This window comes from Streptomyces sp. NPDC054975 (assembly GCF_053609105.1).
Genome location: NZ_JBSGWV010000014.1, coordinates 1 through 57284 on the forward strand (window position 1 = coordinate 1; position 57284 = coordinate 57284).

51 protein-coding genes (1 of these 51 running past the window's edge) are annotated in these 57284 nt (G+C 71.8%); 39 read left to right on the forward strand and 12 right to left on the reverse strand.

Features of this window, described 5'->3' with window-relative positions; translation table 11 throughout:
* Positions 1-98: 98 nt before the first annotated feature.
* The 3 genes from ACWF79_RS15655 to ACWF79_RS15665 all read left to right on the forward strand — a co-directional run bounded on the left by ACWF79_RS15655 (position 99) and on the right by ACWF79_RS15665 (position 2951).
* The gene (locus ACWF79_RS15655) at positions 99-776 is read left to right on the forward strand and encodes a trimeric intracellular cation channel family protein (RefSeq protein WP_453728657.1); all 678 of its coding nucleotides are present in this window, start codon (positions 99-101) and stop codon (positions 774-776) included.
* 22 nt (positions 777-798) lie between these two features.
* Positions 799-1647, forward strand: coding sequence for a thioesterase family protein (locus ACWF79_RS15660; protein ID WP_453728658.1), 849 nt, complete (start codon positions 799-801; stop codon positions 1645-1647).
* Between the two features lie 140 nt (positions 1648-1787).
* Complete coding sequence (locus ACWF79_RS15665) at positions 1788-2951, forward strand: cysteine desulfurase family protein (RefSeq protein ID WP_453728659.1); 1164 nt, start codon at positions 1788-1790, stop codon at positions 2949-2951.
* A 39-nt stretch (positions 2952-2990) separates the two neighbouring features.
* On the opposite strand, the gene ACWF79_RS15670 is transcribed toward ACWF79_RS15665, so the two are convergent.
* Positions 2991-3641: an N-acetylmuramoyl-L-alanine amidase gene (locus ACWF79_RS15670; protein WP_453728660.1), complete on the reverse strand. Its 651-nt coding sequence runs from the start codon at positions 3639-3641 to the stop codon at positions 2991-2993.
* 61 nt (positions 3642-3702) lie between these two features.
* Between ACWF79_RS15670 and mnmA the strand changes: the two genes are divergently transcribed.
* On the forward strand, positions 3703-4830 hold the full coding sequence (mnmA, locus tag ACWF79_RS15675) for a tRNA 2-thiouridine(34) synthase MnmA (RefSeq protein ID WP_453728661.1): 1128 nt from the start codon (positions 3703-3705) through the stop codon (positions 4828-4830).
* Between the two features lie 224 nt (positions 4831-5054).
* Here mnmA and ACWF79_RS15680 read toward each other — a convergent pair whose 3' ends face one another.
* On the reverse strand, positions 5055-5840 hold the full coding sequence (locus ACWF79_RS15680) for an alpha/beta fold hydrolase (RefSeq protein ID WP_453728662.1): 786 nt from the start codon (positions 5838-5840) through the stop codon (positions 5055-5057).
* A 117-nt stretch (positions 5841-5957) separates the two neighbouring features.
* Between ACWF79_RS15680 and ACWF79_RS15685 the strand changes: the two genes are divergently transcribed.
* The 9 genes from ACWF79_RS15685 to gatB all read left to right on the forward strand — a co-directional run bounded on the left by ACWF79_RS15685 (position 5958) and on the right by gatB (position 16510).
* Complete coding sequence (locus ACWF79_RS15685) at positions 5958-6497, forward strand: LOG family protein (RefSeq protein WP_453728663.1); 540 nt, start codon at positions 5958-5960, stop codon at positions 6495-6497.
* A 7-nt stretch (positions 6498-6504) separates the two neighbouring features.
* On the forward strand, positions 6505-7203 hold the full coding sequence (locus ACWF79_RS15690) for an SDR family oxidoreductase (RefSeq protein WP_453728664.1): 699 nt from the start codon (positions 6505-6507) through the stop codon (positions 7201-7203).
* 5 nt (positions 7204-7208) lie between these two features.
* Positions 7209-8213: a methionine synthase gene (locus ACWF79_RS15695; RefSeq protein WP_453728665.1), complete on the forward strand. Its 1005-nt coding sequence runs from the start codon at positions 7209-7211 to the stop codon at positions 8211-8213.
* Positions 8214-8245: 32 nt separating this feature from the next.
* Positions 8246-10465: an NAD-dependent DNA ligase LigA gene (gene ligA / locus ACWF79_RS15700; RefSeq protein WP_453728666.1), complete on the forward strand. Its 2220-nt coding sequence runs from the start codon at positions 8246-8248 to the stop codon at positions 10463-10465.
* Positions 10466-10706: 241 nt separating this feature from the next.
* Positions 10707-12848, forward strand: a complete 2142-nt coding sequence (locus tag ACWF79_RS15705) for a putative bifunctional diguanylate cyclase/phosphodiesterase (protein ID WP_453728667.1) — start codon at positions 10707-10709, stop codon at positions 12846-12848.
* A 94-nt stretch (positions 12849-12942) separates the two neighbouring features.
* Entirely contained in the window at positions 12943-13239 is a 297-nt protein-coding gene (gene gatC, locus ACWF79_RS15710) for an Asp-tRNA(Asn)/Glu-tRNA(Gln) amidotransferase subunit GatC (RefSeq protein ID WP_015036350.1), read from the forward strand.
* A gap of 4 nt (positions 13240-13243) precedes the next feature.
* The gene (gatA, locus tag ACWF79_RS15715) at positions 13244-14743 is read left to right on the forward strand and encodes an Asp-tRNA(Asn)/Glu-tRNA(Gln) amidotransferase subunit GatA (RefSeq protein ID WP_453728668.1); all 1500 of its coding nucleotides are present in this window, start codon (positions 13244-13246) and stop codon (positions 14741-14743) included.
* Complete coding sequence (locus ACWF79_RS15720; protein WP_017236024.1) at positions 14740-14982, forward strand: hypothetical protein; 243 nt, start codon at positions 14740-14742, stop codon at positions 14980-14982. The genes gatA and ACWF79_RS15720 overlap by 4 nt, the downstream gene beginning before the upstream one ends.
* Before the next feature lie 16 nt (positions 14983-14998).
* Positions 14999-16510, forward strand: a complete 1512-nt coding sequence (gene gatB, locus ACWF79_RS15725; RefSeq protein WP_453728669.1) for an Asp-tRNA(Asn)/Glu-tRNA(Gln) amidotransferase subunit GatB — start codon at positions 14999-15001, stop codon at positions 16508-16510.
* An 89-nt stretch (positions 16511-16599) separates the two neighbouring features.
* Here gatB and ACWF79_RS15730 read toward each other — a convergent pair whose 3' ends face one another.
* Both ACWF79_RS15730 and ACWF79_RS15735 read right to left on the reverse strand, forming a co-directional pair.
* Positions 16600-16842, reverse strand: coding sequence for a DUF397 domain-containing protein (locus tag ACWF79_RS15730; RefSeq protein WP_453728670.1), 243 nt, complete (start codon positions 16840-16842; stop codon positions 16600-16602).
* A complete protein-coding gene (locus tag ACWF79_RS15735; protein ID WP_453728671.1) occupies positions 16839-17666 on the reverse strand; it encodes a helix-turn-helix domain-containing protein in 828 nt (275 codons plus the stop codon). The genes ACWF79_RS15730 and ACWF79_RS15735 overlap by 4 nt, the downstream gene beginning before the upstream one ends.
* A 112-nt stretch (positions 17667-17778) precedes the next feature.
* Here ACWF79_RS15735 and ACWF79_RS15740 point away from each other — a divergent pair, with 112 nt between their 5' ends.
* The 7 genes from ACWF79_RS15740 (at position 17779) to ACWF79_RS15770 (ending at position 27739) form a co-directional block, all read left to right on the forward strand.
* The gene (locus ACWF79_RS15740; RefSeq protein ID WP_453728672.1) at positions 17779-18213 is read left to right on the forward strand and encodes an ATP-binding protein; all 435 of its coding nucleotides are present in this window, start codon (positions 17779-17781) and stop codon (positions 18211-18213) included.
* A 60-nt stretch (positions 18214-18273) separates the two neighbouring features.
* Positions 18274-19104: a class I SAM-dependent methyltransferase gene (locus ACWF79_RS15745; RefSeq protein ID WP_453728673.1), complete on the forward strand. Its 831-nt coding sequence runs from the start codon at positions 18274-18276 to the stop codon at positions 19102-19104.
* A gap of 167 nt (positions 19105-19271) precedes the next feature.
* Complete coding sequence (locus ACWF79_RS15750) at positions 19272-21359, forward strand: phosphocholine-specific phospholipase C (protein WP_453728674.1); 2088 nt, start codon at positions 19272-19274, stop codon at positions 21357-21359.
* 191 nt (positions 21360-21550) lie between these two features.
* A complete protein-coding gene (locus tag ACWF79_RS15755) occupies positions 21551-23800 on the forward strand; it encodes an MMPL family transporter (RefSeq protein WP_453728675.1) in 2250 nt (749 codons plus the stop codon).
* 35 nt (positions 23801-23835) lie between these two features.
* The gene (locus ACWF79_RS15760) at positions 23836-24360 is read left to right on the forward strand and encodes a hypothetical protein (RefSeq protein WP_453728676.1); all 525 of its coding nucleotides are present in this window, start codon (positions 23836-23838) and stop codon (positions 24358-24360) included.
* 131 nt (positions 24361-24491) lie between these two features.
* Positions 24492-24671, forward strand: coding sequence for a hypothetical protein (locus tag ACWF79_RS15765; RefSeq protein WP_453728677.1), 180 nt, complete (start codon positions 24492-24494; stop codon positions 24669-24671).
* A gap of 32 nt (positions 24672-24703) precedes the next feature.
* Positions 24704-27739 (forward strand): helix-turn-helix transcriptional regulator, encoded by a 3036-nt coding sequence (locus tag ACWF79_RS15770; protein ID WP_453728753.1) that lies wholly within the window; start codon positions 24704-24706, stop codon positions 27737-27739.
* A gap of 16 nt (positions 27740-27755) precedes the next feature.
* Here the strand turns inward: ACWF79_RS15770 and ACWF79_RS15775 are convergent, their stop codons facing one another.
* From ACWF79_RS15775 to ACWF79_RS15785, 3 genes are all read right to left on the reverse strand, one after another.
* Positions 27756-27977 carry a DUF6191 domain-containing protein gene (locus ACWF79_RS15775; protein WP_453728678.1) on the reverse strand — a complete coding sequence of 74 codons (222 nt, stop codon included), beginning with the start codon at positions 27975-27977 and terminating at the stop codon, positions 27756-27758.
* A gap of 12 nt (positions 27978-27989) precedes the next feature.
* Positions 27990-29093, reverse strand: coding sequence for a PQQ-dependent sugar dehydrogenase (locus ACWF79_RS15780; protein WP_453728679.1), 1104 nt, complete (start codon positions 29091-29093; stop codon positions 27990-27992).
* A gap of 89 nt (positions 29094-29182) precedes the next feature.
* Complete coding sequence (locus tag ACWF79_RS15785) at positions 29183-30184, reverse strand: aldo/keto reductase (protein ID WP_453728680.1); 1002 nt, start codon at positions 30182-30184, stop codon at positions 29183-29185.
* A 102-nt stretch (positions 30185-30286) separates the two neighbouring features.
* Here ACWF79_RS15785 and ACWF79_RS15790 point away from each other — a divergent pair, with 102 nt between their 5' ends.
* The 7 genes from ACWF79_RS15790 to ACWF79_RS15820 all read left to right on the forward strand — a co-directional run bounded on the left by ACWF79_RS15790 (position 30287) and on the right by ACWF79_RS15820 (position 40820).
* The gene (locus ACWF79_RS15790) at positions 30287-31222 is read left to right on the forward strand and encodes a 2-hydroxyacid dehydrogenase (RefSeq protein WP_453728754.1); all 936 of its coding nucleotides are present in this window, start codon (positions 30287-30289) and stop codon (positions 31220-31222) included.
* A gap of 446 nt (positions 31223-31668) precedes the next feature.
* Positions 31669-34539, forward strand: a complete 2871-nt coding sequence (locus tag ACWF79_RS15795) for a putative bifunctional diguanylate cyclase/phosphodiesterase (RefSeq protein WP_453728755.1) — start codon at positions 31669-31671, stop codon at positions 34537-34539.
* Between the two features lie 220 nt (positions 34540-34759).
* On the forward strand, positions 34760-36637 hold the full coding sequence (locus ACWF79_RS15800; RefSeq protein WP_453728681.1) for an acetolactate synthase large subunit: 1878 nt from the start codon (positions 34760-34762) through the stop codon (positions 36635-36637).
* Between the two features lie 31 nt (positions 36638-36668).
* The gene (gene ilvN, locus ACWF79_RS15805; RefSeq protein WP_215065241.1) at positions 36669-37193 is read left to right on the forward strand and encodes an acetolactate synthase small subunit; all 525 of its coding nucleotides are present in this window, start codon (positions 36669-36671) and stop codon (positions 37191-37193) included.
* A 137-nt stretch (positions 37194-37330) separates the two neighbouring features.
* Positions 37331-38332 carry a ketol-acid reductoisomerase gene (gene ilvC, locus ACWF79_RS15810; protein WP_453728682.1) on the forward strand — a complete coding sequence of 334 codons (1002 nt, stop codon included), beginning with the start codon at positions 37331-37333 and terminating at the stop codon, positions 38330-38332.
* Between the two features lie 236 nt (positions 38333-38568).
* Positions 38569-40158 carry a phosphoglycerate dehydrogenase gene (serA, locus tag ACWF79_RS15815; protein ID WP_453728683.1) on the forward strand — a complete coding sequence of 530 codons (1590 nt, stop codon included), beginning with the start codon at positions 38569-38571 and terminating at the stop codon, positions 40156-40158.
* 89 nt (positions 40159-40247) lie between these two features.
* Complete coding sequence (locus ACWF79_RS15820) at positions 40248-40820, forward strand: TetR/AcrR family transcriptional regulator (RefSeq protein WP_453728684.1); 573 nt, start codon at positions 40248-40250, stop codon at positions 40818-40820.
* Between the two features lie 76 nt (positions 40821-40896).
* Here ACWF79_RS15820 and ACWF79_RS15825 read toward each other — a convergent pair whose 3' ends face one another.
* Positions 40897-42078 carry a PucR family transcriptional regulator gene (locus ACWF79_RS15825; RefSeq protein ID WP_453728685.1) on the reverse strand — a complete coding sequence of 394 codons (1182 nt, stop codon included), beginning with the start codon at positions 42076-42078 and terminating at the stop codon, positions 40897-40899.
* Positions 42079-42261: 183 nt separating this feature from the next.
* Here ACWF79_RS15825 and ACWF79_RS15830 point away from each other — a divergent pair, with 183 nt between their 5' ends.
* From ACWF79_RS15830 to ACWF79_RS15845, 4 genes are all read left to right on the forward strand, one after another.
* Complete coding sequence (locus ACWF79_RS15830) at positions 42262-43188, forward strand: proline dehydrogenase family protein (protein ID WP_453728686.1); 927 nt, start codon at positions 42262-42264, stop codon at positions 43186-43188.
* A 30-nt stretch (positions 43189-43218) separates the two neighbouring features.
* Positions 43219-44850 carry an L-glutamate gamma-semialdehyde dehydrogenase gene (gene pruA / locus ACWF79_RS15835; protein ID WP_453728687.1) on the forward strand — a complete coding sequence of 544 codons (1632 nt, stop codon included), beginning with the start codon at positions 43219-43221 and terminating at the stop codon, positions 44848-44850.
* 115 nt (positions 44851-44965) lie between these two features.
* Positions 44966-45202 carry a hypothetical protein gene (locus ACWF79_RS15840; protein WP_453728688.1) on the forward strand — a complete coding sequence of 79 codons (237 nt, stop codon included), beginning with the start codon at positions 44966-44968 and terminating at the stop codon, positions 45200-45202.
* A gap of 45 nt (positions 45203-45247) precedes the next feature.
* Positions 45248-45790, forward strand: a complete 543-nt coding sequence (locus tag ACWF79_RS15845; RefSeq protein ID WP_453728689.1) for a GNAT family N-acetyltransferase — start codon at positions 45248-45250, stop codon at positions 45788-45790.
* Positions 45791-45803: 13 nt separating this feature from the next.
* Here ACWF79_RS15845 and ACWF79_RS15850 read toward each other — a convergent pair whose 3' ends face one another.
* From ACWF79_RS15850 to ACWF79_RS15860, 3 genes are read right to left on the reverse strand one after another with little or no spacing between them, the layout of a single operon-like run.
* Positions 45804-46529 (reverse strand): hypothetical protein, encoded by a 726-nt coding sequence (locus ACWF79_RS15850; RefSeq protein ID WP_453728690.1) that lies wholly within the window; start codon positions 46527-46529, stop codon positions 45804-45806.
* Entirely contained in the window at positions 46526-46864 is a 339-nt protein-coding gene (locus ACWF79_RS15855) for a PadR family transcriptional regulator (RefSeq protein ID WP_453728691.1), read from the reverse strand. The genes ACWF79_RS15850 and ACWF79_RS15855 overlap by 4 nt, the downstream gene beginning before the upstream one ends.
* A gap of 49 nt (positions 46865-46913) precedes the next feature.
* Positions 46914-47921: a zinc-binding dehydrogenase gene (locus tag ACWF79_RS15860; RefSeq protein ID WP_453728692.1), complete on the reverse strand. Its 1008-nt coding sequence runs from the start codon at positions 47919-47921 to the stop codon at positions 46914-46916.
* Positions 47922-48022: 101 nt separating this feature from the next.
* Between ACWF79_RS15860 and ACWF79_RS15865 the strand changes: the two genes are divergently transcribed.
* The 4 genes from ACWF79_RS15865 (at position 48023) to ACWF79_RS15880 (ending at position 51699) form a co-directional block, all read left to right on the forward strand.
* On the forward strand, positions 48023-48955 hold the full coding sequence (locus ACWF79_RS15865; protein ID WP_453728693.1) for a LysR family transcriptional regulator: 933 nt from the start codon (positions 48023-48025) through the stop codon (positions 48953-48955).
* Positions 48956-49121: 166 nt separating this feature from the next.
* Complete coding sequence (locus ACWF79_RS15870; RefSeq protein WP_315892634.1) at positions 49122-49256, forward strand: hypothetical protein; 135 nt, start codon at positions 49122-49124, stop codon at positions 49254-49256.
* Between the two features lie 71 nt (positions 49257-49327).
* The gene (locus ACWF79_RS15875) at positions 49328-50368 is read left to right on the forward strand and encodes a 3-isopropylmalate dehydrogenase (protein ID WP_453728694.1); all 1041 of its coding nucleotides are present in this window, start codon (positions 49328-49330) and stop codon (positions 50366-50368) included.
* 242 nt (positions 50369-50610) lie between these two features.
* Positions 50611-51699 carry a branched-chain amino acid aminotransferase gene (locus tag ACWF79_RS15880; protein WP_453728695.1) on the forward strand — a complete coding sequence of 363 codons (1089 nt, stop codon included), beginning with the start codon at positions 50611-50613 and terminating at the stop codon, positions 51697-51699.
* Between the two features lie 119 nt (positions 51700-51818).
* Here ACWF79_RS15880 and ACWF79_RS15885 read toward each other — a convergent pair whose 3' ends face one another.
* Positions 51819-53258 (reverse strand): cytosine permease, encoded by a 1440-nt coding sequence (locus ACWF79_RS15885; RefSeq protein WP_453728696.1) that lies wholly within the window; start codon positions 53256-53258, stop codon positions 51819-51821.
* A gap of 152 nt (positions 53259-53410) precedes the next feature.
* Between ACWF79_RS15885 and ureA the strand changes: the two genes are divergently transcribed.
* The 4 genes from ureA to ACWF79_RS15905 all read left to right on the forward strand — a co-directional run.
* Positions 53411-54109: an urease subunit gamma gene (gene ureA, locus ACWF79_RS15890; protein ID WP_453728697.1), complete on the forward strand. Its 699-nt coding sequence runs from the start codon at positions 53411-53413 to the stop codon at positions 54107-54109.
* Positions 54109-55791 carry an urease subunit alpha gene (locus tag ACWF79_RS15895; RefSeq protein ID WP_453728698.1) on the forward strand — a complete coding sequence of 561 codons (1683 nt, stop codon included), beginning with the start codon at positions 54109-54111 and terminating at the stop codon, positions 55789-55791. The genes ureA and ACWF79_RS15895 overlap by 1 nt, the downstream gene beginning before the upstream one ends.
* An 11-nt stretch (positions 55792-55802) precedes the next feature.
* Positions 55803-56819, forward strand: coding sequence for an agmatine deiminase family protein (locus ACWF79_RS15900; protein WP_453728699.1), 1017 nt, complete (start codon positions 55803-55805; stop codon positions 56817-56819).
* 188 nt (positions 56820-57007) lie between these two features.
* Positions 57008-57284, forward strand: partial view of a TetR/AcrR family transcriptional regulator gene (locus ACWF79_RS15905; protein WP_453728756.1) — the 5' portion only. 266 nt of this gene lie beyond the right edge of the window; 277 of the gene's 543 nt are visible here — the first part of the coding sequence; it begins with the start codon at positions 57008-57010; the stop codon falls past the right edge of the window.

A 57284-nucleotide genomic window follows, 5' to 3' on the forward strand; every position in this document is an offset into this window, starting at 1 on the left:
TCCCCGCCGCGGCTGCTGGGGCCTCGCCATGCGCGGCGCGAAGCCGCCGAGGCCGGGCGGCGGCCCTGGCGGCGCGTAGCTGCCGTCACAATTGGGCGGTGGTCCACGATCTCTTCAGCCCCGACGTCCAACACGCCCTCGACCTCGTCGGCATCTTCGTCTTCGCCATCTCCGGCGCCCTCCTCGCCGTGCGCAAGAACTTCGACGTCTTCGGCATCGCCGTCCTCGCCGAGGTCACCGCCCTCGGCGGCGGCCTTCTCCGCGACCTGATCATCGGCGCCGTACCCCCCGCCGCCTTCACCGACCTCGGCTACTTCCTCATGCCGCTCGTCGCCACGGCGCTCGTCTTCTTCCTCCACCCCCAGGTCGAGCGCACCCAGACCGCCGTCAACGTCTTCGACGCCGCCGGTCTCGGCCTCTTCGCCGTCACCGGCACCACCAAGGCGTACGACTACGGCCTCGGCCTCACCTCCTCCGCCGCACTCGGCCTCGCGACCGCCGTCGGCGGCGGTGTCCTGCGCGACGTGCTCGCCAACGAGGTTCCCTCCCTCCTCCGCTGGGACCGCGACCTCTACGCCGTGCCCGCCATCGTCGGCGCCACGATGGTCGTCCTCTGCATCCGCTTCGACGCCCTCAACGCCTACACCAGCGGCGCCGCCGTCCTCACCGCCTTCGTGCTGCGCCTGCTCGCCATGCGCTACCACTGGCGCGCGCCGCGCGCCTGGAACCGCCGTTCCTCCACCCGCGAGGAGCCGGAAAAAGCTACCGCTCAGTAGCATCCTGTTGTACCGTCGGACCATGAGCACGAGCATCGAGACGATCGCGGGGACGAGCGAGTTCGACCGCGACACCGCCGTCACCCTCCGCGCCCCCGGTGTCTACGACGCCGACCTCTCCGCCGGCTGGACGATCATCAGCGCCGTCAACGGCGGCTACCTCCTCGCCCTGCTCGGCCGCGCCCTCGGCGACCACCTCCCGCACCCCGACCCGTTCACGATCTCGGCGCACTACCTCACGCCGTCCGTGCCCGGTCCCGCGGTGATCCGCACGGAGACCGTCCGCACCGGCCGCACGCTCTCCACCGGCCAGGCGTCCCTCTTCCAGTACGCCGAGGACGGCACCGAGGTCGAGCGCATCCGCGTCCTCGCCTCCTACGGCGACCTCGACGCGCTCACCGACGACGTCCGCACCTCTGCGGCGCCCCCGGCCATCGCGCCCATCGACCAGTGCTTCGGCCCCGCCGACGGCCCGCGGCCGCCCATCCCCGGCTCCAGCGCCATCACCGACCGCCTCGCCATCAAGCTCGACCCGGCCACCGTCGGCTGGGCGATCGGCGCGCCGTCGGGGAAGGGCGAGATGCGAGGCTGGTTCGCCCTGGCCGACGGCCGTGAGCCCGACGCGCTCTCGCTGCTCCTCACCGTCGACGCCCTGCCGCCGACCTCCTTCGAGCTGGGCCTGAAGGGCTGGACCCCGACCGTCGAGCTGACGACGCACGTCCGCTGCCGCCCCGCCCCCGGCCCGCTGCGGGTCGCCATCACCACCCGTAACCTCGCCGGCGGGTTCCTGGAGGAGGACGCCGAGGTCTGGGACAGCGCGGACCGCCTCGTCGCCCAGTCCCGCCAACTCGCCCGCGCACCACGCGGCTGACGTCCGGCCGGGCGGGGCGTGAGGCGGGCGCGAGGCGGGCGGGCGGCAGGGGCGGGAAGAGGGCGTGAAGCCCCGTCGGCCGTGGCGTAAACAGGCCAGGCAGTCGAGGTGCCGGACCGCCCTCGTAGAATCAAGAAACCATGGCTTACCTCGACCACGCCGCGACCACGCCCATGCTCCCCGAGGCGATCGAGGCGATGACCGCCCAGCTCGCCGTCACGGGCAACGCCTCCTCCCTGCACGCGGCCGGGCGGCGCGCTCGGCGGACCGTCGAGGAGGCGCGCGAGACCCTCGCCGCCGCCCTGGGCGCGCGCCCCAGCGAGGTCGTGTTCACCTCGGGCGGCACGGAGGCCGACAACCTCGCCGTCAAGGGCCTGTACTGGGCCCGCCGCGACGCCGACCCCGCCCGCACCCGCGTCCTCGCCAGCCCCGTCGAGCACCACGCCGTCCTCGACGCCGTGGACTGGCTCGCCACCCACGAGGGCGCCACCGTCGAGTACCTGCCCGTCGACCGGTACGGCCGCGTCCACCCCGACGCGCTGCGCGAGGCCATCGCCCGCGAGCCGGAGACCGTCGCACTCGCCACCGTCATGTGGGCGAACAACGAGATCGGCACGATCATGCCGGTACGCGAACTCGCCGACGCCGCCCGCGAGTTCGACGTACCCCTGCACTCCGACGCCGTCCAGGCCTTCGGTCAGGTCCCGGTCGACTTCGCCGCCTCCGGCCTCGCCGCGCTGACCGTCTCCGGCCACAAGATCGGCGGTCCCTACGGCATCGGCGCGCTGCTCCTCGGCCGTGAGTACAGCCCCGTACCCGTCCTGCACGGCGGCGGCCAGGAGCGCCACGTCCGCTCCGGCACCCTGGACGCGCCCGCCATCGCCGCGTTCGCCGTCGCCGGCCGGCTCGCCGCCGAGCGCCGCGAGGAGTACGCCCGTGAGGTCGGCGCCCTCCGTGACGAGCTGGTGGCCGCCGTCCGCGCCGCCGTCCCCGACGCGATCCTCGGCGGCGACCCGGTCGACCGGCTCCCCGCCAACGCCCACTTCACCTTCCCCGGTTGCGAGGGCGACTCCCTGCTCCTGCTCCTCGACGCCCAGGGCATCGAGTGCTCGACCGGCTCCGCCTGCACCGCCGGTGTGGCCCAGCCCAGCCACGTCCTGCTCGCCACCGGCACCGACCCGGACCTCGCCCGGGGCACCCTGCGCTTCACCCTCGGCCACACCTCCACCACGGCGGACGTGGCAGCCGTCGCCGAGGCCATCGGCCCGGCGGTGGAACGGGCGAGGACGGCGGGCCTGGTCTAGGGAGGACGGATCAGGCCGGTAGGGAAGAGGGAAGAAGGATCAGGCCGGCTTCTTCGACGCCTCCCGCACCAGCTTCATGTACCGGTCCCAGTCCCAGTGCGGACCGGGGTCCGTGTGGTCCGTCCCCGGCACCTCCACGTGCCCGATGATGTGCTTCCGGTCGACCGGCAGGTCGTACCGCGCGCAGATCCCGGCCGTCAGCCGCGCCGACGACGCGTACATCGCCGCCGTGAAGTCCTCCGGGCGGTCGACGAAGCCCTCGTGCTCGATGCCGACGCTCCGCTCGTTCATGTCCCGGTTCCCGGCGTGGAACGCCACGTCGAGCTCGCGGATCATCTGCGCCACATGACCGTCCTTGCGGACCACGTAGTGCGTGGCGGCGCCGTGCCCCGGGTTCTTGAAGACCTTCAGGGCGGTCGCGTAACTGCCCTGGACGACATGGATCACCACCCGGTCGATCGTGAAGTCGGCCGGCCGGTCGGCCCGCCGCCAGTTCGCCCGCGAGGCCGCCGTCCAGTCCGCGCCCTTGTGGTCGAGCTCGCCCTCGACCCGGTCCCGCTCCGTGCCGGGCAGCCGCCACCAGGCACGCGCCAGCTCGTCGCGGGCCAGCGCCGCCGTACCGAGAACGGCCGCGCCGCCCCCGAGCAGGACGGCGCGCCGCCCCACCCCCCGCTTCTTCTCGCTCCCCATGTGCAGGACAACGCTTACTCACGCGACCGTGGTTCCCGGAGCCCCGTACCCTGGTAGGGCTATGACTGAGACTCCCCAGCGCCGCCTCCGTGTCCTTGCCGCCATGTCGGGCGGGGTCGACTCCGCCGTCGCCGCCGCCAGGGCCGCCGAAGCCGGGCACGACGTCACCGGCGTCCACCTCGCGCTCTCCGCGAACCCGCAGTCCTTCCGTACCGGTGCGCGCGGCTGTTGCACCATCGAGGACTCGCGTGACGCCCGCCGGGCGGCGGACGTCATCGGCATCCCCTTCTACGTCTGGGACCTCGCCGAGCGGTTCCGCGAGGACGTCGTGGACGACTTCGTCGCGGAGTACGAGGCGGGCCGCACGCCCAACCCGTGCCTGCGCTGCAACGAGAAGATCAAGTTCGCGGCGCTGCTCGACAAGGCGCTCGCGCTCGGCTTCGACGCGGTGTGCACCGGCCACTACGCCACGGTCGTGCTGAACGAGGACGGTACGCGGGAGCTGCACCGGGCCTCCGACATGGCCAAGGACCAGTCGTACGTCCTCGGTGTCCTGGACGAGAAGCAGCTCGCGCACGCGATGTTCCCGCTGGGCGACACCCTCACCACCAAGGACGAGATCCGGGCGGAGGCGGAGCGGCGCGGGCTCGCGGTGGCGAAGAAGCCCGACAGCCACGACATCTGCTTCATCGCCGACGGCGACACCCAGGGCTTCCTTGCCTCCCGGCTCGGCCGCGCGGAGGGCGACATCGTCGACGAGTCGGGGGCGAAGGTGGGCACCCACGAAGGTGCGTACGGCTTCACCATCGGCCAGCGCAAGGGCCTGCGGATCGGCCACCCGGCGCCGGACGGCAAGCCGCGCTACGTCCTGGACATCTCGCCCGTCAACAACACGGTGACGGTCGGCCCGGTCGAGGCGCTCGACGTCACCGGCCTGACCGCGATCAAGCCCCGCTGGTGCGGCACGGCTCCCGAGGGCTCCGGCCGCTACACCGCCCAGCTGCGCGCCCACGGCGGCGAGACGGCGGTGACGGCGGCGCTGGAGGACGGCGAACTGACGGTCACCTTCGACGAGCCGGTCCGGGGCGTGGCCCCGGGGCAGGCGATCGTGCTGTACGACGGCACGCGCGTGGTGGGCTCGGCGACGATCGCGACGACGGTACGACGCACGGAGCCGGCGACGGCGTAGGGCCCGCCGGACTTACTGGCTCACGGACTCACGGACTCACGGACTCACGGACTCACCGGCTCACGGGCTCACGGGCTCACCGGCTCACGGACTCACGGGCTCACCGGCTCACGGGCTCCGGCTCCAGGCCTCCGGCTCCAGGCCTCCGGCTCGAGGCCTCCGGCTGAGGGCCGTGGCACTCAAGGGCGTCCAGCCAAGGGCCGTCCGTCTCAAGGCGCCCCGGGTCACTCCTCCTCGAAGAAGTCCGCCAGGACCGGCGCCAGCACGTGCGGCGCCACCTGGTGGGTCTGGCCCGTCAGGGTGCGGTGGCGGCCCCGGGGGAGGGCCGTCGAGACCTCCATGGCCGCGCGGCGCGTCCCGGCCGGGCTCGCGCCGCCGTCCACGACCAGCACGCGCGCGTGGACCCGCCCGAGCCGCGCGGCCGGCACGGTCCCGTCGCCCAGGACCGCGTGGTCGTACGCGAGAGTGTGCGCGACGGCCTCCAGCTGCGGCAGCGCCGGTCCCGCTTGCGGCGCCTCGGCCAGGAACAGTTCCAGGGCGGCGCCGCGCTGCCCCCTCTCCAGCAGACCGGCCAGCCGGCGCCGCCGCGCCGCGAACGCCTCCCGGGCCCCCGCCTCCACCGAGAACGGCGGCTCGAAGACCGACAGCCGCTCCACCGCCACACCGGCCTCGGCGGCGGCGAGCGCGAGCGCCCCGCCCGAGGAGACGCCGTGGACGAAGGCACGGCCGCCCACCTCGCCGATCAGCGCGGCGAGATCCTCGATCTCGCGCTCCACGCCGTACGGCCCGGTGTCACCGCTCCCGCCGCGCCCCCGCCGGTCGTACGTCACGACCGCGTGGCGCGGCGCGAGAAGGTCGGCGAGCGGCCGCTCGGTCGCGCCCGTGCCGAGGGCGCCGCTCACCAGGATCACCGGCGCCCCCTCCCCGAGTCGCTCGTACGCGATCGCCGTCCCGTCGGCGGACCTGACCCGCCCCCGGACCCTGCTCAGAGTGCCGCTCATCTCGTCCATGGGAGTGCTGACCGGCCGCGCCCCCGGAACTCATCGGCGGCAGAGGGAAAAGCGGAGGGAAAATCCGAAGAAGTCTTGAAAGCCGAGGTCAGCGCGGCGACGGATACGGTGGTGCCCATGAACATCTGCGTCTTCCTCTCCGCCGCCGATCTCGACGAGCGCTACACCGCCCCCGCCCGCGACTTCGCCGAGCGCCTCGGCAAGGCGGGCCACACCCTGGTGTGGGGCGGTTCGGACGTCGGTCTGATGAAGGTCGTCGCGGACGGCGTCCAGGAGGCGGGCGGTCGGCTCGTCGGCGTCTCCGTCGAGTTCCTCGCGGCCAAGGCCCGCCCGGACGCGGATCAGATGGTCTTCGCCAAGGACCTCGCCGAACGCAAGGCCCTCCTGCTGGCCAAGTCGGACGCGATCGTGATCATGGTCGGGGGTACCGGCACCCTCGACGAGGCCACCGAGGTCCTGGAGCTGCGCAAGCACGGCAAGCACACGAAGCCCGTGGTCCTCTTGAACACCGCGGGCTTCTACGACGGCCTGAAGACCCAGTTCCACCGCATGGAGGCCGAGGGCTTCCTCCCGCTTCCCCTCACGGACCTGGTCTTCTTCGCCGACGAAGCGGGCTCGGCTCTCGCCTACCTGGAGGAGTCGATCGCCGCACGGTGATGCGAGCATGGTGCCCATGGCTACACATGTGATCACCGGGGCGGGTTCCGGCATCGGCGCGGCGGTCGCCCGCAGGCTCCACGCGCGCGGGGACGAGCTCGTGCTGCACGCGCGCGACGCGGGGCGGGCGAAGGAGCTGGCCGCCGAGTTTCCGGGGGCCCGGACCCTCGTCGGGGACCTCGCCGATCCCGATCGGCTCTCGTGGGCGTTCTCGCACCAGAGCATGCCCGAGCGGGTCGACACGCTGCTGCACATCGCGGGCGTGGTCGATCTGGGGCCGGTCGGGGACCTCACCCCCAAGACCTGGCGGCACCAGCTCAACGTCAACCTGATCGCCCCCGCCGAGCTGACCCGGCACTTCCTGCCCCAGCTGCGGGTCTCCCAGGGCCACGTGGTCTTCGTGAACTCCGGCGCCGGGCTCAACGCCCACGCCGAGTGGAGCGCGTACGCCGCCTCCAAGCACGGGCTCAAGGCGCTCGCCGACTCCCTGCGCCACGAGGAGCACGGCAACGGCGTGCGGGTCACCTCGGTCTACCCGGGCCGCACCGCGAGCCCCATGCAGGCGAAGGTGCACGCGCAGGAGGGCAAGGAGTACGACCCCTCGCGGTGGATCGACCCCGAGTCGGTGGCGACCGCGATCCTGACGGCCGTCGATCTGCCGCGCGACGCGGAGATCAACGACCTGACCGTCCGTCCGGGACGGTAGGAACGGTGACCGAGAACCAGAAGTTCGTCTGGGGCCCCGCCACCGGCGTCGGCTCCCTGCCCGGGGGCGACGCCCGGGAGGCCGCCAAGACCGTCACCGGCAGCTTCGAGGACTTCCCCTTCCTCGCCGAACTGCCCGCCCGTGGGCCGGGCGCCGACATGATCGGGCGGACCATCGGTCTGCTCGTCGACATGTACGCGCACGTGGAGCCCAGCGGCTGGCGGATCAGCGACCGGCCCGGCCGGGACACCCGGCGCGCCCGCTCCTGGCTCGGCGAGGACCTCGACGCCCTGGAGGAGTTCACCCAGGGCTACGAAGGCCCGCTCAAGGTCCAGGCCGTCGGCCCCTGGACGCTCGCGGCCGCCCTGGAGCTGCGCGGCGGCGAGGCCGCCCTCGGCGACCCCGGCGCCTGCCGGGACCTCGTGGGCTCCCTCGCCGAGGGCCTCGGCGTCCACCTCGCCGAGCTCCGCAAGCGGATCCCCGGCGCCCGGCTCGTCCTCCAGCTCGACGAGCCCTCCCTCACCGCGGTCCTGCGCGGCCAGGTCCGTACCGCCAGCGGCTACCGCACGTACCGCGCCGTCGACCGGCAGGTCGTCGAGAGCGCCCTGCGCGAGGTGTTCGCGGTCCACGACGGCCCGGTCGCCGTCCACTCCTGCGCCCCCGACGTGCCGTTCGGGCTGCTGCGGCGGGCCGGCGTCGACGCGGTCTCGTTCGACTTCGGGCTCCTCACCGAACGTGACGAGGAGCCCATCGGCGAGGCCGTCGAGTCCGGCACCAAGCTCTTCGTGGGCGTGGTGCCGTCCACCGACGCGGCATTGTCGGACCCGGGCGGTAGCGTCATGGGTGTCAGGTCGCTGTGGCGCAGGCTGGGGCTGAATCCGGGGACTCTCGCCGAGTCCGTCGTGGTCACCCCGACGTGCGGGCTCGCGGGTGCTTCGCCCGCGTATGCCCGGGCGGCCCTCGCCCACTGCGCCCGGGCGGCGAGATCGCTCGCGGACAACCCTGAGTGATGGGGTCAGAGGCAACGGGAGGACGAGGAACGGTGGCAGTCGAACAGGGGGCCCTGCCCGCCGAGGCACGGGAGAAGCACGCGGACCTGGCCGAGCAGGTCGAGGAGCACCGCTTCCGGTACTACGTGAAGGACCAGCCGGTCATCAGCGACGGCGAGTTCGACAAGCTCCTGCGCGCCCTGGAGGCGCTGGAGGAGGAGTACCCCGAGCTGCGCACGCCGGACTCGCCGACGCAGAAGGTCGCCGGGCAGTACGAAACGGAGTTCACGGCCGTCGAGCACCGGGAGCGCATGCTCTCCCTCGACAACGCCTTCGACGACCTGGAACTGGCCGCCTGGGCCGAGCGGATCGCCCGTGACGTCGGCACCCCCGACTACCACCTGCTGTGCGAGCTCAAGGTCGACGGCCTCGCGGTCAACCTGACGTACGAGGACGGCCGGCTGACCCGCGCCGCCACCCGGGGGGACGGCCGGACCGGCGAGGACATCACGCCCAACGTCCGTACGATCGCGGACATCCCGGACCGGCTCCGCGGCGATCGCGTCCCCGCGCTCGTCGAGATCCGCGGCGAGGTCTTCTTCCCGATGGAGGCCTTCCAGGGGCTCAACGCCCGCCTGGTCGAGGCCGGCGACAAGCCCTTCGCCAACCCGCGCAACGCGGCGGCCGGTTCGCTGCGCCAGAAGGACCCGAAGGTCACCGCGACCCGCCCGCTCCGCATGGTCGTCCACGGCATCGGCGCCCGCGAGGGCCTCGCCATCGACCGCCTCAGCGAGGCGTACGACCTGCTGCGCGAGTGGGGCCTGCCGACCGCCCGGCACAACAAGGTGGTCGACTCCCTGGAGGGCGTAAGGGAGTTCATCGCGTACTTCGGTGAGAACCGGCACTCGGTGGAGCACGAGATCGACGGCGTCGTCGTCAAGCTGGACGAGATCCCGCTCCAGGGCCGACTGGGCTCCACCGCGCGCGCCCCGCGCTGGGCGATCGCCTGGAAGTACGCGCCGGAGGAGGTCAACACCAAGCTGGTCGACATCAAGGTCGGCGTCGGCCGGACGGGACGGGTCACTCCGTACGCCCAGGTCGAGCCGGTGACGGTGGCCGGTTCCGAGGTCGAGTTCGCCACCCTGCACAACCAGGAGGTGGTGAAGGCCAAGGGTGTGCTGATCGGCGACACGGTCGTGCTGCGCAAGGCCGGTGACGTCATCCCGGAGATCCTCGGCCCGGTCGCCGACCTGCGGGACGGCACCGAGCGGGAGTTCGTGATGCCCACCGAGTGCCCCGAGTGCGGGACGCCGCTGAAGCCCATGAAGGTGGGCGACATCGATCTGCGCTGTCCCAACGCGCGGACCTGCCCCGCCCAGCTGCGTGAGCGGCTCTTCTACCTGGCGGGCCGCGAGTGCCTGGACATCGAGAACTTCGGCTCGGTGGCCGCCGCGGCGCTCACCAACCCCCTTCCGCCGTCCCCCAAGCTCTCGGCTTCGCTCGAGCAGGGGGCACCCCCATCCCCGCCGCTCGTCGACGAGGGCGACCTCTTCGACCTCACCATCGACCGGCTCCTGCCGATCAAGGCGTACGTCCTCGACCCGGACAGCGGCCTGCCCAAGCGGGACCCGAAGACCGGCGAGGAGAAGGTCGTCACGGTCTTCGCCAACCAGAAGGGCGAGCCGAAGAAGAACGCGCTTGCCATGCTGGCCAACATCGAGGCGGCCAAGACCCGTCCGCTGGCCCGGTTCATCAACGGGCTCTCGATCCGCCATGTGGGCCCGGTCGCCGCCCAGGCGCTCGCCCGCGAGTTCCGCTCGCTGGACCGGATCGAGCAGGCGAGCGAGGAGGAGCTCGCCGCCGTCGACGGGGTCGGCGGCATCATCGCCGCCGCCGTGAAGGACTGGTTCTCCGAGGAGTGGCACCGCGAGATCGTGCGCAAGTGGCGCGCGGCCGGGGTGCTGTTGGAGGAGGAGGGCGCGGGCGAGGACGAGGGGCCGCGTCCGCTGGAAGGTCTCACGGTCGTCGTCACCGGCACCCTGCAGAACTTCACCAGGGATGGCGCAAAAGAGTCCCTCCAGAGCCGTGGCGCGAAGGTGACCGGTTCCGTTTCGAAGAAGACCGACTTCGTCGTCGTGGGCGAGAACCCGGGGTCCAAGTACGACAAGGCGATGCAGCTGAAGGTTCCGGTTCTGGACGAGGACGGCTTCGCGGTGCTGCTCGAACAGGGGCCCGAAGCCGCTCGGGAGGCGGCGGTCCCGGTCGCCGGGTAGCCGAAGGGGGCGCTCGCGGGCGGCCCCGCCGGCGTCACCCGTTCGGCGCATACCAGATCGTGAGGGGTGGGCCGTTCGCATTCGGGCAAGACATGGAGAGCGCTGCCCGTCGGAGCGCTCCGCGGCCTAGTGTGGTGTTCGTGCGTCTGTCGCGCACGGCTGCGTGGGGCTCTGCCGGTCGTGGCGGCATGACAACGGCCCATCGCGTTGCATCGGCACCGCCGGCTGTGAGAGGGACGGAATGAAACCGACCGAGAGTGCCGCCGCCCCGCTCTCGCGGGAGCGTGGCCGCGAGGCCTGCGTGGCGATCACCTCCGGGCTGCCCGGAGCCGTGGTCGGCCTCGCCGCCGTCGTCCTCGCCACCGGGATCTACCGGGCCGTGAGCGCCGGCCACGGACTCTTTCCCGGCGGCGCCGAGGGCTGGTCCCTGGCCGTCCTCACCGGATTCATCGTCGGACACCTGGTCGCCCTCGGCCGGGACCGCTGGTGGGGCGGCACCGGCTCAGGCGCCGCCCTCACCCTCGCCGTCCTGCTCCTCTACGGCTGGGTGCCCGCGGGCCTCGTCTCCATGGCCGTCGTCGTCCTCGTCGGCGCGGCCCGCCGCCACCGCTGGCGCCAGGGCCTCCTGCACGGCTCCGTGGACGTCCTCGGCGTCGGCGCCGCCGCCCTGATCCTCGCCGCCTTCGGCGACGTCCCCACCGTCGAGGACCCCTGGCAGCCACCCGACTGGGGCATCGCCGACATCCCGGAAGTCGCGCTCGCCGCCGTCACCTATCTCGTGGTGACCAGGCTCCTTCTGTGGTACGTCCTCTCGCCCCGGGGCGGCGGCCTGCCGACCGTCGCCCGCACCGCCCTGCTCCGGCAGGGTCTGGTCGCCGTCGCGCTGCTCGGCATCGCCCCGCTGATCTGCGTCGTCGCCGTCTCCCAGCCGCTGCTGCTGCCGCTCTTCGCGGTCCCGCTCATCGCCCTCGACTCCACCCTGTGGATCGCCCGCGCCCGCGCCGAGGAGCAGCTGAAGGACCCGCTCACCGGTCTGCCGAACCGGCAGTGGCTCCTGGAGCGGGCCTGGACCGCGCTGGAGGAGGCCGAGGGGGAGGGCGTCCGCTCCGCCCTCGTCCTGATCGACCTCGACCGTTTCCGATCGGTCAACGACACGCTCGGGCACCTCGCCGGAGACCGGCTGCTGCTCCAGATCGCCGAGCGGCTCAAGCTCGCCCTCCCGCGCGGAGCGGAGGCCGCGCGGCTCGGCGGCGACGAGTTCGCCGTCCTGCTCCCCACCGCCGACTCCACCACCAGCGCCCAGCGCGTCGCCCGGCACCTGGTCGCCGCACTCTCCTCGCCGCTCGATCTCGACGGGCTGACCCTCGTCCTGGAGGCCAGTGCCGGCGTCGCCGTCTTCCCCGACCACGCGCTCGACGCCGAGGGCCTGCTGCGCCGCGCCGACGTCGCGATGTACCAGGCGAAGCGGGACCGTACGGGCGTGGAGGTGTACGAGTCCAAGCGCGACTCCAACACCCCCGACCGGCTCGGGCTCCTCGGCGACCTGCGGCGCGCCCTGGACGCCGGCGAGGTCGAGCTCCACTACCAGCCCAAGGTCCGCTTCGACGGACAGGTCGCCGGCCTGGAGGCTCTGGTCCGCTGGGTGCACCCGGAGCGCGGCCGGGTCCCCCCGGACGAGTTCATCGCCATCGCCGAGTCCTCGGGCCTGATGCCGCACCTCACCGAGTACGTCCTGGAGACCGCGCTCGCGCAGGTGGCCCGGTGGCGTGCCCAGGGGTTGAACGTTCCTGTGGCCGTCAACGTCTCGCCGCGCGACGTCCACACCCCGGGCTTCGCCGGGGCGGTCGCCGCCCGCCTGGCCCGGCACGGCGTCCCCGCGGGTGCGCTTCAGCTGGAGATAACGGAGCACGTGCTCCTGGAGGACCCGCAGCGCGCCGCCGACACCATGGCGGGCCTGACCGGCCACGGCGTGAAGATGTCCCTGGACGACTTCGGTACGGGCTACTCCTCCCTCGTCCACCTGCGGCGCCTGCCGGTGAGCGAGCTGAAGATCGACCGTTCCTTCGTGGCCCGGCTCGCCGTCGACGCGGAGGACGCCGAGATCGTCCGCTGCACGCTCGACCTCGCCCACTCGCTCGGCCTGCTCGTGGTCGCCGAGGGCGTCGAGGACGACGAGACCTGGGAGCGCCTGCGCGACCTGGGCTGCGACGCCGTGCAGGGCTGGCTGGTCGCCGCCGCGATGCCGCCCGCCGAGACCACGGCCTGGCTGCGCGCCCGGGGCGAGCACGGCTGGCGCCGGCCCTCGGAGGAGGCCGCGATGCAGGCCGCCGAGGCGGCCGCGGCGGTGGACCTGGACCAGCCCTCCGGCCAGGTGGTGCAGTAGCCGCGCGGCGAGCGGCGGGCAAACCGTTTCACGGGTAGCGGTGCGGTCCCCATAGGATTGGGCCAACACCATCAAACTCACCCGTGAGGATCGCATGCCTGGCATCACGCGCGAGGAGGTCGCCCACCTCGCACGGCTGGCGCGTCTGGAGCTGAAGGGCGAAGAGCTCGATCACTTCGCCGGTCAGCTCGACGACATCATCGGCGCGGTCGCCCGCGTCTCCGAGGTCGCCGACCAAGACGTACCGCCGACCTCCCACCCGCTGCCGCTGACGAACGTCATGCGCGCGGACGAGGTCCGTCCGTCGCTCACCCCCGAGCAGGCGCTCTCCGGCGCCCCGGCCCAGGAGCAGCAGCGTTTCAAGGTGCCGCAGATCCTGGGGGAGGACTAATCACATGACGGACAGCACCATCATCAAGCTCACGGCCGCCGAGATCGCCGCGAAGATCGCCTCCGGCGAGCTCACCGCCGTCGAGGTCACCGAGGCCCACCTCGCCAGGATCGAGGCCGTCGACGAGAAGGTCCACGCCTTCCTGCACGTCGACCGCGAGGGCGCCCTCGCCCAGGCCCGCGCCGTGGACGAGAAGCGCGCCAAGGGCGAGAAGCTCGGCCCGCTCGCCGGTGTGCCGCTGGCGCTCAAGGACATCTTCACCACGTCCGGCATGCCGACGACCGTCGGTTCGAAGATCCTCGAAGGCTGGATCCCGCCGTACGACGCGACCCTGGTGAAGAACCTCCAGGCCGCCGACGTCGTCATCCTCGGCAAGACCAACATGGACGAGTTCGCCATGGGGTCCTCCACCGAGAACAGCGCGTACGGCCCCACGGGCAACCCCTGGGACCTCACCCGGATCCCCGGCGGCTCCGGCGGTGGCTCCTCCGCCGCCCTCGCCGCGTACGAGGCCCCCCTCGCCATCGGCACGGACACCGGCGGCTCGATCCGCCAGCCCGCCGCCGTCACCGGCACCGTCGGCGTCAAGCCGACCTACGGCGGCGTCTCCCGCTTCGGCATGGTGGCCTTCTCCTCCTCCCTCGACCAGGGCGGCCCCTGCGCCCGTACGGTCCTGGACGCGGCCCTGCTGCACGAGGCGATCGCCGGGCACGACCCGCTGGACTCGACCTCCATCGACGCCCCGGTCCCGCCGGTCGTCGAGGCCGCCCGCAACGGCTCCGTCGCCGGCATGCGCGTCGGTGTCGTCAAGCAGTTCCGCGGCGAGGGCTACCAGGCCGGTGTCGTGCAGCGCTTCGACGAGTCGGTCGAGCTCCTCAAGGAGCTGGGCGCCGAGATCGTCGAGCTGGACTGCCCGACCTTCGACCTCGCTCTTTCGGCGTACTACCTGATCGCGCCGTCCGAGTGCTCCTCCAACCTGGCCCGCTTCGACGCCATGCGCTACGGCCTGCGCGTCGGCGACGACGGCACCCGGTCGGCCGAGGACGTCACCGCCCTCACCCGTGAGGCCGGCTTCGGCGACGAGGTCAAGCGCCGCATCATCCTCGGTACGTACGCGCTCAGCTCCGGTTACTACGACGCGTACTACGGCTCGGCGCAGAAGGTCCGTACGCTCATCACCCGCGAGTTCGAGCAGGCCTTCGAGCAGGTGGACGTGATCGTCTCCCCGACGACGCCCACCACCGCCTTCCCGATCGGCGAGCGCGCCGACGACCCGATGGCGATGTACCTCGCGGACCTGTGCACCATCCCGACCAACCTGGCCGGCAACGCCGCCATGTCGCTGCCCTGCGGTCTCGCGCCGGAGGACGGCCTGCCGGTCGGCCTGCAGATCATCGCCCCCGCCATGAAGGACGACCGGCTGTACAAGGTCGGCGCCGCCGTCGAGGCCGCCTTCGTGGAAAAGTGGGGCCACCCGCTGCTTGAGGAGGCTCCGTCGCTATGAGTGCCATGGCAAAGAAGGCCAAGAACTTCAAGAAGTCCAAGACCGGCGTCTACGTCTCGCTGGCGACGACCGCGTTCGGCGCGGTCAGCGTCGCGAAGCAGGCCAAGCTGGCCCGCAACGACAACGACACCCTGCGGCTGATCGACGCCGCCGTGTCCGCCGCCGCCATCGTGACCGGCCTGGCGATCCTCTACCGGGAGCTGAAGCGCCTGGGCGACGACGACGTCCTGCTGGGCTGAGAGGGAAAGTCTCACCGTGACTGTCACTGAACTACTGTCGTACGACGCGGCGCTCGCTGCGTACGACCCCGTCATGGGCCTGGAGGTCCATGTCGAACTCGGTACGAAGACGAAGATGTTCTGCGGCTGCTCGACCGAGCTGGGCGCGGACGCCAACTCGCAGACGTGCCCGACCTGCCTCGGCCTGCCCGGCTCGCTCCCGGTCGTCAACGCGATCGGCGTCGAGTCGGCCGTCAAGATCGGTCTCGCGCTGAACTGCGAGATCGCCGAGTGGTGCCGCTTCGCCCGGAAGAACTACTTCTATCCGGACATGCCGAAGAACTTCCAGACCTCGCAGTACGACGAGCCGATCGCCTTCAACGGCTATCTGGACGTCCAGCTGGAGGACGGGGAGATCTTCCGCGTGGAGATCGAGCGCGCCCACATGGAGGAGGACACCGGCAAGTCGACGCACATCGGCGGCGCGACGGGCCGGATCCACGGCGCCTCGCACTCGCTGCTCGACTACAACCGGGCCGGCATCCCGCTCATCGAGATCGTCACCAAGCCCATCGAGGGCGCGGGCGAGCGGGCCCCCGAGGTCGCCAAGGCGTACGTCGCCGAGCTGCGCGAGCTGATCCGCGCCCTCGGTGTCTCCGAGGCGCGGATGGACAAGGGCCAGATGCGCTGCGACGTGAACCTGTCGCTGCGCCCCCACGGCACCAAGGTCTTCGGCACGCGTTCGGAGACGAAGAACGTCAACTCGCTCCGTTCGGTGGAGCGCGCGGCCCGCTACGAGATCATGCGCCACGCGGCCGTGCTCACCTCCGGCGGCACCATCGTGCAGGAGACCCGTCACTTCCACGAGGACGACGGCTCCACCACCTCCGGCCGGATCAAGGACAACGCCGAGGACTACCGGTACTTCCCGGAGCCCGACCTCGTCCCCGTCGCCCCGGCCCGCGAGTGGGTCGAGGAGCTGCGTGCCGGACTGCCCGAGCTGCCGCGCGTGCGCCGCAACCGCCTCCGTGAGGAGTGGGGCGTCTCGGAGCACGACATGCAGTCGATCCTCAACGCGGGCGCGGTCGACCTGATCGTCGCGACCACGGAGGCGGGCGCTCCGTCGGACCAGGCCCGCAAGTGGTGGATGGGCGAGCTGGCCCGTTCCGCCAACGAGTCGGGCACGGCCCTGGACGAGCTGCCGATCACCCCGGCGCAGGTCGCCCGGGTGACCGAGCTGGTGGCCTCCGGCGACCTCACCGACAAGCTGGCCCGCCAGGTCATCGAGGGTGTCCTCGCCGGCGAGGGCGGTCCGGACGAGGTCGTCGAGAAGCGCGGCCTGAAGGTCGTCTCCGACGAGGGTGCGCTCGGCACGGCCGTCGACGAGGCCATCGCGGCCAACGCGGGCATCGCCGACAAGATCCGCGGCGGCAAGGTCGCGGCGGTCGGCGCGCTGGTCGGCGCGGTCATGAAGGCGACCCGCGGCCAGGCGGACGCGGCGCGCGTGAAGGACCTCATCCTGGAGAAGCTGGGCGTCAGCGAGGGCTGAGCCTGGCGTCTTGTACGCGTACGAGGGCGGCGCCCCGGGTCCGACGGACTCGGGGCGCCGCCCTCGTGGCGCACCCACCTTCCCACCGCTCAGTGGCCGCTCCACTCCGTGAAGTCGGCCCAGGCGGCGGGGGAGACGGAGAAGACGGGGCTGCTGTCGGCGAGCTTGGAGTCGCGGACGTGGACGGCGGCGGGGTGGGCGGCGACCTCGACGCAGGCGCCGCCTTCGTCGCTGCTGTAGCTGGACTTGCGCCAGTCGTAGGCGACTTCGAGGCAGTCGCCGCCTTCGCTGCCGCTGTAGCTGGACTTGAACCACGAAAGTTCAGAGTTCATGTCTCTCCTGCAAGTCGATCGAGCAGGCCCTTGGTTTCCTCTGGCGTAAGGGCCTGCGATCGCAGCATTCCATACTTCTGCTGGAGGATGCCGACCTCGTCTGCATCCTCGATGAGGAAGCTGACGCGTTGGCCTTCGATGTAGGCGAGGTGCTCGTGCTCAGGGGTCTCGATCAGCACCATGGGCCCGTCGAGTCCCGCGTGTGTGGTGCGATTCTTCGGAATCACCTGGGCTGTGAGGAAGGGGAGTTCGGCCACCCGCCTCAGGTGTCGGATCTGCTCGCGCAGAACGTCCTTGCCGCCGATCGGCTTCTCCAGGATCGACTCGTCCAGCAGGAAAGTCATCATCGGAGGCCAAGGCTTCTGATCGAAGATGCGCTGCCGGTCGATACGGCCCAGCAGTCGCTCCTCATGATCTTGCTGGGTGATGGGTGGGTAGAGGCTTTCGAAGACGGCGCTGGCGTACTCGGGGGTCTGAAGCAGGCCCGGGACGACCTGGTTCTGGTACGAGTGCAGCGCCAGCGCCTGCGCCTCCAGCTCCATGAACTCCTGCGCGAACGCCGGATACCGCTCCCGTTGCGGCACCTTCGCCACCGCCGCTGCCAACGCCCCCTTCGTCTCCAGCAGTTCGTCCATCTCTTCCGCGAGCTTCAGGCGCAACGGTCGGCGCCCCTGCTCGATCGACCCCAGTGTCTCCAGGCCGATGCACACCCGTGAGGCGAGTTCGGGCTGTGTCAGCCCGGCGTGTTGGCGGTAGAGGCCGACGAGCGCGCCGACGACTTCCCACGAGGGGACTTTCTTCCTCGGTTTCTTCCCTGGCTGCATGGGCACTGCTTTCCCCGCCTCGCGCGCACCCGACGCATTTCCTTCCCGTACCAAGATTTTGTACGGGTTCCCTACCTGGGGCGCATGAGGCGCCAGTCGGCATCGTGGCGCCATGACCGACCAACTCACCCTCCACCACCAGGCGTTCTTCCGTCGCGAGCGCCGAACCGTCCCGCGCGCCCGTGACTTCGCGCGCAAGGTGCTTGCCGAATGGAACCTGGACGCGCGTGCGGACGACGTACTCCTGTGTGTGAGCGAACTCGCCACCAACGCCCTTCTCCACGGCGTACCGCCCGGTCGCGGCTACGCCCTCCACCTCGCCCTGAAGGACCCCGTCCTGCGCACTCTGCGGATCGAGGTCCACGACAGCGGCGACGGCACTCCCGTACTGCGCGAGCCGGGCGACGAGTCCGGCCGTGGCCTGCTGCTCGTGTCGTCGCTCGCCGACCGCTGGGGCGTGCGTGAGCGCAACCCCGGAAAGATCGTCTGGTGCGAGTTCACCCGGAAGGCACAGGCTCAGGCGGCGGGTCCGGAGGCCCGTGGATAGCATCCGACGAGGAGGGGGTCGAGGTCACGGGGAAAGCCCGCCAGCGGCACGGAGGCCGTCATGGAACAGACACCGGCTTCGCGACGCCTGTCGGCGAACCGCTCACGACTGGGCCACAAGGTGCGTTACGCGCTGCGGAACCCTCAGCGCGTCCTGCCCTACCTTCGCCGGGCCGGACGGAACACGCGGCTGCGGCTGCGCCACGGCGGGGACCACGTCGCCTACTACCGGGCGGTGATGGCGTCCGACACGGCGCGGAGCCCGGAGGCTGCGGTCGGCGGCAACCCCTCCCGCGACCGCTGGCTGGCCATCGGCCAGATGCAGTACGACTACCTGGTCGGACACGGGCTGTCGCCGAAGGACCGGATGCTCGAGATCGGCTGTGGCAATCTGCGCGCCGGCTGGCGGTTCATCAACCATCTGGACCCCGGCCACTACTACGGGATCGACATCTCGCCGGACATCCTCATCGAGGCGAAGAAGACCCTGGTCCGCTACGGCCTTCAGGACCGGTTGCCGTATCTGACCGCCGTCCAGGACCTCAAGCTGGACTTCCTTCCCGAGGCCCGGTTCACGGTGGTGCACGCGCACAGCGTCTTCTCGCACTCCCCGCTGGAGGTCATCGACGAGTGCCTCGCCCACGTCGGACGCGTCATGGCGCCCGGCGGCTTCTTCGACTTCACCTTCGACCGTACGGAGGGGGCCGAACACCAGGTCCTGGGCGAGGACTTCTACTACCGTACGGAGACGCTGACCCGACTGGCCGAGAAGCACGGCCTGCGTGCCCGGTTCATGGACGACTGGGAGCGCCTGCCGCACGGCCAGTCCAAGCTCCGGGTCGCCGTCGCCCCACCCGCCGGACCGGAATCCGGCCCCCGTGAGGGTCTTTGACCGCTTGGACTTCCCGGTCGTCCTCTTGGACGTTCACCGCCGGGACGTCGCGGGGTCTTCTCGCCGTCATCCCGTCTCACTACCGTCCCCAGCGAACCACCCAATGGCTCGAAGGCGAACCATTGGCCGTCGACTGGAGGTCGGTCTTGTCCCCCGAGAAGTCCCGGATGTCCCGCCGCAAGGTGCTCGCCCTGGGCGGAGGCGCGCTCGGCGCCGCTGCGGCGGGCACGCTGCTCCCGCCGTCGCTCCAGGAGGCGATCGCCGCGGGGCCGCCGGCCGGAGGCATGTCCGCCGTACGGCACGTGGTGATCCTCATGCAGGAGAACCGTTCCTTCGATCACTACTTCGGCACCCTGCGCGGTGTCCGGGGCTTCGGTGACCGCAACGCGATCGAGCTGCCCTCCGGCAAGCCGGTCTTCGAGCAGCCGGCCGCCCTGGGCCGGACCGTGCTGCCGTTCCCGATCCGGGGCGCCGCCCAGACGCAGGCGAAGGACCTCCAGTACATCGGCGACCTCGACCACTCCTGGAGCGGCGGCGCCAAGGCCTGGCACGACGGCTGGATGGACGGCTGGGTCTCCGCCAAGACCGCCGCGACGATGGCGTACTACGACCGCCAGGACATCCCGCTCCACTACGAGCTCGCCGACACCTTCACCGTCTGCGACGCCTACCACTCGTCCACCCACACCTCGACGAGCCCCAACCGCAACCACCTCTGGTCCGGCTGGACCGGTTACGAGGCCGACGGCAGCCGCGCCGTCACCAACGCCGCGTACGCCGAGGGCACCCACCCCGGCTACCCCTGGCCCACCTACGCCGAGCGCCTCGAAGCGGCCGGGCGGAGCTGGAAGACGTACACGGAGTGGGAGAACTTCACCGACAACAACATCGAGTTCTTCACCTCCTTCAAGAAGATCGCCCGCAAGGCCCTCGCCCCCACCGGCGGGCACACCTTCATGGAGTCGTTCTACGCCGCCGTCCGCGACACGGAGGACCTCGCCGAGCGGGCCAGGCTGCTCGCCGCCCTGGAGGACGGCGTGGCCGCCCTCACCGACGCCGAACGCTCGCTCTTCGAGCGCGGACTGCGCCGCGTCGAGACCGGGAAGCTCGCCGACGCCTTCCGCGCCGACGTGGCCGCCGGGACGCTGCCCGAGGTCTCCTACCTCGTGCCGTCCGCGGTCGACTCCGAGCACCCCGGCTCCTCCTCGCCGATCGCCTCCGCCTCGCTCGTCTACAAGGTGCTCGACGCCCTCGGCTCGCACCCGGACGTCTGGCGCCACACCGTCCTGCTGATCAACTACGACGAGAACGACGGCTTCTTCGACCACGTGCCGCCGCCGGTCCCGCCGGCCGACAACACCGACGAGCGCTGGAAGGGCCTGCCCACCGGCCTGGGCATCCGCGTGCCGCTGCTCGTGGTCTCGCCCTGGTCGGTCGGCGGCTACGTCTGCTCCGAGACCTTCGACCACACCTCGGTGATCCGCTTCCTGGAGAAGCTCACCGGCATCAGGGAGCCCAACATCACGCCGTGGCGGCGCGCCGTCACCGGCGACCTGACCTCCGCCTTCGACTTCCGGCGCGCCCACCGCCGGCCCGAGGTCGAGGAGCCGGGTCCGATCCCGCCGTTCTCCGGCCGCTGGCGGCCGCAGCCCCCGCTGGTCCAGAAGATGCCGGTCCAGGAGCCGGGCACCCGCCCCGCCCGCCCGCTGCCGTACCAGCCGGACGCCCAGGCGCGGGTCGGCACCGGCCAGGTCACCGTCGACCTGAAGAACACCGGGAAGGCCTCGGCCCACTTCGCGCTGTACCCGTACGCCGGTGAGTTCACCGTCCCCCAGCACCTGGACGTAAGGGGCACGGCGCAATGGGCGGTACCCCTTACGCGTGATCATTACCGGTTCACGATCACCGGCCCGAACGGCTTCCGCCGCGAGTTCGAGGGCCCGGCCACCGGTGGCGCCGAACTCGCCTCGTACATCGACCATCATGACCGTGACCTGCATCTCACCGTCCGGAACACCGGGAAGGCGCCCGTCTCCTTCACCGTCCGGCCGGTCGGGTACATGGACCCCGAAGACCTCGGCGACCTTCGCGACTGGACCCGGACCGTCACCGTGAAGCCCGGCCGGAGCCGTACCCTCGTGCACTCGGCCGCCGACGCGCACGGCTGGTACGACGTCGAGGTGACCGCCCCGGGCGGCTTCCGCCGACGGCTCATGGGGCACATCGAGAACGGGCGGGCGAGCGTCTCCGGCTGATCCCCCCGTCCACGGCGCACGCGCGGGAGCCCGGGTCCAAAGGCCCGAGCTTCCGCGCAGAGCTGTGAGTATCGACACGAATGGGGCAATTGATCTTATTGGGCTGCGACAGTGGCCTCCTGTAGGTCATGCGTTCTTTTCGGGCTGTTCCCCGGTAAAGATCCACGAACCACCACCAGGGAGCACGTCCTTTGGCAGCCATCGCACGGTGGTGCATCAAGCACCGCCTCGTCGCCGTTCTGCTCTGGCTCGTCACGCTCGGCGGCGCCGTCGCCGCAGCGTCGGTCGCGGGCTCCGCGTACTCCAACGACTACGAGGTCCCCGGCACCGAGTCCGGCCGTGCCACCGCCCTCCTGGAGAAGGGCTTCCCCGGCACCGGCGGCGACGGCAACACCATCGTGTGGCACACCGACCAGGGCAGCGTCCGGGCCACCGGCGTCGAGCAGCGCATGACCGAGATGCTCGACAAGGTCGCCGACCTCCCCGGCATCGCGTCCGTCGCCTCCCCGTACGGCTCCGGCCCGGCCGCCGCGCAGGCCCAGATCAGCGAGGACGGGCACACCGCCTTCGCGGCCGTCACCTTCCACGAGCAGGCCGACGACATCCCGCCGTCCCAGGCCCAGGCCCTGGTCGACACGGCGCGCTCCGCCGCCGACGGTGACGTCCAGGTCGAGCTGGGCGGCAGCGCCGTCGCGCTCACCGAGGCGCCCGGCGGCCATGTCGCCGAGGCCGTCGGCGTCGTCGTCGCGGCCGTCGTCCTCTTCCTCGCCTTCGGCTCGCTCGCCGCCTCCGCGCTCCCCATCGCCACCGCGCTCGTCAGCGTCGGCATCGCGTACTCCGGGATCGTGCTCCTCGGCCATGTGATGACCGTCGCCGACTTCGCGCCCATGCTGGGCATGCTCATCGGCCTCGGCGTCGGCATCGACTACGCGCTGTTCATCGTCACCCGCCACCGCAAGGGCCTCAAACGCGGCCTCCCGGTCCCCGAATCCGCGCGGATCGCCGTCGCCACCACCGGCCGGGCCGTCGTCTTCGCGGGGGCCACGGTCTGCATCGCGCTGCTCGGCATGCTGATACTGCGGCTCAGCTTCCTCAACGGCGTCGCCATCGCCGCCTCGCTGACCGTCGTCCTCACCGTCGCCGCCTCCGTGACCCTGCTGCCCGCGCTGCTCTCCCTGATCGGCATGCGGGCACTGTCGCGGCGCGAACGCCGGCAGCTCGCCGAGCACGGACCGCAGCCCGAGCTGCCGACCGGCTTCGCCGCCCGCTGGTCCGCCTTCGTGGAGCGCCACCCCAAGCTGCTCGGCGTGGTCGCCGCCGTCGTCATGGGCGTCCTCGCGCTGCCCACCTTCTCCCTCCACCTCGGCACCTCCGACCAGGGCAACGGCCCGGCCACGGCCACCACCCGGCAGGCCTACGACCTGCTCGCGGACGGCTTCGGACCCGGCGTCAACGGGCCGCTCACCCTCGTCGCCCAGATCGACGGCGCCGACGACCGCGTCGCGCTCGGCGAACTGCCGGCCGCGCTCGCGAACACCAAGGGTGTCGAGTCCGTCTCGCCGGTCACGTACAACAGCGCGGGCGACACCGCCGTCCTGACCGTCGTACCGGACTCCTCGCCGCAGTCGAAGGCCACCAGCGAGCTGGTCGACCGGCTCCGCGCGGACGTGCTGCCCACGGCCGAGCGGGGCAGCTCGCTCGACGTCCACGTCGGCGGTGTCACCGCCTCGTACGACGACTTCGCCGAGATCATCGTCGGCAAGCTGCCGCTCTTCGTCGGCGTCGTCATCGCGCTCGGCTGTCTGCTGCTCCTGGTCGCCTTCCGGTCCATCGGCATCCCGGTGAAGGCCGCGCTGATGAACGTGGCGGCCGTCGCCTCGGCCTTCGGGATCGTCGTGGCGATCTTCCAGTGGGGCTGGGGGAGCGAGCTGCTCGGGCTCGGCAGCGCGGGCCCGATCGAACCCTTCCTGCCGGTGATCATGGTCTCGGTGCTCTTCGGGCTCTCCATGGACTACCAGGTCTTCCTGGTCAGCCGGATGTACGAGGAGTGGCTGGAGACCGGCGACAACCGGCGGGCGGTCCGGGTCGGGCTCGCCGAGACCAGCCGCGTGATCAACTCGGCGGCGGTCATCATGATCTCCGTCTTCCTCGCCTTCGTCCTCTCCGGCGACCGGGTCGTCGCCATGTTCGGCATCGCGCTGGCGGCGGCCGTCGCCCTGGACGCCTTCGTCCTGCGGACCCTGCTCGTCCCGGCCCTCATGCACATGCTCGGCGGCGCCAACTGGTGGATCCCGCGCTGGCTCGACCGCCGCATGCCCCGGATCAGCATCGAGCCGCCGGAGAGCCGCGCCGCCGCGGACGCGCGGGAGATGATCCCGGCGCAGCGGGTGACCGTCCCGCCGGTCGAGGAGAAGACGGCCCAGGACGCCTCTCCGTCTTAAGACGCCTCTCATACGCGGCACCTACCGTGCGGCGCATGACTATCAAGACGGAGAAGACCACCGAGGCCCCCGAGGCCGACGAGACGGCTGAGACGCCGGAGGCACCGGAGGCTGTCGAGCTGGACGACGCCGACCAGACGGACGCCCCGGAGGAGACCGAGGAGGGCTCCGCCCCCGCCGCCGAGGCCGGGGACGGCATCGGCGCCGCTGCCGCCGCCGTCGTCTCCACCGGACTCGGGCTCGCCGCCCTCACCGGCACCTGGGTCGGGAAGGTCACCAGCGAGCGCGAGACGCTCATCGGCCAGATCAAGGCCCAGGGCGGCACCGCCGCCCAGCAGATCGACGAGATCTACGCCGACGCCTGGCACAGCACCGCACTGGTCAACGGCGTCTTCGCGTTCCTCGCCCTCGTCGTCGCCGTGCTCGTCCTTCTCCGCCCGCAGCGGCCCGTCTGGGTCCGCGCGGTCGCCGTCGCCGGCGCCGTCCTCGGCGCGATCGGCATGTTCCTGTCGGCGGGGATGTACTTCGACCTGTTCCTGAGTCTTCCGACCGCGCCCTAAGGCACCCCCCGGGGCCCGCCTAAGGACCCCCGTACCCCGAACATGCGGCACTCGCCCGATGTGGCCGCACCCCCTGGCGGACGAGAGTAGAGGCATCGCAAGGAGCGATACCGACACCAGGGGAGAACGACATGTTCGCGTACGAACTGAACCGCCAGCACCACGCCGAGCTCATCCGTGAGGCCGCCGCCCAGCGCCTGACCCGTCAGGTCGTCAAGGCGCGGCGGGCCGCGAAGGCCGCCCGGTCAGCCGACCAAGAATCCGAGGGGCAGGTGGGAACAGCGCGCGCCCGTTTCGCCCGGGCCGCGTGACCCGTGTGGGCGCCAAGTCGGAAGGCTGTGCGATGCTCGGCGCCGTGGAGACCAGGTCAGTCAGTCCCGTGTTCGTCGGCCGGGCCGGTGAGATCGCCGCCCTGACCGACGCCCTCGCCCGCGCCACCGACGGCGAGCCCCAGGCCCTGCTCGTCGGCGGCGAGGCCGGCGTCGGCAAGACGCGGCTCATCGAGGAGTTCGTGGCGGCGGCCTGCGACCGGGGCGCTTACGTCGCCGTCGGAGGCTGTGTCGAAGTGGGCGCGGACGGGCTGCCGTTCGCGCCCTTCTCCACGGCCCTGCGCTCGCTGAGCCGCCGCCTCCCGGGCGAACTGGCCGCCGCGGCGGCCGGCCAGGAGGGCGAGCTCGCCCGGCTCCTGCCCGAGCTCGGTGACGTCGGCAGCCACGAGCCGTCCCACGAGGACTCCACCGCCCGCCTCTTCGAGCTGACCGTACGGCTCCTGGAGCGCCTCGCCGCCGACCGGACGATCGTGCTCGTCCTGGAGGACCTCCACTGGGCCGACGCGTCCACCCGGCACCTCCTCTCCTACCTGCTGCGCACGCTGCGCCGGGGCAGGATCGTGGTCGTCGCCACCTACCGCTCCGACGACATCCACCGCCGCCACCCGATGCGCCCCCTCCTGGCCGAACTCGACCGGCTGCGCACCATCCGCCGCATCGAACTCGCCCGCTTCACCCGCGCCGAGGTGCGCCGCCAGCTCACCGGCATCCTCGCCGCCGAACCGGACGCCGCACTCGTCGACGAGGTCTTCGACCGCTCCGACGGCAACGCCTTCTTCGTCGAGGAGCTCGTCGTCTCCCACGAGGCCGGCTGCGCCCCCGGATCCCTCAGCGACTCCCTGCGCGACCTGCTGCTCGTCCGCGTGGAGGCGCTGCCCGAGGACGCCCAGCGGGTCGCCCGGATCGTCGCCGAGGGCGGCTCCACCGTCGAGTACGCCCTGCTCGCCGCCGTCGCCCGGCTCTCCGAGGACGACCTGATCGAAGCGCTCAGGGCCGCCGTCGGCGCCAACATCCTGCTCGCCGTCCCCGACGGCGACAGCTACCGTTTCCGGCACTCCCTGGTCCGCGAGGCCGTCAGCGACGACCTGCTGCCCGGCGAGCGCTCCCGCCTCAACCGGCGGTACGCCGAGGCCCTGGAGGCCGACCCCTCCCTCGTCCGCGCCGACGAACGCGTCACCCGGACCGCCACCTACTGGTACCACGCCCACGACCCCGCGAAGGCGCTGCCCGCCGTGCTCCGCGCCTCCGTGGAGGCCCGCAAGCGCTATGCCCACGCGGAGCAACTGAGCCTCCTGGAACGGGCCATGGAGCTGTGGGACGAGGTCCCCGCGGAGGTCCGCGACTCGCTGCGGCCCATCGACTACGTCGAGGCCTACCCCGCGTGCGGCTGCGACCCGGCGACCACCCCGCTGCGCTACCTCGACCTGCTCGCCGAGGCCGCCATCGCCGCCCGGTTCTGCGGAGAGCGCGAACGCGCCCTGAAGATAGGCAAGATGGCGCTGCGGCTCCTCGACTCCGCCGAGGAGGGCGGCGAGAGCGACCCCCTGCGCGCCGCCTGGTTCTGGTGCGAGCGGTCCCGCATCGTCTCCGGCCTCGGCCGCTCCGACGGCTGGGCCGAGATCGCCACCGCCCAGGACCTCGTCAAGGGCCTCCCGCCGTCCGCCGTCCACGCCCGCGTCCTCGTCGTGGCCGCCGGCTGGGGCATGCTGCACAAGCCCGGCCCCGAGAGCCTCGCCGCCGCCGAACGGGCCGTGGAGTACGCCCGTCTCGTCAAGAACGAGCCCATCGAACTCGGCGCCCGCCTCACCCTCGGCACCCTCCAGGTCAGCGCGGGCGACCGCGAGGCCGGGCTCGCCACCATGTACGAGACCCGCGACCGCACCCGCGCCCTCGGCCTCTACCACGAGTGCTCCCGCGCCCACGTCAACCTCTCGCACGTCCTGGAGAACCTCGGCCGCTCCCGGGAGGCCGTCGAGGTCGCCGAGGAAGGCCTCCGCCTCGCCCGCGCCCACGGCCTCCTCGACAGCCAGGGCTGGATCCGCGCCAACCAGGCCGAGTCCCAGCTCTCCCTCGGCCTCTGGGACGAGGCCGAGCGCAACTGCGAGTGGCTGGAGCACTTCGGCACCAGCGCCAAGCCCCGCGGCTCCGCCGCCCTCCGCCTCGCCCAACTGGCCGTCGCCCGAGGCGAACTCACCACGGCCGTCGCCCAACTGGCCGTGGCGCGCGACCACTTCGGCGAGTCCGACCCCATGCCCCAGTACGTCGTCCCGAGGAGGCAGGTCGAGCTGACCGTCGCCGCCGCGGGCGGCCGTATCCAGGACGTACGGACGGTGCTCGCCGCCGCCGTCGAGGCCGGCTTCCCGCCCGGCACCCACCGCGAGGCCTGGCCGCTGCTCCTCAGCGCCGCCACCGCCGAGGCCGACGCGCTCGGCCTCCCGGCCGCCGAGGAGGGCCGGGCCGAGACCCTCGCCCTGCTCCGCCGCTGCGCCCGGTCCCTGGCGACCCCGGCGCCCGTCTGGGAGGCGTACGCCCGCCACACCTCGGCCGAGCTGGACCGAGCCGAGGGCCGCCACCCGGTCGACCGCTGGACCGAGACCGTCGCCGCCTACGAGCCCCTGGACCGCCCCTACCTCCTGGCGCTCGCCCGGCACCGCCTCGCCGACGCCCTCCTGGCCGAGGGCGGCCACCGCGACGAGGCCGCCGCGCTGCTGCGCGAGGCCCACGCCACCGCCGTCCGCCTCGGCGCGCACCCGCTGCGCGAGGACGTCGAACTCCTGGCCGCCCGCGCCCGCCTGCCGCTGACCGCCCCGGACCGCGCCCCGGAACCGGACCCGGGCGAGGACGCCTTCGGCCTGACCCCCCGGGAACAGGACGTCCTGCGCCTGGTCGCCGCCGGCCGCACCAACCGCCAGATCGCCGAGGAGCTCTTCATCTCCCCGAAGACGGCGAGCGTCCACGTCTCCAACATCCTGGCCAAACTCGGCGTCTCCGGCCGGGGCGAGGCCGCCGCCCTGGCCCACCGCCTCCGCCTCCTGGAGCCGACGCCCTGAGGCCTGCTCGACGGGCCTACTCCTCGCCGCCCCCGGGCCCGTCCCCGTCCTCGTCGTCGTCGTTGCGGACGGTCACCGGCGTCGGCACGCGTATCAGCACGGCGCCGGAGCTCAGGTCCACGGGCCCCCGCGCGGGGTCCGCGTCCCCCGCGTCCTCCCGGGTCAGCTCCAGCCGCTGCCGCTCGTCCTCGGTGTGCTGACGGCCGGGCGCGAACAGCTCTTCCATCATGTTGAACATCGTCTCCGCCTCCTACTTCACCTCCAGCCGGAGGATCTTGTCGTCGCCGGGCCCGGGCGTCCCCCGGGTGTCGGTCTCGCTCGTGGTCAGCCAGAGCCGGCCGTCCCCCGCTGCCAGGACCGTGCGCAGCCGCCCGTACTCCTCCACGAGGAACGCCTCGGGGTCCCCGGAGCGTTCCGCTCCGGACACCGGGATTCTCCACAGGCGCTCGCCCCGCAGCCCCGCCATCCAGATCGCGCCCTCCGCGTACGCGATGCCGCTCGGCGAGGCCTCCTCCGTTCTCCACTGGGCCACCGGGTCCACGAAGCCGGATTGCTTCGCGACGCCCTCCACCTCCGGCCAGCCGTAGTTCTTCCCGGCCTGGACCAGATTCAGCTCGTCCCACGTGTTCTGGCCGAACTCCGCCGCCCACAGCCGCCCGTCCGCGTCCCAGGCCAGGCCCTGCACATTGCGGTGGCCCAGCGAGAAGACCACCGAGCCCGGGAACGGATTGCCCGGTGCCGGCCTGCCCTCCGGCGTCATACGCAGGATCTTGCCGCTCAGCGACTGCCGATCCTGCGCGAGTCCCCGCTCGCCCCGCTCGCCCGTCCCCGCGTACAGCATCCCGTCCGGGCCGAACGCGATCCGCCCGCCGTTGTGCACGGTCCCCTTCGGGATGCCCGCGAGGACCACCTCGGGCGCCCCGAGCCGGTCCCCGGCCCCGCCTCCGTACGGCATGCGGACGATGCGGTTGTCCGACTCCGCCGTGAAGTACGCGTACACCTGGCCGTCCCGCACGGCGAGGCCGAGCAGCCCGCCCTCACCGCCGGGCACCACCCCGGGCACCTCTCCGACCGGCGTCTTCCTCCCCGTGCCCACGTCGACATGGGTGATGGTGCGCTCGTCGCGCGAGGCGACGAGGAGGTCACCGTCCGGCAGCGCGGCCACGCCCCACGGCGACTTGAGATCCTCGGTCAGCGTCCCGGCGACACGCACGGACCCGGGGGCGCCCCGCGCCCCCGATTCCGTGGCGGACGCGGACACGGACACGGAAGGGGAGGGAGGCGCGGCCCCGTCCCCGTTCGATACGCACCCGGTCAGCAGCCCCAGTACGGCGGCGGCTCCCACAGCTCCCACACAAGCTCGGCCCACGGTCCCGATCCCTTCGAGCGGCGATCACTACCCTTGATACACCGCTCGGACCGCTCAGGTACCCGCCCGCGCTCTCAGTCCCACGATCCGCGCGCTGCCGGCAGCCTCGCGATCTCCGCCAGATCCCCGGCCGTCAGCGCCAGCTCGGCCGCCCGGGCGTTCTCCACCGCCCAGCACTCCCGCTTCGCACCCGGGATCGGCACCACGTGCGGCCCCTGCGCCAGCGCCCACGCCAGCGCGACCTGCGCCGGAGTCACGTCCTGCCCGTGCCGCGCGGCCACCCGCCGCAGCCCCGCCACCAGCGGCTGGTTCGCGGCCATCATCTCGGCGGTGAACCGGGGGTGCCGGGCCCGGGGGTCGTCCGGCTCGAAGCCGCCCCCCGGCGTCAGCGTCCCGGTCAGGAACCCGTTCCCGAGCGGCATCGCGGCCAGGAACCCCACACCCCGCGCCTCGCACCACGGCAGCAGCCGCGCCAGCGCCTCCGGCGACCACACCGACAGCTCGGCCTCCACCGCGCTCACCGGGAACACCTGCTGGATCCGCTCCAGCTGCCGAATCGTTCCCTCGAACACGTCGGCCGCCGACCCGCGCCGCGCCGGCCGGGCCCCCACCGCGCAGAAACCGAGCGCCCGCACCTTGCCCGCGGACACCAGCTCGGCCATCGCGCCCCAGGTCTCCTCGACCGGCACCTCCGGGTCCGCCCGGTGCAGCTGGTACAGGTCGATCACGTCCGTCTGGAGCCGCCGCAACGAGGCGTCACAGGCCCGACGCACGTACCCGGGGCGCCCGTTGGCCACGACATGCTGATCGCCCACCAGCAGGCCGCACTTGGTCGACACGAACGCCTCCGCCCGGCGCTCCTTCAACGCCCGCCCCACCAGCAGCTCGTTGGTGAACGGTCCGTACATGTCGGCGGTGTCGAGCAGGCTCACCCCGGCGTCCAGCGCCGCGTGCACCGTGCGCAGCGACCGGTCGCCGCGCTGCTGTGAGCAGCTGTAGGCCCAGTTCATCGGCATACAGCCCAGGCCGACCGCCCCCACGTCGAGCGCCGCCGCCCCGATAGTCCTGCGCTCCACCTGCCGGTACCCCTCCCTGTGCCGTCCCCCAAAGTAACCAATGGCGGCCGGGATTCTTCGCATAGCCTCCCGGTCATGACATGCGACGAGACGACCGCTGACGTGTGGCTTCCGATTCCGGCCGACGAGATCGAAGGGCTTCCGGACTCGGGCGCGTCGGGCCTGAACTACCTTTTCTGGGACGGTGGTCCCGAGTTCCCCGCCGACCCGGCGCGCTGCGCCTTCTACGTGGTGCCCTACATGAAGGGCATGGAGATCGCCACCCGGCCGCTCGCCGGGATGAGCGCGGTCCGCGTGGTGCAGACGCTCTCCGCGGGCACGGACCATGTGACGCCCGGACTCGGCGCGCTGCGCCCGGGCGTCGACCTCTGCAACGCCAAAGGCGTCCACGAGGCCAGCACCGCCGAGCTCACCCTCGCCCTGATCCTCGCCTCGCTGCGGGGGATCCCCGGATTCGTACGCGGCCAGGACCAGGAGGAGTGGCGGGCCGGCTTCTACCCGGCGCTCGCCGACAAGTCCGTACTGATCGTGGGATACGGATCCATCGGCGCCGCCATCGACGACCGGCTCGCGCCATTCGAGTGCGCGCGGGTGGTGCGCGTCGCGCGCTCCGCCCGCACCACGGAGCGCGGCCCCGTCCACCCCCTCTCCGAACTTCCGGCCCTGTTGCCGCAGGCCGACGTGGTCGTGCTCTCCACACCGCTCACGCCCGAGACCAGGCACCTCGCCGACGCGGGCTTTCTCGCCCGGATGAAGGACGGTGCCCTTCTGGTGAACGTCGCCCGAGGTCCCGTGGTGGACACCGCCGCACTGCTCAAGGAGGTCGAGAGTGGCCGGATCACCGCGGCGCTGGACGTCACCGATCCCGAACCGCTGCCGCCGGGCCACCCGTTGTGGCACGCTCCCGGTGTTCTGGTGAGCCCCCATGTCGGCGGTTCCACTTCGGCGTTCATGCCGCGCGCCAAGCGGCTGATCGCCGCCCAGCTCACCCGGTTCGTGGCGGGGGAGCGGCCGGTGAACGTGGTCCTCACCACCTGAGCCGGGGGGCCGTACCCGCGCGCCCCTCGGTGCGCCCGTCACGAGCCCCCAGGTCGTCACGGAGAGTACAGCAGCCCTGTCCCTGAGTGACGGTCCTGGTGTATCGTCCGGAAGTGGGGGGCTGCGTCGAGTACGAGCTGACGCCGGGGAGCGAAGTGACGGGTCATGGGATTCCGAGGGGGGCGACGGGTGATGTACGGCCGATGGACCGACGATCCGACGCGGCGGGACCGCCGTCGACGACCCTCGCGAGCGACGACGACACCCGGCCGCCCTCGCAGGGCGCGAGCCTCCACCGGCCGGACGGGGCCACCCTCCCCGTCCAGGCCGACCGGCGCGGCTCAGAAGCGGACCCGAGCACCGATCGTGTTACCGGACCGGACGGCGCCCAGGCCGGCGCCGAGCCTCACGGGCGTGAGCGCGCGCGCGGAAAGCCGGCGGGGACGATGAGCGCCCCCGGTGCGCTGATCGAGCGCGGTCGGATCACGCGCGGGGGAGAGGCCGCCCCCGGATCCGGCCGGACCCGGCCCGGGCCCGCCCGCTCCGGGATCCCCGTGGTCCTCGGCCAGATCGTCCTCGGACTCATCTGCGCGGGGTACGCCACCGGTGCCGCCCTCGGCTGGGGCTCCGAGCGACTCGCCCTGGTCATGGGCGACTTCGGGCTCAGCGCCGCCGCCTTCGCCGCCGCCGTCTCCTGCTTCCTCTACGCCCGCGTGCACGAGAGCCGCTTCCGCCCCGCCTGGCTGCTCTTCGCCTTCTCCTCCGCGATGGCTGCCGCCGGGAACGCCGTCTGGGGCTGGTACGAAGTCGTGCTCGACCAGGACGTGCCCAGCCCGTCCGTCGCCGACCTCTTCTTCCTGCTCTTCGCCCCGCCCGCCATCGTCGGCCTGCTCGTCCTCGCCAAGAAGCCCGTCACCCGGGCCGGCTGGGTCTGCCTCGCCCTGGACGCCTGGCTCATCGGCGGCTCCCTGCTCACGCTCTCCTGGAGCCTCGCCCTCGCGCACACCGCGCACTTCGAGGGCGAGAGCGTCGCCCGGGCCGCGCTCACCCTCGCGTACCCCCTGCTGGACATCGTTCTCGTCAGCATGGTCCTGGCCCTGCACTTCCGCCGCTCGCAGCTGAACCGCTCGGCGATCAACACCGCCATCGCCGCCCTCGCCCTCACCGTGCTGTGCGACGCCCTGTTCACCTCCCCGCTGCTCCGCGAGAACTACACCTCGGGCCAGCTCCTCGACGCCGGCTGGTTCGCGGGCTCGCTGCTGCTCGCGTACGCCCCCTGGGGGGCCAGCCGCTCCTCCCCGGTCGCCGGCTCCGCCTCCACGCGCGCCCAGCGCCATCACAGCCGCCCCGTGGCGGGCTCGCTGGCCGCCCTCACCCCGTATCTCGCCGCCGCGGTGTGCACGCTCGGCATCCTGTACAACGTCGTAGAGGGACGCAGAGTGGACCGCGTGGTCGTCCTCACCGGCTGCACGGTCGTGCTCGCCCTGGTGGTGCGCCAGGGCATCATGCTCCTGGACAACATCGCCCTCACCCACGAACTGGCCCAGAAGGAGAACCACTTCAGGTCCCTGGTGCAGGGCTCCAGCGACGTGATCATGATCGCCGCGCCGACGGGCATACTCCGCTACGTCAGCCCGGCCGCCTCGGGCGTCTACGGACGGGAGGCCGAGGACCTGATCGGCGAGGAGCTCGCCTCGCTCATCCATCCCGAGGACCTCGGCGGGGTCGTGCACGAGGTCCGGCGCTTCCTCGCCGCTCCTCCCGCGGAGGAGCCGACGACCCGGATCGAGTGCCGGTTCCGCTCCGGCCGGGGGGACTGGCTCAACGTCGAGTCCACCGTCAACCGCCACCAGGGCGGACTGATCTTCAACAGCCGGGACGTCACCGAACGGGTGCGCCTCCAGGCGCAGTTGCAGCACAACGCGGAGCACGACCCGCTCACCGACCTGCCCAACCGGGCGCTGTTCACCCGCCGCGTCCGCAAGGCCCTCGCAGGCCGCCGCGCCTCGGACCCCGGCACCGCCGTCCTCTTCATCGACCTCGACGGCTTCAAGGGCGTCAACGACCGCCTCGGCCACCAGGCCGGGGACGAACTGCTCATCCAGGCCGCCCGCCGCCTCCAGGACTCCGTGCGGGCCGGGGACACCGCCGCCCGGCTCGGCGGCGACGAGTTCGCCGCGCTCATCCTCGGCGACGGCTCGCGGGACCGCGTGGCCCGTGAGAGCCAGGTCCACGAGATCGCCGACCGGCTGCGCCTCACGCTCTCCCAGCCGTACACCGTCGAGGGCGGGAACGAGGTGCGGGTCGCCGCCTCCATCGGCGTCGCCTTCGCCGAGCCCGGCATCAGCGCCGGGGAGCTGCTGCGCAACGCCGACCTGGCCATGTACCGGGCCAAGGCCGCCGGCAAGGACCGCGTCGAGATGTACGCGCCGCAGATGCAGGCCGAGGTCGTCCGCAGGACCGAACTGGCCACCCGGCTGCGCACGGCACTGGACGACGGCGAGTTCGCCCTGCTCCACCAGCCCGTCGTGGACCTGACGACGGGCCGGATCACCGCCGTCGCCGCCCAGGCCCGCTGGCGCTCCGCCCAGGGGATCCTCTTCACCCCCGCCGAGTTCCTGCGGGTCGCCGACGACGGCGAGCGCATCGCCGAGCTCGGCCGCTGGCTCCTGGAGCACGCCGTCGAGCAGGCCGCCGAGCGGGCCGGCCTCGGCCACCGCACGCCGGTCTCCGTCCGGCTCCCCGCCCGCCGGCTCCTCGACCGCTCCCTGCCGCTCGGCTCCGTCGAGGCGCTGCTGACCCGCCACGGGCTCCCATCCGGCTCCCTGATGATCGAGCTGGCCGACAACGACCCCCGGGTCTCCTTCGACGACCTGGAGCAGCGCCTGGTCGCCCTGCGCCGGCTCGGCGTGCGGATCGCGCTCGACGGCTTCGGCAGCGGCTACGCGGCGATCAACGCGCTCCGCCGCCTCCCGGTCGACGTGCTGAAGCTGGACCGCGGCCTCGTCGAGGGAGTGGTCGAATCCGCCCGGCTCCGCAAGATCACGAGCGGACTGCTCCGCATCGCCTCGGACCTCGGGCTCCAGTCGGTCGCCGACGGGGTGGACGTCCCCGAGCAGGTGCTCGCCCTGCGCGCCATGGGCTGCACCCACGGCCAGGGCATGGCCTTCTCGGGCCCCCTCGACGAGTACCGGCTGCGCCGCGCGCTCGTCCGGGACGAGTACCCGCTGCCCGGCGAGGCCGCGGTCGCCGTCGGAAACGGGCCGCACCTTCCCCCGTTCCGCTCAAATAATGAGACGCCTGTCCCACCCACTTGACACTGATGGTGCGTCGGGGGGAGGGTCAGTGCCATGCGCACCCGAATTCTCGTACTTGGAAAGCGCGTCGGCTGAAGCAGGGCCATAAGGCCCGGCTTGAACGCACCCGACGCGCTCCCCTCGCTTGCCTCCCGGCACGAGGGGTTTTTTGTTGCACCGGCTCCAGCCAAACCCTGACAAAACCCTCGCAAAAACCCTCTGCTTCGAGAAGAGAATGCTGATGACCGAGCAGGCCACCGGGCACCATCCGCAGCCGCGGACCCGTAACGGCGGACAGTCCGCCACCATCGTCGAGCACGTCACGGGTGCGCAGTCCCTCATCCGTTCTCTCGAGGAAGTAGGGGCCGACACCGTCTTCGGCATTCCGGGCGGCGCCATCCTCCCCGCGTACGACCCGATGATGGACTCGCAGAAGGTCCGCCACATCCTGGTCCGCCACGAGCAGGGCGCGGGCCACGCCGCCACCGGCTACGCCCAGGCCACCGGCAAGGTCGGCGTGTGCATGGCGACGTCGGGGCCGGGCGCCACCAACCTGGTCACCCCGATCGCCGACGCCCACATGGACTCCGTCCCGCTGGTCGCGATCACCGGCCAGGTCGCCTCGAAGGCCATCGGCACGGACGCCTTCCAGGAGGCGGACATCTGCGGCATCACGATGCCGATCACCAAGCACAACTTCCTGGTCACCAAGGCCGAGGACATCCCGAGGACGATCGCCGAGGCCTTCCACATCGCCTCCACCGGCCGTCCCGGCCCGGTCCTCGTCGACATCGCCAAGGACGCCCTGCAGGCCAAGACGGTCTTCAGCTGGCCGCCGCAGACCGACCTGCCCGGCTACCGCCCGGTGACCAAGCCGCACGCCAAGCAGATCCGCGAGGCCGCCAAGCTCATCACCGCCGCGAAGCGCCCCGTCCTGTACGTCGGCGGCGGTGTCCTGAAGGCCGGCGCCACCGCCGAGCTGAAGGTCCTCGCCGAGCTCACCGGCGCCCCCGTCACCACCACCCTGATGGCGCTGGGCGCGTTCCCCGACAGCCACCCGCTGCACGTGGGAATGCCGGGCATGCACGGTGCGGTCACCGCCGTCACCGCGCTGCAGAAGGCCGACCTGATCGTCGCCCTCGGAGCCCGCTTCGACGACCGCGTCACCGGCAAGCTGGACAGCTTCGCCCCGTACGCCAAGATCGTCCACGCCGACATCGACCCGGCCGAGATCGGCAAGAACCGCGCCGCCGACGTCCCGATCGTCGGTGACGCCCGCGAGGTCATCGCCGACCTGGTCCAGGCCGTCCAGGCCGAGCACAGCGAGGGCAACACGGGCGACTACACCGCCTGGTGGAGCGACCTGAACCGCTGGCGCGAGACCTACCCGCTCGGCTACGACCTGCCGGAGGACGGCAGCCTCTCGCCGCAGCAGGTCATCCAGCGCATCGGCCAGCTCGCCCCCGCCGACACCATCTACGCGGCCGGCGTCGGCCAGCACCAGATGTGGGCCGCGCACTTCATCGACTACGAGAAGCCCGCCACCTGGCTGAACTCCGGCGGCGCCGGAACGATGGGCTACGCCGTCCCCGCCGCCATGGGCGCCAAGGCCGGCCTGCCGAACCGCCCGGTCTGGGCGATCGACGGCGACGGCTGCTTCCAGATGACCAACCAGGAGCTCGTGACCTGCGCGCTCAACAACATCCCGATCAAGGTCGCCATCATCAACAACGGCGCCCTCGGGATGGTCCGCCAGTGGCAGACCCTCTTCTACAACCAGCGCTACTCCAGCACGGTGCTGCACGCCGACGAGACCGGCCACGAGGCCCCCGGCTCCCAGCTCGGCGCGAGCACGGCGCCCCGCAAGGGCACGCGCGTCCCCGACTTCGTCAAGCTGTCCGAGGCCATGGGCTGCGTCGCGCTGCGCTGCGAGGACCCGGCCGATCTGGACAAGGTCATCGAAGAGGCCAACGCCATCAACGACCGCCCGGTCGTGATCGACTTCATCGTCCACGAGGACGCCCAGGTCTGGCCGATGGTCGCCGCCGGCACCTCCAACGACGAGGTCATGGCCGCCCGGGGCGTCCGCCCCGACTTCGGCGACAACGAAGACGACTGAGACCGAGAGCCGTAGGAAGAGGAACGACGCAATGACTAGGCACACGCTCTCCGTCCTGGTGGAGAACACCCCCGGCATCCTCGCCCGGATCGCCGCGCTCTTCTCCCGGCGCGGGTTCAACATCGACTCGCTCGCCGTCGGTGTCACCGAGCACCCCGACATCTCCCGCATCACCATCGTGGTGAATGTCGAGGACCTGCCGCTCGAGCAGGTGACCAAGCAGCTCAACAAGCTGGTCAACGTCCTGAAGATCGTCGAACTCGAGCCCAGCGCCGCGATCCAGCGCGAGCTCGTCCTGGTGAAGGTCCGCGCCGACAACGAGACCCGCTCCCAGATCGTCGAGATCGTCCAGCTGTTCCGCGCCAAGACCGTGGACGTCTCGCCCGAGGCGGTCACCATCGAGGCCACCGGTTCGAGTGACAAGCTCGACGCGATGCTCAAGATGCTGGAGCAGTTCGGCATCAAGGAGCTCGTGCAGTCCGGCACGATCGCCATAGGGCGCGGTGCGCGGTCCATCACGGACCGCTCCCTGCGGGCCCTCGACCGCAGCGCCTGACCGTCAGCCCCGGCTGATCGTCAACCCGGGCCGACCGTCCGTCCACCAGGGCGGTCCGCCTGGCGAGACCCGAACACTTTCCTCCCGCTCCCCGCCGTACGGTGGGACGCAACACCAGCACATCAAGGAGATTCCCAGTGGCCGAGCTGTTCTACGACGACGACGCCGACCTGTCCATCATCCAGGGCCGCAAGGTCGCGGTGATCGGTTACGGCAGCCAGGGCCACGCCCACGCGCTGTCGCTCCGTGACTCGGGTGTCGACGTCCGCGTCGGTCTGCACGAGGGCTCCAAGTCCAAGGCCAAGGCCGAGGAGCAGGGCCTGCGCGTGGTGACGCCCGCCGAGGCCGCCGCCGAGGCCGACGTCATCATGATCCTGATCCCGGACCCGATCCAGGCCAAGGTCTACGAGGAGTCGATCGCCCCGAACCTGAAGGACGGCAAGGCTCTCTTCTTCGCGCACGGCTTCAACGTCCGCTTCGGCTTCATCAAGCCCCCGGCCGGCGTCGACGTCGCGCTCGTCGCCCCCAAGGGCCCGGGCCACCTGGTCCGCCGCCAGTACGAGGAGGGTCGCGGCGTCCCCGCGATCGCCGCGGTCGAGCAGGACGCCACGGGCAGCGCCTTCGCCCTGGCCCTCTCGTACGCCAAGGCCATCGGTGGCACGCGTGCGGGCGTCATCAAGACGACCTTCACCGAGGAGACCGAGACCGACCTCTTCGGCGAGCAGGCCGTCCTGTGCGGTGGCGCCAGCGCGCTGGTCAAGGCGGGCTTCGAGACCCTGGTCGAGGCCGGCTACCAGCCGGAGATCGCCTACTTCGAGTGCCTGCACGAGCTGAAGCTCATCGTCGACCTCATGTACGAGGGCGGCCTGGAGAAGATGCGCTGGTCCGTCTCCGAGACCGCCGAGTGGGGCGACTACATCACCGGCCCGCGCATCATCACGGACGCCACCAAGGCCGAGATGAAGAAGGTCCTCGCCGAGATCCAGGACGGCACGTTCGCCCAGAACTGGATGGACGAGTACCACGGCGGTCTGAAGAAGTACAACGAGTACAAGACCCAGGACGAGAAGCACCTCCTGGAGACCACCGGCAAGGAGCTGCGCAAGCTCATGAGCTGGGTGAACGACGAGGAGGCGTAAGCCTCCGGGGTGGGGTCGGACACGTTGTCCGGCCCCTTCCCCCATCGTTGGACAGCCCGTCCAACCACGGACGGGTGATCCTTCCAACGAGGCGCATGAACGGCGCCATGGCACCACTACACTCTCAACAACATTCGCGTTCAGGCCCACAGCGTCGTGCGCTTTCACGCGGCAAGCCCCCTCCACCGCCTGCGGCCGTCGGGACGGCCGTCCGCACTGGATCTGTGAGGACTCACGTGAGCTCGAAACCCGTCGTACTCATCGCTGAAGAGCTGTCGCCCGCCACCGTCGACGCCCTGGGCCCGGACTTCGAGATCCGGCACTGCAACGGCGCGGACCGCGCCGAGCTGATCCCCGCCATCGCCGACGTCGACGCGATCCTGGTCCGCTCCGCGACCAAGGTCGACGCCGAGGCCATCGCCGCGGCCACCAAGCTCCGGGTCGTCGCCCGTGCCGGTGTCGGTCTGGACAACGTGGACGTCTCCGCCGCCACCAAGGCCGGCGTGATGGTCGTGAACGCCCCGACCTCCAACATCGTCACCGCCGCCGAGCTCGCGTGCGGTCTGCTCGTCGCCACCGCGCGCAACATCCCGCAGGCCAACACCGCCCTGAAGAACGGCGAGTGGAAGCGCTCCAAGTACACGGGCGTCGAGCTGAGCGAGAAGACCCTCGGCGTCGTCGGCCTCGGCCGCATCGGCGTCCTGGTCGCCCAGCGCATGTCCGCGTTCGGCATGAAGATCGTCGCGTACGACCCCTACGTGCAGCCGGCCCGCGCCGCCCAGATGGGGGTGAAGCTGCTGACCCTGGACGAGCTCCTGGAGGTCGCCGACTTCATCACCGTCCACCTGCCGAAGACGCCCGAGACCCTCGGTCTCATCGGTGACGAGGCGCTGCACAAGGTCAAGCCGTCCGTCCGGATCGTCAACGCCGCGCGCGGCGGGATCGTGGACGAGGCCGCGCTGTTCTCCGCCCTCAAGGAGGGCCGGGTCGCCGGCGCGGGCCTCGACGTGTACGCGAAGGAGCCCTGCACGGACTCCCCGCTCTTCGAGCTCGACCAGGTGGTCTGCACCCCGCACCTCGGCGCGTCCACGGACGAGGCCCAGGAGAAGGCCGGTATCGCGGTCGCCCGCTCGGTGCGCCTCGCGCTCGCCGGTGAGCTGGTCCCGGACGCGGTCAACGTCCAGGGCGGTGTCATCGCCGAGGACGTCAAGCCCGGTCTGCCGCTCGCCGAGAAGCTCGGCCGCATCTTCACCGCCCTCGCGGGCGAGGTCGCGGCGCGGCTCGACGTCGAGGTGTACGGCGAGATCACCCAGCACGACGTGAAGGTGCTCGAACTCTCCGCGCTCAAGGGCGTGTTCGAGGACGTGGTCGACGAGACCGTGTCGTACGTCAACGCCCCGCTCTTCGCCCAGGAGCGCGGTGTGGAGGTCCGGCTGACGACCTCCAGCGAGTCCCCGGACCACCGCAACGTGGTCACCGTGCGCGGCACGCTCGCGAGCGGCGAGGAGGTCGCGGTCTCCGGCACGCTGGCCGGCCCCAAGCACCTCCAGAAGATCGTCGCGGTCGGCGACTACGACGTGGACGTGGCGCTCGCCGACCACATGGTGGTGCTGCGCTACGAGGACCGTCCGGGTGTCGTCGGCACGGTCGGCCGGATCCTCGGCGAGGCGGGTCTGAACATCGCGGGCATGCAGGTGGCGCGCGCGGAGGAGGGCGGCGAGGCGCTCGTCGTGCTGACCGTGGACGACACCGTTCCCGCCGCGGTGCTCGCGGAGATCGCGGCCGAGATCGGCGCCGCCTCGGCCCGCTCGGTCAACCTGGTCTGATCCCGGGCTCCCAGGAGCCCGCAGTACCCGTACCCGGCCGCTAGACAAGCGTCTTACACGATTGTCTAGCGGCCGGGTACAGTGCTGTCATGGGACACAAGGAAGACCTGCTCGACGGCGCCAAGCGCTGCCTCCTGGAGAAGGGGTACGCCCGCACCACGGCCCGCGACATCGTCGCCGCCTCGGGCACCAACCTCGCCTCGATCGGCTACCACTACGGCTCCAAGGACGCCCTGCTCCAGCAGGCGTTCCTCGCGGTGACCGAGGAGTGGGGCGAGCGGGTGGGCCCCGCGGGCGGGGAGGAGCCGGTGGCGCTGCCGGCCGACCCGTACGAGCGCTTCCACCTGGTCTGGGAGCAGGTCATCGCGGCCGCGGACGCCAGCCGCCCGGTCTGGAAGCTCCAGACGGAGGTCGTCACCCGCCTCGACGACGACGAGAAGCTCCGCGAGGCCATCAAGGAGCCCCAGCGGGAGGGTCGGCTGGGCATGGCGGAGTCCCTCCTCGGCCTCGACCCGGAGGCGGACCCGGAGAAGGCCCGGGTGGCGGGACTGCTGTGCCAGGCGCTCGCGACCGGCGTGATGATCCAGTGGATGGTGGACCCCGAGACGGCGCCGACGGCGGACGACCTTACGGCCGGTCTCAAGGTGCTGATGGGGGAGTAGGGGCGCCGGAGTCGGACCGGCGCCCGCGCGGCTCCGCGCCAGGGGGGCGTTCCGCCAAAGTCCGGGGGCCTTGCGCTCAGAGCCGGGCGGCCTTGAGCGCCATGTGCAGCAACAGGCGGTCCTCGCCCGCGTCCAGGTCGAGGCCGGTCAGCTGTTCCACGCGGGAGAGGCGGTAGTAGAGGGTCTGGCGGTGGATGCCGAGCGCTGTCGCCGTGCGGCCGGCCTGGCCCGCGTGGTCGAGGAACACCTCGGCGGTGCGGGCCAGTTCGTGGTGCGCGGGGGTGAGCAGGGCGCGGACCGCCGGGTCGGGTTCGGCCGGGGGGAGGGCGGTGAGGAGGCGGTACGGGCCGATCGCGGCCCACTCGGCGAGCGGGCCGAGCCGGCGCTCGGCGGTCGCCGCCCGCGCGGCCGCGGTGGCCTCGCGCCAGGAGGCGTCCAGGTCGGCGAGGCCGCGGCGGGGCGCCGCGATGCCGGTGACGGCGCCCTCTCCGGCGGCGCCCCGGAGACGTTCGGCCGCGGCGACGGCCGGGGCGGGGTTGTCGGCCGCCCGGAGGCGCACCAGGACGGCGAGGGCCCGCCCGCCGGCTCCGGGGCCGGCCTCCTGGGCGCTCCCGCCCGCCCCCGTCGGTGGGCGCCACGGCACCGTGCAGAGGGCCGCGGCCCCCGGGACCGTACGGGCGGAGGGGCTGTCCTCGTCGGGCCAGGGGGCCAGGCAGACCGTCGCGTGCAGGCCCTCCGCGTCCGTGCCGAGGGCCGTCCGCAGCGCGGTGAGGGCCATGTCGTACTGCCAGCCGCGCTCGGCCGTCAGGGCGGCCCGCAGCTCGCGCGAGAGGTCGGCGCCCGCGCGTTCCTCGTCGGCGAGCAGGCCGCCGATCCGGGTGGCGACGTCCATCGCCGCGGTGAGCTGGGCGTGGGTGGGGCCGGGCTCGGCGTCGAGCAGCCAGACGTACCCGAGGACGACGCCCCGATGGCGTACGGGGAGGCAGATCCGGTCCCGGAACACCCCGGCGTCCGGGGCCGCCGGGATCCGCACCGGGCCCGTGGCGCGGGTGATGCCGAAGCCCTCGAACCAGGCGCGGACCGCCGGGGTCGACTTCCGGGTCAGGATCGAGCGCGTCCGGACCGGGTCCATGGCCATGTCGTCGTCGCTGTCGTGGGCCCCGAAGGCGATCAGCCCGAAATCCCGGTTCTCCAGCGTCGCCGGAGCCCCGAGCAGCGCGGAGATCTCGTCCACCAGTTCCTGGTAATCGCCCTTCACGGCGCCATTCTCGCACCCCCTTCAGACATATGTATGAGATGCCGCCCACGGATGCGTGACAGGTGTCGATGGCAGACGATCGGAGCAATCCTTAGGTTTCACGGTGGTTCTCCGTGCTGTTCCCGGTTGCTTACGAAAGTTCGGGTAGGCACCTTTCGTCACCCTGCCCTTCTGGAGGTCCCCGTGCTGGGTCCCGTGATCCTCGCCGCGTCCCGCAGCGACAAGATGCGCCGTTTCGTGTCGGCCGCGCCGGGGACCAAGCAGGTCGTCGACCGGTTCATCGCCGGTGAGACGGTCGACCACGTCATCCCGATCGTCCAGGACATCACCGGCCGCGGCCTGGAGGTCACCCTCGACGTCGTCGGCGAGGACATCACGACCGTCGAGCAGTCCCACGCCGCGCGCGACGCGTACCTGGAGCTCATCGGCCGCCTGAAGGAGCTGGGCCTCGGCGAGCGCGCCGAGATGTCGGTGAAGCTGTCGATGTTCGGCCAGGCCCTGGAAGGCGGACACGAGCTCGCGCTCGCCAACGTCCGTCCGGTCGTCGCGGCCGCCGCCGAGATCGGCACCACGGTCACCCTGGACGCCGAGGACCACACCACCCTCGACTCGATGTTCGCCATCCACGAGGAGCTGCGGAAGGACTTCCCGCAGACCGGCTGCGTCATCCAGGCGTACCTCTTCCGCACCGAGGAGGACGCCCGCCGCCTCGCCGCGAACGGCTCCCGCGTGCGGATCGTGAAGGGCGCCTACAAGGAGCCCGCCTCCGTCGCCCTCCAGGACAAGGCCGAGATCGACAAGGCCTACGTCCGGATCATGAAGATCCTGATGGAGGGCGAGGGCTACCCGATGATCGGCTCCCACGACCCGCGCCTGATCTCGATCGGCCAGGAGCTCGCCCGCCGCGCGGGGCGCAAGCTGGACGAGTACGAGTTCCAGATGCTGTACGGCATCCGCAGCGAGGAGCAGAACCGTCTCGCCGCCGAGGGCCACCGCATGCGCGTCTACACGGCGTACGGCACCGACTGGTACGGCTACTTCATGCGGCGCCTCGCGGAGAAGCCGGCCAACCTCCTCTTCTTCGTCCGCTCCATCCTCACCAAGGGCTGAGCCCACCTCTCAAAAGGAGTTACGAGACTCATGGACGCTGTGACCCAGGTCCCCACTCCGGTCAACGAGCCGGTGCACAGCTACGCCCCCGGTTCCGCCGAGCGCGCCCGTCTGGAGGCCAAGCTCAAGGAGCTGGCCGACAACCCGCGCGACCTGCCGATGACCATCGGCGGCGTCAAGCGCATGGGTGGCGGCGAGCGCGTCGACGTCGTGCAGCCGCACAACCACAGGTCCGTCATCGGCACCTTCGCCGGCGCCACGGAGGCGGACGCCCAGGACGCCATCGACGCCGCCCTGGCCGCCGCCCCGGCCTGGCGCGCGATGTCCTTCGACGACCGCGCCGCGATCATCCTGCGCGCCGCCGAGCTGCTCGCCGGCCCCTGGCGCGAGACGCTGGCCGCCTCCACGATGCTGGGCCAGTCCAAGACCGCCCAGCAGGCCGAGATCGACACCCCCTGCGAGCTCGTCGACTTCTGGCGCTTCAACGTGGCCTACGCCCGCCAGATCCTCGCCGAGCAGCCGCCGGCGAACTCCCCGGGCGTGTGGAACCGACTGGACCACCGCCCGCTGGAGGGCTTCGTCTACGCGATCACGCCGTTCAACTTCACAGCCATCGCGGGCAACCTGCCCACCGCCCCCGCCCTCATGGGCAACGTGGTGGTCTGGAAGCCGTCCCCGACCCAGACCCACTCCGCCGTGCTCCTCATGGAGCTCCTGGAGGAGGCCGGCCTGCCGAAGGGCGTCATCAACCTGGTGACCGGCGACGGCATCGCCGTCTCCGAGGTGGCCCTGAACCACCCGGACCTGGCCGGTATCCACTTCACCGGCTCGACCAAGACCTTCCAGCACCTGTGGAAGACGGTCGGCAACAACATCGAGAAGTACCGCTCGTACCCGCGGATCGTCGGCGAGACCGGCGGCAAGGACTTCGTCGTCGCCCACCCGAGCGCCGACCGCGCCGTCCTGAAGACCGCGCTGACCCGCGGCTCCTTCGAGTTCCAGGGCCAGAAGTGCTCCGCGTCCTCGCGTGCGTACGTCCCGGCCTCGATCTGGAACTCGGGCTTCAAGGAGGAGTTCGCGGCCGAGGTCGACGGCATCCGGATGGGTGACGTCACCGACCTGTCGAACTTCATCGGCGCCGTCATCGACGAGCGCGCGTTCGCCAAGAACAAGGCCGCGATCGACCGCGCGAAGGCCGACGAGACCTGCACGATCGTCGCCGGTGGCACGTACGACGACTCGGAGGGCTACTTCGTCCGCCCGACCGTCATCGAGTGCACCGACCCGGAGAACGAGGTCTTCACGACCGAGTACTTCGGCCCGATCCTCGCCGTCCACGTCTACGAGGACGACCGTTACGAGGAGATGCTGGCGCAGATGGAGTCCGTGTCGGCGTACGCGCTGACCGGCTCGATCATCGCCGGTGACCGCGCCGCCGCGGCCGACGCGATGGCGAAGCTCCGCTACGCGGCGGGCAACTTCTACATCAACGACAAGTCGACCGGCGCCGTCGTCGGCCAGCAGCCCTTCGGCGGCGGCCGCGCCTCGGGCACGAACGACAAGGCGGGCGCGCCGCAGAACCTGATGCGCTGGACGCTGACCCGCGCGATCAAGGAGACCCTGGTCCCGCCGACCGAGTACGGCTACCCGCACATGGGCTGACGCCGTCACTCTCCCTGAACACCGCCCCCCTCCTCGGTCCCCCAACTGAGGACGGGGGCGGTTCTCATGCGGGGGGCTTACGCTGCTGGGAGGGGGCTCGACGAGGAGGTACGTCATGCCTGGTTCGACGACGCTCGGCCCTGGGCACGGGGTCGACGCGATCGAGCACCTCGACGCGGTGCGGATGATGTCCCTGATGAAGGAGCTGCACCGGCTGCTGACCGAGCAGGGACCTGACCGGATCACGGACGCGCAGGTCGCGGCCCTGCGCAGGGGCGAGGGCGACCATCGGGAGGGCTTCGCCGACTGGGTGGAGCGCATGGCCCGCGACCTGGAGAAGGCCACGGCCTGACCGGGCGAACCGGTCCAGGCCGGGTGTGTGCGGCAGGCTGGGGGCATGACGGACTCTGTGCGTGTCGCCCCCACCCATGAACTCGGCGTCCAACGGCTGCGCGCCGTACGGGAGATGCTCGACGCCGCCTTCGAGGGCGACTTCTCCGACGAGGACTGGGACCACGCCCTCGGCGGCGTGCACGCCTGGATCGAGGACGAGCGCGGTGTCGCCGCCCACGGCAGCGTCATCATGCGGCGCGTGCTCCACGACGGCCGTTCGTACCGCGTCGGGTACGTCGAGGGCGTGGGCGTGCGCGACGACCGGCGCCGACAGGGCCTGGGCGGGCTCGTCATGGCCGAGCTGGAGCGGGTGATCGACGGCGCGTACGCGTTCGGCGCGCTCTCCGCCTCCGACGACGGCGCCGCGCTCTACACGGCACGCGGCTGGCGCCCGTGGGAGGGGCGGATCGAGGCGCTCGGGCCCGAGGGGGTCGTGCACCTGCCCGAGGAGGAGGGTTCGACCTACGTCCGGCCCGCGGGCGGCCGGGCCCTCCCCGCCCCCGCCGCCGCGCTCGTCTTCGACTGGCGCGACGGCGACGTGCTGTGAGGGCGCGGAGCACTCAGCCCTGGCAGCCCTTGGCGGCGTCCCGCTTCAGGCCGATCACTCCGCCCGCCAGTCCGAACAGCGCGGCGAAGAGCGCCATGGAGGGGGGCAGGTCGAAGGCACCGACGGCGGTCGTCACCACGGCGGCGACGACCGTCAGCAGCCAGACGGCGAGCAGTGCCTTGCCCTTGCGGCTGAGGAAGAGCCACCGGCCGGGCCGCTCGGGCAGCGTGTCGAGAGCGCCGGCCGGTCCTTCGCTCGCCGCCTTCGGGCGCTTGAAGTAGGCGAAGAGCATCCACTCCCCGCACATCTCCCACCCCTCCGGCGTCAGCCGGTCCAGCACGGCGTCGCGCCGGTTCCCGCTGATCAGCTCACGGCGGTACTCCCAGCGCAGGGCGGCGCCGGGCACCCGTCGGCACATGAACCGGCCGAGGGTGTCGAGCCCCTCGACCTCCCAGCCCTGGTCGCCATGGAGCGCGAGCAGTCGCCGGTCGTTGTAGATGTCGGCGGTCCAGAGCCAGGTCTCGGCCTTCTCGGCGGGCTCCGCCGCCGCCGGCATCGTGCCGCCCAGACGTGCCGCGAAGTCCGCGGCCGGGCCGAACTCCTCCTGCGGCGACGTTCCCGTGTCGGCGAGGTGCCCGCGCAGTTCGGCGACGGTGGAGGCGATCTGCTCCGCCGGTACGCCCGCCTCGCGCAGCGCGGAGGTCAGCTCGTCGAAGTACGTGCTCGGCTCGGTGTTCATCGTGTTCCCCCGGGTTTCAGCGTGGTCCGAACGGCGGTGTGGAAGGTCAGCCACGCCCCGCTCTCGGTGGTGAGGTAGCTCCGGCCCTGCTCGGTGAGGCGGTAGTAGCGGCGCCCCGGCCCGCGCTCGGCGGCCCGGAACTCGGCCTCCACCAGCCCGGCCTCCTCCAGCCGGTTCAGCACCGGATAGAGGGTCCCGCCCTTGATCTCGCCAAGGCCCGCCTCGGCGAGTGCCTTGGAGATCTCGTACCCGTAACTCTCCTCCTCCGTGAGGCAGGAGAGGACGAGGAGGTCGAGGACTCCCTTGAGCCAGCTGGATCTGCGGTCTGCGGCCATGGCTGTATTCCAGCACCAGCTAGGTAGGAACGCAACCTAGCTGGGATCGCTAGCTGGATCGCGCCACCAGCATCTTCCCGGTGTTCTCGCCGCGCAGCATCCCGAGGAACGCGTCCACGATGCGCTCGAAACCGGCGGCGACCGTCACGTCCAGCGGCAGCCGGCCGCTGCGCAGGTGGGGCACGGCGAACGCGTACAACTCCTCCTGCGCGTCCGCGTGGTCGCGGACGAGGAACCCTTCGAGCCGGATGCTCTTCTCGACCACGTCGAAGAGGTTGCGCGGGGCCGGCGGAGGAGAGGAGAGCGAGTGGTACTGGGCGACGGCGCCGACCCAGGCGATCCGGCCGTGCTCGCGCAGGGAGGCGATCGCGGCCTCCAGGTGGTCCCCGCCCACCCCGTCGAGCGCGGCGTCGATGCCGTCCGGGGCGGCCTTGGCGAGCAGCTCGGTCACCGGACCGTCGTGATGGTCGAAGGCCGCGTCGAAGCCGACCTCCTCCGTCAGGTACGCGACCTTCCGCGCCGAACCCGCGCTGCCGACCAGGCGTCCGGCGCCGAGGAGCCGCGCGAAACGCCCCGCTGCCGTGCCGACCCCGCCCGCCGCCGCGGAGACGAACAGGTCCTCGCCGGGCTTGAGCCGCGCGATCCGGGTGAGCCCGACGTACGCCGACAGGCCCGTACCGCCCAGGACACTCAGGTACGCGGCCAGGGGCACGCCGTCGAAGTCCGGGACGGCGCGCACCTCGTCCGGCGCGACGACGGAGTGCGTACGCCAGCCCTTGCGGTGCAGGACCAGGTCGCCGGGGGAGAGCGCGGGCGTACGGGAGTCCAGGACCCGGCCCAATGTGCGGCCCTCCATGGGGGAGTTCAGCGTCCACAGGAAGTCGCCGTCCATCGCCTCGCGGTGGTACGGGTCCACGGACCAGAGGACGTTCTCGACGAGCGCGGTGCCGGGCGCCGGCTCGGGGATCGCGGCCTCGACGAAGGCGAAGTGGGCGGGGGTGGGGAAGCCCTCGGGGCGGGACGTCTGGTGGACGGTGATCATGGTGTCGTGCGTCATGGGGGAGACCGTAGGAAGGAGTCCCACGGCCGGGCAGTAGGTTGCGTCGATGGAACCGACCGATCCATGAAACGTCCTCATACCCCGAGGTGACAGCGCCGATGACCGATCTCGCGCCGCATGAACTCCGCATCCTTCTCGCCGTCGGGAGCGAGCGCGGCTTCTCGGCCGCCGCTGCCGCCCTGGGCATGACGCAGTCCGCCGTCTCCCATTCGGTGCGGACGAGCGAGCGCAAACTCGGCGCGGTCCTCTTCGACCGGGGGCGGACCGGGGCCACACCCACCGCCGCCGGGGAGCGGGCCCTCGCCCACGCACGCCGGGTGCTGCGGCTGCTCGACGTGATGGGGGCCGAAGTGCGGGGCGCGGCGAGCGGGACCGTCGCCGGGCCGCTGCGGATCGCCGCCTTCCGCAGCGCCGCGCTGCATCTGCTGCCGCGCGCCCTGGAGCGGCTGGCGGACCGCCATCCCGAGATCACCCCGGAGGTGCGGATCGTACGGGAGGTGGGGCGCGGGACGGCCGGTGAAGTCCTGGACGGGCGGGCCGACCTCGGCATCGCGACGATCGGGACGACCTCCCCCGTGCCGCCGCGGCTCGTCGGCGGCGTGCTGGTGGAGGAGGGCTACGCGCTGGTGCACCCGGCCGGGCACGCCGCGCCGCGCACCCTGCCGCTCGTGGACTGGACGGAGAACTGCTCCTCGTACACCCGGGAGTGGTGGGCGGAGCAGGACTGGCTGCCGGCGGCGACCGTCGAGGCCGAGGACGACGGAGCGGTGCTCTCAATGGTGAGCAGTGGTTTCGGCATGGCCGTGATGCCGGAACTCTCCCTGGTCGGAGCACCGCCCTCGGTCGAGATCACCGATCTCGGTCCGGAGCGCCCGACCCGGTCCGTCGGCTACGTCACCACCCCTGAGCTGGCCGGATCCCTTGCCGTGCGGGCGCTGATCCGCGAGCTGCGAGCGGGTGTGGGCCGGCCGCCGTCTCAGATAGTAGGAAGTCCGAGTAATTGTGGAGACAGATGCGGCCACCTGTCCTAGCTTTGTAGGAGCCGAACGTCTCGCTCCATCAGCGAATGGCGGTCGTGAGCGCGCTGCCCCCGTGCAGGTAACCCCTGTGGGCCCGCTCCCCGCCCCTTCCGGCGCCTTCGATCACCACTGATCTTCCGTTCCAGGATCACCACTGATCTCGAGGAGTCGATCCCCCATGGCCGCTGAGACCGCCCGCCGAGTCCGTCACTCCGTCGCCCGCCCGAGCGGTGACGACGCCCGCAAGAACGCCGCCGCCGCCCTCCAGCGCGCCCTCGACCGCCGTGACAACGGCGGCTCGACCGGCCACTGACCACCCGGATGGCCTCGTCCGTATCGTGGACAGTGAGTGTCAACCGATGGGACGAGGAGTAGGGTGCCGACATGTCTCACAGCATCAATCTCGCAGTCATTCCCGGCGACGGCATCGGCCAGGAGGTCGTGGCCCAGGGCCTCAAGGTCCTCGCTGCCGCGCTCCCGCAGGATGTGAAGCTGGAGACGAAGGAGTACGACTTCGGCGCCAAGCGCTACCACGCGACCGGTGAGACCCTCACCGACGCCGACGCCGAGGCCCTCAAGCAGCACGACGCCATCCTGCTCGGCGCGATCGGCGACCCCTCGGTCCCGTCCGGCGTGCTGGAGCGCGGCTTCCTGCTGAAGCTCCGCTTCCTCTTCGACCACCATGTGAACCTGCGGCCGTCGAAGCTGCTCCCGGGCGTCTCGACGCCGCTCAAGGGTCAGCCCGAGATCGACTTCATCGTGGTCCGCGAGGGCACCGAGGGCCCGTACACCGGCAACGGCGGCTCGATCCGCACCGGCACCCCGCACGAGGTCGCCACCGAGGTCTCCGTCAACACGGCCTTCGGTGTCGAGCGTGTCGTCCGCGACGCCTTCGCCCGCGCCCAGGCCCGCCCGCGCAAGAAGCTGACGCTGGTCCACAAGAACAACGTCCTGGCGTACGCGGGCCACCTCTGGACCAACATCTTCAACAAGGTGGCCCAGGAGTTCCCCGAGGTCACCACCGACTACCTCCACGTGGACGCGGCGACGATCTTCCTCGTCACGCAGCCCGAGCGGTTCGACGTGATCGTCACCGACAACCTCTTCGGTGACATCATCACCGACCTCGCCGCGGCGGTCTCCGGTGGCATCGGCGTCGCCGCCTCCGGCAACATCAACCCGAGCGGCGAGTTCCCGTCCATGTTCGAGCCCGTGCACGGCTCCGCGCCGGACATCGCGGGCCAGGGCAAGGCCGACCCGACGGCCACCGTGCTCTCCGTCGCCCTCCTCCTGCGCCACCTCGGCCACGAGACCGAGGCCGGCCGCATCGAGGCCGCCGTCGCCGCCGACCTGACCGAGCGCGGCGACTCCGTCCGTACGACCGACGAGATCGGCGACGCGCTCGCGGTACGCGTAGCGAGCTGACCCGCCGACTGAACGCCACACAGCCGCCGGGTCGCCATCGAGCACCCGGCGGCTGTACCTATGCGGTCGCAGGGTGCCACCATCAAACCCTGGACCGCATCACACCGTTTCGTGCACAGGTCTCCACGGGCGATAATCGAACGTGGGGCCGCGGCATGCGGGAAAGCTCGGACGTCCTAGCAGAGCACTGATAGCGGCGTGAGCGCGGTCCGTCACACACAACCGGTGAAGGACTAGCACTCATGACGACGCCCACGATCGAGCTCAAGCCCTCCTCCAGCCCGCTGTCCGACGCGGAGCGCGAGGCGATCCTGGCCAACCCCGGATTCGGCCGCCACTTCACCGACCACATGGTGACCATCCGCTGGACCGAGGGCCGCGGCTGGCACGACGGCCAGCTCGTGCCGTACGGCCCGCTCTCCCTCGACCCGGCCACGAACGTCCTGCACTACGCCCAGGAGATCTTCGAGGGCCTGAAGGCGTACCGCCGCCCCGACGGCAGTGTCGCGACCTTCCGCCCGGACGCCAACGCCCGGCGCTTCCAGGCCTCCGCGCGCCGGCTCGCCATGCCGGAGCTGCCCGTCGAGACCTTCATCGAGGCGTGCGACGTCCTCGTCCAGCAGGACAAGGCGTGGGTTCCGGCGCACGGCGGCGAGGACTCGCTCTACCTGCGCCCGTTCATGATCGCGACCGAGGTCGGCCTGGGTGTGCGACCGGCGAACGAGTACCTCTTCGTCGTCATCGCCTCGCCCGCCGGTCCGTACTTCCCCGGTGGCGTCAAGCCCGTCTCGATCTGGCTCTCCGAGGACCGCGTCCGCGCCGTCCCGGGCGGCGTGGGCGACGCCAAGACCGGCGGCAACTACGCGGCCTCCCTGCTGGCCCAGGCCGAGGCCGCCGCGAAGGGCTGCGACCAGGTCGCCTACCTCGACGCCGTGGAGCACAAGTGGGTCGAGGAGCTCGGCGGCATGAACCTGTACTTCGTGTACGGGGACAAGATCGTCACGCCGACGCTCACCGGCTCGCTCCTCGCGGGCATCACCCGTGACTCGCTCCTCCAGCTGGCCAAGGACCTCGGCTACAGCTCCGAGGAGGGCCGCGTCTCGATCGACCAGTGGCAGGCCGACAGCGAGAACGGCACCCTCACCGAGGTCTTCGCCTGCGGCACGGCCGCGGTCATCACGCCGGTCGGCACGGTGAAGTCGGCGCGCGGCGAGTGGCAGCAGTCGGGCGGGGAGCCCGGCGAGGTCACGATGAAGCTCCGCGACGCGCTGCTCGCCATCCAGACGGGCAAGTCCGAGGACGTCCACGGCTGGACCCACGAGCTGGGCTAGACGACGCGCTGCCCCCGGGGTGTGGCCACGCCCGTCCACGCAGTGCGGGACGGATGGGCACACCCCGGGGGCAGCTCCGCGCTCGGGCCCGCTCACCGCGGGGCCCACCACGGGACCGCTCAGGAAACGGCCGGCTCGGCCTCGGGCTCCCGGCCCGGCTCCCGACCTCGCTCCGGTGCGACCGCCGCGCGCGCCGTCAGCGTCGCGTACAGCAGCCCGCCCACGAGCGCCGACAGGACGAAGCTGCAGTCGATCCCGCCCGTCAGGGCCAGCAGCGGCCCTTCGTACAAGGGCGTCGACACGGCCGCGAGGCCCACGCCCGCACCCAGGGCCCAGGACACCGTCGCCCGCGGGTGCCAGCCCGCCGAGAACCAGTACGCGCCGCCCCGCGCCCGGCGGTTGTAGACCTGCAGCGCCTCCGGGTCGTACGCGCCGCGACAGCGGGCGTGGCCGATCAGCGTGATCACCGCCCACGGCGTGCCGATCGCCGTCAGCAGCAGCACGAACGACGTCATCGCCGACTGCGCGTCCGAGGCGAAGTGGCCGAGGAAGACGAAGGCCGTCGCCACCGCCGCCACCACGAGCGTCGCCCGCGCCCGGGTCGCCCGGGGCAGGATCGCGTCCAGGTCCAGGCCCATCGAGTACAGCATCAGGCCCGCGTTGCCGACCGTGCCGGCGGTCGCGGCGAGCAGCAGCGGCACCACGTACCAGGCGGGGGAGGCCGCGACGAGCGGGCCCGCGTAGTCGAGCGCGCCGCGCGCCGCCAACGCCGTGTACGTGCCGAAGAGCTGAGGGATCAGCAGGCCGGCGACCAGGCCGACACAGGTGGTCGTCAGGACCTTCTTCGGGCTGTGCCGCTTGGGGGACATGTAGCGGGTGTAGTCGCCGAGCAGCGTGATGAAGGCGACCGGGCCGCTGAGTCCTGCCGCCACCGCGGACAGCACCCACGTCGGCCAGAACGAGCCGAGCAGATACGGGGTGTCGGCCACCGGGGCCACGGTGAGGTCGCCGCCGTATGCCACCAGGCCGAGGCCGAGCAGCAGGGTCATGCCGATCGCGAGCGCCTTGCTGAGCCGGAGCAGCAGGCCGTAGCCGTACACCGCGCCCACGACCGTGCAGGCGGCGAGCACCGCGTACACCACCGCGTGCGTGGCGCTGCCGGTGGGCAGACCGGTCAGCCGGGCGAGCGTGCCGACCACCACGTCCCCGCCGATCCACAGCGTGAGGGCCGTGTAACCGAGGGAGAGCAGCAGGCCGACCACCGAGCCGACGAGGCGGCCGCGCACACCGAAGAAGGCGCCGCTGGAGGTGGAGAGGTTGGTCGCGGTGCGCAGCGAGACGAGCGCGAGCGGGGCTGTGAAGGCGACGCCGATGAGCGTGCCGGTGACCACGGAGGTCACCGACGCCCATAGGCCGAGGCCGAAGGAGACCGGCAGCCAGCCGAAGACGATCACTCCGAGGCAGAGGTTCGAGCCGAGGAGGATGGCCAAGAGGTCACGCGGACCGCTGGTGCGTTCCGCTTCGGGGATGGTGTCGACTCCGCGCTGTTCGATCGGCATGGGGGCTCCCTGCGGTGCAAGCGGGTGGACAGGTTTAGAGTGGCGCTCAATTAGAGTGACGCTCAATGTGACGCACTACTGACGCGTACGTCAATGCTTGGATCCTGCGCGTTCACCGTTTAGAGTGTCGCTCAAACAGGAGGTGTGTGGACGTGCGACTGACTCCCACCGAACGCGACCGGCTGCTGCTCTTCGGGGCCGCCGAGCTCGCGCGGGCCCGCCGGGCCCGGGGCCTTCGGCTCAATGTGCCGGAGGCGACGGCCCTCATCGCGGACACCGTCTGCGAGGCGGCCCGCGACGGCCGACGGCTCGCCGAGGCGATCGACGCCGCCAGGTCCGTCCTCGGCCCGGACGACGTGCTGCCGGGTGTGGCCGATGTCGTCACCGAAGTGCATGTCGAGGCGGTTTTCGACGACGGCTCGCGGCTCGCGGTCGTCTCCGACCCGATCGGCGGTCCTTCCCTGGGCGACGGCGCCCCGGGCGCGCTGCTGCCGGGCCCCACCGAGGCCGAGCAGTCCCCCGCGCTGATCCTCACGGTCCGTAACACCGCGACCGTCCCGGTCAGCGTCACCTCGCACTTCCACTTCTTCGAGGCCAACCCGCGCCTGGACTTCGACCGCGCCGCCGCCTACGGCATGCGGCTGGCCGTCCCCGCCGGCTCCTCCTTCCGCTTCGACCCGGACGGCGAGGCGGAGGTCGGTCTCGTGCCGATCGGCGGCGCGCGGATCGCCATCGGCTTCGCGGGCCTGGTCGACGGCCCGCTGGACGCGCCCGGCGCGAAGGAAGAGGCCCTGCGGCGCGCCGCGGCCTGCGGCTACCTGGGAGCGCAGCTCACGAAGGAAGGCGAGTGATGGACCCGTACGAGTACGCATCGGTGCACGGACCCCGCGCGGGCGACCGGGTCGTCCTCGGCGACTCCGGGCTCGTCGTCCGCGTCGAGTCCGACTCCCAGAAGCCCGGCGACGAGTTCCTCGCGGGCTTCGGCAAGACCGCCCGCGACGGCCTTCACCTCAAGGCGGCGGCCGTCCGCGAGACCTGTGACGTCGTGATCAGCAACGTCCTCGTCATCGACGCCGTCCAGGGCATCCGCAAGGTGTCCATCGGTATTCGCGAGGGCCGGATCCACGCCATCGGGCGCGCGGGCAACCCGGACACCCTCGACGGTGTCGACGTGGTCGTCGGCACCGGCACGTCGATCGTCTCCGGCGAGGGGCTCATCGCCACCGCCGGTGCTGTGGACACCCATGTCCACCTGCTGTCCCCGCGCATCATGGAGGCCTCCCTCGCCTCTGGTGTCACCACCATCATCGGACAGGAGTTCGGTCCTGTCTGGGGGGTTGGCGTCAACTCGCCATGGGCCCTCCAGCACGCCTTCAGCGCCTTCGACGCCTGGCCCGTCAACATCGGCTTCCTCGCCCGTGGCTCCTCCTCGGACGGCGCCCCGCTGGTCGAGGCCCTCGCCGAGGGCGGGGCCTCCGGCTTCAAGGTGCACGAGGACATGGGCGCCCACACCCGCGCCCTCGACACCGCGCTCCGGGTCGCCGAGGAGCACGACGTCCAGGTCGCCCTGCACAGCGACGGCCTGAACGAGTGCCTCTCGGTCGAGGACACGCTCAGGGTCCTCGACGGCCGGACCATCCACGCCTTCCACATCGAGGGCTGCGGCGGAGGCCACGTACCGAACGTCCTCAAGATGGCGGGCGTACCGAACGTCATCGGCTCGTCCACCAACCCCACGCTCCCCTTCGGGCGCGACGCGGTCGCCGAGCACTACGGCATGATCGTCTCCGTCCACGACCTGAAGACCGACCTGCCCGGCGACGCCGCCATGGCGCGGGACCGGATCCGGGCCGGGACGATGGGGGCGGAGGACGTCCTGCACGACCTCGGCGCGATCGGGATCACCTCCTCCGACGCGCAGGGGATGGGAAGGGCCGGCGAGACCGTACGCCGGACCTTCGCCATGGCCGGGAAGATGAAGGCCGAGCTGGGCCCCATGGAGGGCGACGGCGAACACGACGACAACGCGCGTGTGCTCCGTTACATGGCCAAGCTGACCATCAACCCGGCGATCGCCCACGGCCTCGCACACGAGATCGGCTCGATCGAGGTCGGCAAGATGGCCGACATCGTGCTGTGGCGGCCGCAGTACTTCGGCGCCAAGCCCCAGATGGTGCTGAAGTCCGGCTTCCCCGCGTGGGGGGTCGTGGGCGATCCGAACGCCGCCACCGACACCTGCGAACCGCTCGTCCTCGGGCCGCTCTTCGGCGCCCACGGGGCGGCCCCGGCCGACATCTCGGTCGCGTTCGTCGCGCAGGCCGCCGTCGACCTCGGCTCGGACCGGATGCCGACCAGGCGCCGCCGCGTCGCCGTCCGCGGGACCCGGGGCATCGGCCCCGGCGACCTGCTCCTGAACTCCCGTATCGGCCAGGTGGGGGTGGACGGCCGGACCGGACTGGTGTCGCTGGACGGCGACCCGATCCGCTCCGAACCGGCCGACTCCATCTCCCTGAACCGTCTCTACTTCCTCTGAGGACTCCTTCCATGACCTTCCGAATGCCGGCCGAGTGGGCCCCGCACGAGCGCACGTGGATGGCCTGGCCCGGCCCCAACCCGACCTTCACCAACGACGAGGAGCTGGCCGAGGCCCGTACCGCGTGGGCGTCCGTGGCCCGCGCCGTACGCCGCTTCGAGCCGGTCACGATGGTGGTCGGCCCCGGCCAGCTGGACTCCGCGCGGGCTCTGCTCGGCGACGCGATCGAGCTGGTCGAGCGCGACCTGGACGACGCCTGGATGCGCGACATCGGCCCGACCTTCGTCACCGACGGCACCGAACTGGCCGCCGTCGACTGGGTGTTCAACGGCTGGGGCGGGCAGGACTGGGCCCGCTGGGAGCACGACTCCAAGATCGCCCGTCATGTCGCCGATCTCGCCGGTGTCTCCGTACTGAGCAGCCCGCTGGTCAACGAGGGCGGCGCGATCCACGTCGACGGTGAGGGAACGGTCCTGCTGACCGACACCGTCCAGCTCGGCGCCGGCCGCAACCCCGAGTGGAGCCGCGCCGAGGTCGAGGCCGAGATCCACGCCAAGCTCGGCACGACGAAGGCGATCTGGCTCCCGCACGGCCTGGCCGGCGACTACGGCCTCTACGGAACCCAGGGCCACGTCGACATCGTCGCCGCCTTCGCCAGGCCCGGCGTCGTGGTCGTCCACAGCCAGCAGGACCCGGCCCACCCCGACCACGAGCGCTCGCGGATGTACGTCGACATCCTCAGCCGCTCGACGGACGCCAAGGGCCGCCGGCTGGAGGTCGTGGAGATCCCGGCCCCGACCGTCCTGAAGGACGAGGAGGGCGACTGGGTCGACTACTCGTACATCAACCACTACCTCTGCAACGGCGGAGTGGTCCTGTGCGGCTTCGACGACCCGAACGACGAGATCGCGGCGGGCATCTTCCGCCGGCTGTTTCCGGAGCGGATCGTCACTCTGGTCGACGCCCGCGCCATCTTCGCGGGCGGCGGCGGCATCCACTGCATCACGCAGCAGCAGCCGAAGGTCTGAAGCCCCTCAGGGGCATGGCGGCGCGCTCCGAGACAGCGTGCGGCCATGCCCCTGACGGGGTCCGCGAAACCGACGCCGAGCCGATCGGGTAGAACGTACGAGTGAGCAGCATCAGCCCGCCTTCCCCCGCCTCCCCCCGTCGCCGCAACCAGGCGGCGCCACCCCGCGAGGACGTCCTCGCCGCCGCCATGGACACCATCGCCGAGCGCGGGCTCGAAGGGCTGACCATGGCCGGGCTCGGGCGTGAGGTCGGGATGAGCAGCGGGCACCTGCTCTACTACTTCCGCACCAAGGACGAGCTGCTGCTCCAGACCCTGGAGTGGAGCGAGGGGCGGCTCGGCGCCGAGCGCAGCGCGCTGCTCTCCCGGTCGGGGAGCGCCCGCGAGCGCCTCGACGGCTACGTCGACGTCTACGTGCCGGACGGCCCGCGCGATCCCCACTGGACCCTCTGGCTGGAGGTCTGGA

Coding starts and splice junctions, on each gene's coding strand:
- ACWF79_RS15685 (WP_453728663.1), top strand. CDS start 5,958: ATGAACATCTGCGTCTTCCTCTCCGCCGCCGATCTCGACGAGCGCTAC.
- ACWF79_RS15865 (WP_453728693.1), top strand. CDS start 48,023: ATGACCGATCTCGCGCCGCATGAACTCCGCATCCTTCTCGCCGTCGGG.
- ACWF79_RS15860 (WP_453728692.1), bottom strand. CDS start 47,921: ATGACGCACGACACCATGATCACCGTCCACCAGACGTCCCGCCCCGAG.
- ACWF79_RS15720 (WP_017236024.1), top strand. CDS start 14,740: ATGAGTGCCATGGCAAAGAAGGCCAAGAACTTCAAGAAGTCCAAGACC.
- ACWF79_RS15850 (WP_453728690.1), bottom strand. CDS start 46,529: ATGAACACCGAGCCGAGCACGTACTTCGACGAGCTGACCTCCGCGCTG.
- gatA (WP_453728668.1), top strand. CDS start 13,244: ATGACGGACAGCACCATCATCAAGCTCACGGCCGCCGAGATCGCCGCG.
- ACWF79_RS15670 (WP_453728660.1), bottom strand. CDS start 3,641: ATGGGGAGCGAGAAGAAGCGGGGGGTGGGGCGGCGCGCCGTCCTGCTC.
- gatC (WP_015036350.1), top strand. CDS start 12,943: ATGCCTGGCATCACGCGCGAGGAGGTCGCCCACCTCGCACGGCTGGCG.
- ACWF79_RS15840 (WP_453728688.1), top strand. CDS start 44,966: ATGCCTGGTTCGACGACGCTCGGCCCTGGGCACGGGGTCGACGCGATC.
- ACWF79_RS15705 (WP_453728667.1), top strand. CDS start 10,707: ATGAAACCGACCGAGAGTGCCGCCGCCCCGCTCTCGCGGGAGCGTGGC.
- ACWF79_RS15740 (WP_453728672.1), top strand. CDS start 17,779: ATGACCGACCAACTCACCCTCCACCACCAGGCGTTCTTCCGTCGCGAG.
- ACWF79_RS15750 (WP_453728674.1), top strand. CDS start 19,272: ATGTCCCGCCGCAAGGTGCTCGCCCTGGGCGGAGGCGCGCTCGGCGCC.
- pruA (WP_453728687.1), top strand. CDS start 43,219: ATGGACGCTGTGACCCAGGTCCCCACTCCGGTCAACGAGCCGGTGCAC.
- ACWF79_RS15900 (WP_453728699.1), top strand. CDS start 55,803: ATGACCTTCCGAATGCCGGCCGAGTGGGCCCCGCACGAGCGCACGTGG.
- ACWF79_RS15795 (WP_453728755.1), top strand. CDS start 31,669: ATGAGCGCCCCCGGTGCGCTGATCGAGCGCGGTCGGATCACGCGCGGG.
- ACWF79_RS15800 (WP_453728681.1), top strand. CDS start 34,760: ATGACCGAGCAGGCCACCGGGCACCATCCGCAGCCGCGGACCCGTAAC.
- ACWF79_RS15765 (WP_453728677.1), top strand. CDS start 24,492: ATGTTCGCGTACGAACTGAACCGCCAGCACCACGCCGAGCTCATCCGT.
- ACWF79_RS15665 (WP_453728659.1), top strand. CDS start 1,788: ATGGCTTACCTCGACCACGCCGCGACCACGCCCATGCTCCCCGAGGCG.
- ACWF79_RS15680 (WP_453728662.1), bottom strand. CDS start 5,840: ATGGACGAGATGAGCGGCACTCTGAGCAGGGTCCGGGGGCGGGTCAGG.
- ACWF79_RS15760 (WP_453728676.1), top strand. CDS start 23,836: ATGACTATCAAGACGGAGAAGACCACCGAGGCCCCCGAGGCCGACGAG.
- ilvN (WP_215065241.1), top strand. CDS start 36,669: ATGACTAGGCACACGCTCTCCGTCCTGGTGGAGAACACCCCCGGCATC.
- ACWF79_RS15730 (WP_453728670.1), bottom strand. CDS start 16,842: ATGAACTCTGAACTTTCGTGGTTCAAGTCCAGCTACAGCGGCAGCGAA.
- ACWF79_RS15845 (WP_453728689.1), top strand. CDS start 45,248: ATGACGGACTCTGTGCGTGTCGCCCCCACCCATGAACTCGGCGTCCAA.
- ACWF79_RS15690 (WP_453728664.1), top strand. CDS start 6,505: ATGGTGCCCATGGCTACACATGTGATCACCGGGGCGGGTTCCGGCATC.
- ACWF79_RS15880 (WP_453728695.1), top strand. CDS start 50,611: ATGACGACGCCCACGATCGAGCTCAAGCCCTCCTCCAGCCCGCTGTCC.
- ACWF79_RS15745 (WP_453728673.1), top strand. CDS start 18,274: ATGGAACAGACACCGGCTTCGCGACGCCTGTCGGCGAACCGCTCACGA.
- ACWF79_RS15775 (WP_453728678.1), bottom strand. CDS start 27,977: ATGTTCAACATGATGGAAGAGCTGTTCGCGCCCGGCCGTCAGCACACC.
- ACWF79_RS15735 (WP_453728671.1), bottom strand. CDS start 17,666: ATGCAGCCAGGGAAGAAACCGAGGAAGAAAGTCCCCTCGTGGGAAGTC.
- ACWF79_RS15885 (WP_453728696.1), bottom strand. CDS start 53,258: ATGCCGATCGAACAGCGCGGAGTCGACACCATCCCCGAAGCGGAACGC.
- ACWF79_RS15660 (WP_453728658.1), top strand. CDS start 799: ATGAGCACGAGCATCGAGACGATCGCGGGGACGAGCGAGTTCGACCGC.
- ACWF79_RS15895 (WP_453728698.1), top strand. CDS start 54,109: ATGGACCCGTACGAGTACGCATCGGTGCACGGACCCCGCGCGGGCGAC.
- ACWF79_RS15875 (WP_453728694.1), top strand. CDS start 49,328: ATGTCTCACAGCATCAATCTCGCAGTCATTCCCGGCGACGGCATCGGC.
- ACWF79_RS15855 (WP_453728691.1), bottom strand. CDS start 46,864: ATGGCCGCAGACCGCAGATCCAGCTGGCTCAAGGGAGTCCTCGACCTC.
- ACWF79_RS15820 (WP_453728684.1), top strand. CDS start 40,248: ATGGGACACAAGGAAGACCTGCTCGACGGCGCCAAGCGCTGCCTCCTG.
- mnmA (WP_453728661.1), top strand. CDS start 3,703: ATGACTGAGACTCCCCAGCGCCGCCTCCGTGTCCTTGCCGCCATGTCG.
- ACWF79_RS15870 (WP_315892634.1), top strand. CDS start 49,122: ATGGCCGCTGAGACCGCCCGCCGAGTCCGTCACTCCGTCGCCCGCCCG.
- ACWF79_RS15770 (WP_453728753.1), top strand. CDS start 24,704: ATGCTCGGCGCCGTGGAGACCAGGTCAGTCAGTCCCGTGTTCGTCGGC.